At 56.2% G+C, this 43,473-nt stretch carries 32 protein-coding genes; 12 read left to right on the top strand and 20 right to left on the bottom strand.

The window, feature by feature from the left end; all coding sequences use genetic code 11:
* Positions 1–146: 146 nt before the first annotated feature.
* The 5 genes from NHH03_RS14310 to NHH03_RS14290 are packed head-to-tail and all read right to left on the bottom strand — an operon-like array spanning position 147 to position 8,071.
* Entirely contained in the window at positions 147–791 is a 645-nt protein-coding gene (locus NHH03_RS14310) for an ABC transporter ATP-binding protein (RefSeq protein ID WP_253157209.1), read from the bottom strand.
* The gene (locus NHH03_RS14305; RefSeq protein ID WP_253157207.1) at positions 788–1,633 is read right to left on the bottom strand and encodes an ABC transporter permease; all 846 of its coding nucleotides are present in this window, start codon (positions 1,631–1,633) and stop codon (positions 788–790) included. The genes NHH03_RS14310 and NHH03_RS14305 overlap by 4 nt, the downstream gene beginning before the upstream one ends.
* Positions 1,626–3,137: a substrate-binding domain-containing protein gene (locus NHH03_RS14300; RefSeq protein ID WP_253157205.1), complete on the bottom strand. Its 1,512-nt coding sequence runs from the start codon at positions 3,135–3,137 to the stop codon at positions 1,626–1,628. Before NHH03_RS14300 ends, NHH03_RS14305 begins: the two co-directional genes overlap by 8 nt.
* Positions 3,138–3,146: 9 nt before the next feature.
* Entirely contained in the window at positions 3,147–4,127 is a 981-nt protein-coding gene (locus NHH03_RS14295; RefSeq protein WP_253157203.1) for a hypothetical protein, read from the bottom strand.
* Positions 4,128–4,156: 29 nt separating this feature from the next.
* The gene (locus tag NHH03_RS14290; RefSeq protein WP_253157201.1) at positions 4,157–8,071 is read right to left on the bottom strand and encodes an outer membrane protein assembly factor BamB family protein; all 3,915 of its coding nucleotides are present in this window, start codon (positions 8,069–8,071) and stop codon (positions 4,157–4,159) included.
* A 356-nt stretch (positions 8,072–8,427) separates the two neighbouring features.
* Between NHH03_RS14290 and NHH03_RS14285 the strand changes: the two genes are divergently transcribed.
* Entirely contained in the window at positions 8,428–9,207 is a 780-nt protein-coding gene (locus NHH03_RS14285) for a 3-keto-disaccharide hydrolase (RefSeq protein ID WP_253157200.1), read from the top strand.
* 126 nt (positions 9,208–9,333) lie between these two features.
* On the opposite strand, the gene NHH03_RS14280 is transcribed toward NHH03_RS14285, so the two are convergent.
* The 7 genes from NHH03_RS14280 to NHH03_RS14250 all read right to left on the bottom strand — a co-directional run bounded on the left by NHH03_RS14280 (position 9,334) and on the right by NHH03_RS14250 (position 20,561).
* Positions 9,334–10,773: a DUF1501 domain-containing protein gene (locus NHH03_RS14280; RefSeq protein ID WP_253157199.1), complete on the bottom strand. Its 1,440-nt coding sequence runs from the start codon at positions 10,771–10,773 to the stop codon at positions 9,334–9,336.
* Positions 10,774–10,783: 10 nt separating this feature from the next.
* On the bottom strand, positions 10,784–13,153 hold the full coding sequence (locus NHH03_RS14275) for a PSD1 and planctomycete cytochrome C domain-containing protein (protein WP_253157198.1): 2,370 nt from the start codon (positions 13,151–13,153) through the stop codon (positions 10,784–10,786).
* A 233-nt stretch (positions 13,154–13,386) separates the two neighbouring features.
* Positions 13,387–14,391 (bottom strand): AraC family transcriptional regulator, encoded by a 1,005-nt coding sequence (locus NHH03_RS14270; RefSeq protein WP_253157197.1) that lies wholly within the window; start codon positions 14,389–14,391, stop codon positions 13,387–13,389.
* 592 nt (positions 14,392–14,983) lie between these two features.
* Positions 14,984–15,877: a metallophosphoesterase family protein gene (locus tag NHH03_RS14265; protein WP_253157196.1), complete on the bottom strand. Its 894-nt coding sequence runs from the start codon at positions 15,875–15,877 to the stop codon at positions 14,984–14,986.
* Between the two features lie 275 nt (positions 15,878–16,152).
* On the bottom strand, positions 16,153–19,002 hold the full coding sequence (locus NHH03_RS14260) for a cadherin domain-containing protein (protein WP_253157195.1): 2,850 nt from the start codon (positions 19,000–19,002) through the stop codon (positions 16,153–16,155).
* A 174-nt stretch (positions 19,003–19,176) separates the two neighbouring features.
* Positions 19,177–20,085, bottom strand: coding sequence for a peptidase C39 (locus tag NHH03_RS14255; RefSeq protein WP_253157194.1), 909 nt, complete (start codon positions 20,083–20,085; stop codon positions 19,177–19,179).
* Between the two features lie 149 nt (positions 20,086–20,234).
* The gene (locus NHH03_RS14250) at positions 20,235–20,561 is read right to left on the bottom strand and encodes a hypothetical protein (RefSeq protein ID WP_253157193.1); all 327 of its coding nucleotides are present in this window, start codon (positions 20,559–20,561) and stop codon (positions 20,235–20,237) included.
* Positions 20,562–20,997: 436 nt separating this feature from the next.
* Between NHH03_RS14250 and NHH03_RS14245 the strand changes: the two genes are divergently transcribed.
* The 4 genes from NHH03_RS14245 to NHH03_RS14230 all read left to right on the top strand — a co-directional run bounded on the left by NHH03_RS14245 (position 20,998) and on the right by NHH03_RS14230 (position 26,594).
* Positions 20,998–22,554 (top strand): DUF1549 domain-containing protein, encoded by a 1,557-nt coding sequence (locus tag NHH03_RS14245; protein WP_253157213.1) that lies wholly within the window; start codon positions 20,998–21,000, stop codon positions 22,552–22,554.
* Positions 22,555–22,669: 115 nt separating this feature from the next.
* The gene (locus tag NHH03_RS14240; RefSeq protein ID WP_253157191.1) at positions 22,670–23,914 is read left to right on the top strand and encodes a DUF1501 domain-containing protein; all 1,245 of its coding nucleotides are present in this window, start codon (positions 22,670–22,672) and stop codon (positions 23,912–23,914) included.
* A gap of 5 nt (positions 23,915–23,919) precedes the next feature.
* A complete protein-coding gene (locus NHH03_RS14235) occupies positions 23,920–24,585 on the top strand; it encodes an RNA polymerase sigma factor (RefSeq protein WP_253157189.1) in 666 nt (221 codons plus the stop codon).
* Complete coding sequence (locus NHH03_RS14230; protein ID WP_253157187.1) at positions 24,582–26,594, top strand: hypothetical protein; 2,013 nt, start codon at positions 24,582–24,584, stop codon at positions 26,592–26,594. Before NHH03_RS14235 ends, NHH03_RS14230 begins: the two co-directional genes overlap by 4 nt.
* A gap of 14 nt (positions 26,595–26,608) precedes the next feature.
* On the opposite strand, the gene NHH03_RS14225 is transcribed toward NHH03_RS14230, so the two are convergent.
* A complete protein-coding gene (locus NHH03_RS14225) occupies positions 26,609–27,184 on the bottom strand; it encodes a GNAT family N-acetyltransferase (RefSeq protein ID WP_253157185.1) in 576 nt (191 codons plus the stop codon).
* A 151-nt stretch (positions 27,185–27,335) separates the two neighbouring features.
* Between NHH03_RS14225 and miaA the strand changes: the two genes are divergently transcribed.
* The gene (gene miaA, locus NHH03_RS14220; RefSeq protein ID WP_253157210.1) at positions 27,336–28,340 is read left to right on the top strand and encodes a tRNA (adenosine(37)-N6)-dimethylallyltransferase MiaA; all 1,005 of its coding nucleotides are present in this window, start codon (positions 27,336–27,338) and stop codon (positions 28,338–28,340) included.
* Here miaA and NHH03_RS14215 read toward each other — a convergent pair.
* Genes NHH03_RS14215 through NHH03_RS14200 form a run of 4 tightly spaced genes read right to left on the bottom strand, consistent with a single transcriptional unit; the run spans position 28,325 to position 32,288 of the window.
* Positions 28,325–29,401: an NAD(P)-binding domain-containing protein gene (locus NHH03_RS14215; protein ID WP_253157183.1), complete on the bottom strand. Its 1,077-nt coding sequence runs from the start codon at positions 29,399–29,401 to the stop codon at positions 28,325–28,327. The two genes, miaA and NHH03_RS14215, sit on opposite strands and share 16 nt — an antisense overlap.
* 45 nt (positions 29,402–29,446) lie before the next feature.
* Positions 29,447–30,214, bottom strand: coding sequence for a glucosamine-6-phosphate deaminase (gene nagB, locus NHH03_RS14210; protein WP_253157181.1), 768 nt, complete (start codon positions 30,212–30,214; stop codon positions 29,447–29,449).
* Positions 30,211–31,581, bottom strand: coding sequence for an HD domain-containing protein (locus NHH03_RS14205; protein WP_253157179.1), 1,371 nt, complete (start codon positions 31,579–31,581; stop codon positions 30,211–30,213). The genes nagB and NHH03_RS14205 overlap by 4 nt, the downstream gene beginning before the upstream one ends.
* Positions 31,578–32,288 carry a hypothetical protein gene (locus NHH03_RS14200; protein ID WP_253157177.1) on the bottom strand — a complete coding sequence of 237 codons (711 nt, stop codon included), beginning with the start codon at positions 32,286–32,288 and terminating at the stop codon, positions 31,578–31,580. The genes NHH03_RS14205 and NHH03_RS14200 overlap by 4 nt, the downstream gene beginning before the upstream one ends.
* Before the next feature lie 228 nt (positions 32,289–32,516).
* Between NHH03_RS14200 and NHH03_RS14195 the strand changes: the two genes are divergently transcribed.
* Positions 32,517–33,122 (top strand): tRNA (cytidine(34)-2'-O)-methyltransferase, encoded by a 606-nt coding sequence (locus NHH03_RS14195; protein WP_253157176.1) that lies wholly within the window; start codon positions 32,517–32,519, stop codon positions 33,120–33,122.
* 647 nt (positions 33,123–33,769) lie between these two features.
* A complete protein-coding gene (locus tag NHH03_RS14190) occupies positions 33,770–34,705 on the top strand; it encodes an Hpt domain-containing protein (protein WP_253157174.1) in 936 nt (311 codons plus the stop codon).
* On the opposite strand, the gene NHH03_RS14185 is transcribed toward NHH03_RS14190, so the two are convergent.
* The 3 genes from NHH03_RS14185 to NHH03_RS14175 all read right to left on the bottom strand — a co-directional run bounded on the left by NHH03_RS14185 (position 34,687) and on the right by NHH03_RS14175 (position 39,583).
* Positions 34,687–35,727 carry a peptidase M42 gene (locus NHH03_RS14185; RefSeq protein ID WP_390895568.1) on the bottom strand — a complete coding sequence of 347 codons (1,041 nt, stop codon included), beginning with the start codon at positions 35,725–35,727 and terminating at the stop codon, positions 34,687–34,689. The two genes, NHH03_RS14190 and NHH03_RS14185, sit on opposite strands and share 19 nt — an antisense overlap.
* Before the next feature lie 90 nt (positions 35,728–35,817).
* Positions 35,818–37,947, bottom strand: a complete 2,130-nt coding sequence (locus tag NHH03_RS14180; protein ID WP_390895567.1) for an FAD-dependent oxidoreductase — start codon at positions 37,945–37,947, stop codon at positions 35,818–35,820.
* 88 nt (positions 37,948–38,035) lie between these two features.
* The gene (locus NHH03_RS14175) at positions 38,036–39,583 is read right to left on the bottom strand and encodes a sulfatase-like hydrolase/transferase (protein ID WP_253157162.1); all 1,548 of its coding nucleotides are present in this window, start codon (positions 39,581–39,583) and stop codon (positions 38,036–38,038) included.
* 544 nt (positions 39,584–40,127) lie between these two features.
* Here NHH03_RS14175 and NHH03_RS14170 point away from each other — a divergent pair.
* The 4 genes from NHH03_RS14170 to NHH03_RS14155 all read left to right on the top strand — a co-directional run bounded on the left by NHH03_RS14170 (position 40,128) and on the right by NHH03_RS14155 (position 43,454).
* On the top strand, positions 40,128–40,562 hold the full coding sequence (locus NHH03_RS14170; protein WP_253157160.1) for a hypothetical protein: 435 nt from the start codon (positions 40,128–40,130) through the stop codon (positions 40,560–40,562).
* 379 nt (positions 40,563–40,941) lie between these two features.
* A complete protein-coding gene (locus NHH03_RS14165; protein WP_253157158.1) occupies positions 40,942–41,745 on the top strand; it encodes a hypothetical protein in 804 nt (267 codons plus the stop codon).
* Positions 41,746–41,759: 14 nt separating this feature from the next.
* Positions 41,760–42,053 (top strand): hypothetical protein, encoded by a 294-nt coding sequence (locus NHH03_RS14160; RefSeq protein ID WP_253157157.1) that lies wholly within the window; start codon positions 41,760–41,762, stop codon positions 42,051–42,053.
* 168 nt (positions 42,054–42,221) lie between these two features.
* A complete protein-coding gene (locus NHH03_RS14155) occupies positions 42,222–43,454 on the top strand; it encodes a hypothetical protein (protein ID WP_253157154.1) in 1,233 nt (410 codons plus the stop codon).
* The last annotated feature ends 19 nt before the right edge of the window (positions 43,455–43,473 follow it).

Genomic DNA, 43,473 nt, shown 5'->3' with positions numbered 1-43,473 from the left:
GCGCAACTTCAAAACGCGTTAGCGAGGGATTTAGGGTGTTGATGGGATCCCTCGCTGACGCGTCGGGTTACCAAAAACCAGAGCCTGACGCAAAAGCGTGACGCTAAAACTGATGCGAAGCGTTTGAAAAAACGAGTACAAAACGTTTAATCATCAAGACGCCGGATCGATTTCTCGTCCAACACGAAGCGGCAATCTGCCAGTGCCTGTGCTTCTACGCTGTTGTGTGTCACATGCAACGTCGTCACACCGGTGTCTTGTTTGACGCGGCGCAGTAAATCCAGCATCTCCTGGCGCGTTTCTTCGTCGAGCGCGCTCAATGGTTCGTCCAACAACAACACGGCCGGGCGAAACGATAGCGCGCGTCCCAACGCGACCCGCTGGGCTTCTCCGCCGCTTAAACCACGGACCTTGCGATACAAGAGCGGAGTGATCCCCAGCACCTCTGCCAGTTCTTCCACACGAGCTTGGATGGCCAATCGCGTACGCCCGCGTAAACGAAGCGCAAACGCCAAGTGATCTTCGACGGTCATCGTCGGAAACAAAGCTCGATCCTGGGGCACGTATCCGATCTGCCGATCACCTGGCAACCAGCCGGTGACGTCCGATCCGCCGACTAAGATCCGTCCCGATGTGACTTTTCGAAGCCCACAAATGGCTTCCAAAATCGTCGTCTTGCCGCGTCCGGTACGTCCCATCAATACCGCGTAGTGGCCGCGCGGCACTGCAAATGAAATGTCTGTCAAACGAAATCCGCCGGCGCGAATCGCAACCTGCCGCAATTCGATCATCCGCCAAGCCCTGTTCCCAACACCCGCAAGATCAACAGCACCACAACCGCCATCGCCACCATCAACAATGAAACGGCAACCGCAGCATCAAGCTGACCGATACTCAATTCTAAAAACACGGTCGTCGACAATACCTCCGTTCGCATTCGCGTCGCGCCGGCAAACACCAGGATGGGACCAAATTCCCCGAGCGCGCGTGCCCATGCGATCGTGGTTGCGGCGATCATGCCACGCCAGGCCTGGGGGAGTGCGATCTCCATGAATGCTTGCCCACGGGAACAACCGAGGGTTCGCGCGACGTCTTCCGCACGCGGATCGATCTGGTCGAACGTCACACGCATCGTACGAACGGCAAATGCACAGGCCACCGAAAACTGGGCCAACACCACGGCCGGCCAGCGGTAAGTGACAGGAAAACCGACACGTTCACGCAGCCAGGTTTCTAATTGCCAATCGCCGATCGAGAGGTGAAATAGGATCAACAAGCTAAGCCCCAAAACCAACGGCGGCAAAACGATTGGGATATCGACCAGCGTGTCGACCAGCCAGCGCCCCGGAAATCGATAACGTGACAGCAGGTATCCGAGCGGCGTTGCCACCCACAACGACAGGATCGCCGCCGCCGCACAGGTCAGCATCGTCAATCGAAAGGCCGACTGGATCGCCGGCTTCTGTAACGCTGCGGCGAAATCATCCCACGACGTGAACATCACATCGGCAGTCACCAACAATGCGATCAACACAATGAAACAGGCCGATAGACCGCTCATCACCAAAAAGAACGGAAGATCGCTGCGGCGGCGCAGCGGCGGCGGTGGATTCGCAGCGTCTCGTTCAATCATCGGTCACTGCATCACGTTCGATCTGCCAACGAAACCCTTCAGCAGCAAAGTTACGTTGTGACTGGGCCGAGCACAGGTGCTGAAACAATCGTGTTGCCAATTGCGGAGATCGCGATTGCCTGGCGACCGCCCAGGGCTGAGTCGCAATGCTGCACTCGATCCCCTCGATCCGCACCGCATCCAATTTATCCGCTGCACCAGCAGCGTTGCTTAAATAGGCCACCGCCGCATCCAGTGATCCGGTTTGCAGCTGATTGACCAACATGTCCCCGGTCGGAGTTTGCACGGTGACGTTCGGCATGATTTCGCTGTGCACCCCACCCTCACGAAAAGTGTTTTGTGTAATCCAACCCATCGCACATTGTTTCTCATGACCGATCCCCACTCGCAAGCCCGGCGAAGCCAAATCTTTCAACGATGCGATCCTCTTGGGGTTACCTTTTTGAACCAAAATTACCAGTTCATTCTGCGAAACCGGCACCGGTTCGGGGAACAAATCGTGGACTTGGTTCATGAATTCATTGTCACAGGCAAAATAAGCGTCGGGATGTTGGCCAGCTTTCATTTGCGCCACCAAGATCCCGCAACCGTTGTAGACACGGTTGACCGTGATGCCTTCGCGATTTTCGAACGCATTGATTGTGTCTTCAATGGCCGGGCGCAACATCGACCCGGCAAAAACAGACAACTCTGGCCGATCGCTCCAGACATCGCCGCCGGTGACTCGAAACCCGTGTTCCTGGTATCGCTTTAATCCGCGATCACTGGCCGCGAGATAGCGGGCAAAGTGCAATGCCCCCACAGAATTCTTGGTTTGATCGATCACCCCGACGGCGATTTTGGAAGTCGCATCCTTCAACTCAGGCACTTCGACAAACGCCAGTTCCGAATAGGTATGGAGCACCGCATCGTAGACGATTCCGGCATCGGCGGCACCGACCGCGATATCGTTGGCCACTTCATTGACGGTCGCCCGAAACGCCTCGGTCGCCTGCTGAATCGGATCCCATCGCCCCTGGGAAATCAACACCTCGCGAACCACCTTGCCGACCGCTGCGGTCTGGGGGTTGGCCATGACGAAGGTGACATCCTCGCGCAATAGATCCGAAAGTTGCAAGATCGACTTTGGATTGCCCTTAGGGACCACGATCACCGCTTGCATCGCTGCGATCGGCAACGTCTCGGCAATCAATCCTTTTTGCTTGCCCAATGCCAGATAACTGTCATCGGCTGGCAGATACAAGTCTCCTGACCGAGTCACTTCGATGGATGACAACAGCGTCTGTGAGGGACCATATTGAATCTCAATCGATCGATCGAACTCCTTTAAATAGTCCTCTCGAATCGCCTCCATCACCGCTCGGTTGCTTGCGGCACAGTACATCATCACCGGTTGGTCCAGTGACGACGCCACAGATCCCGAAGGATCACTGCCAACCAGTGCGGCAAAGATGCCTGCCAAGGCGATTACCGATCCGACCATCAAAGCGATCACACGATTCATCACCATCACCTAGTTTCTTCCCGGCGGGATCGTCAGCAGCACAGGGCTGCGGTTTTTGCCTACATCGGCGCTGCGATCCGGAGGCCGATTGCTTTCGTCGCCAAACAGCTGTCCGTCCCAGTCCGCATCGATCAAAAGATCAAATCCGGGGTTCTGCTGTTTGACTTGACAGGAACACGCGCCGCTCAGGAACAACGTCAGATCCTCCACCATTCGCGCCGACAGGTCTGTGGCCGGAATCACTTCCAACGCACGTCCACGACCGAACACCGGGACCAACAACGGCTCGCCGTCTTCGAACGCCTGCTTGCGCAGTCCCGTTAACAAACCGGTCAACACAGCCTCTCGCGGATCATCGCCGTCGATTTGCAACACACTGAATTTCACCACCAAGGGAACATCCGCATACAATTCCGATCCCGGCAATCCGATGCCTTGCGGCAGTTTGATCTTGTTGGCAAGCGTCGTGAAAGTTGTTTCCAATTGGTCCTTGGCTTGATCATTACGGTCCGAATCCGACGATCCAATCAACAACCAAACCACGCTGTGACCCGCCAACAGCCGATCGCGAATTTCATCGCGGGCAGGCGATTGATACAGTCCGACATCGACTGCGGCCTGCAACGTTCCGTGCCAATGATTGACAAACCGACCCTGCCCCAACCGGGTGCGCAGCAAGACCGCAGGCAACTGGACACCGGGCAGCGTCTTCATCTCGGACCACCATTCACGACGCTTGGGATCGTCGTCAGCATTTAGGTCAACCTGGACCACCTCCGCATTGGCGTGACCGCCATCCTGTTTCGATCCGGCACGAATTGATTCCAGCAGTTGCTGCTGCGCTGACGTCAACGGGCCCTCGTGAAAAATGATCACCTGACTGGAATCGGGTTGCCAGCGTTCCAGCGCATAGCGAAAGACCGGTATGTTGCAAGCGACCGCGATCGTTGTGGCCAACGCAAGTGCCGCCGCCATACCGCAACGCAACATCGTGGGGGTCCAATAGGAGCCCGCCGGACCTATTTTGCGAAACAAATCACCGTCCCATCGAGCGTTGATAAAAACAACCTTCCGTTTGCAGCGGCCAATCCATCCCACGTCGGCAGCGCCGACAATTTGACTTCGTTCTCCACTTCACCGGTATCAATATTGACCGCCAAGAGAGAGGATCCGTCGGCGCCCAGTAGAGCCGCATCTTGCTGGTCGAGCAATGCTTGCACCTCGGGATCACTTTCGCTTAGCTTTTCAAACGTCTGTTCTTCGTCGATCGTGTCTGGAGGCCCGACGACAAACAATTTGTCACCGGCCAATACCATTCCGCGCACATAAATGGGAACGTCACTGGCCCACTTGGGCGCCACTAGGCTATCGCCCGGTTTGTTCGTGCTGTTCCCACCGGCTTTCTTTTTGCCAGGGTTTTGCCGTTGGGCCAGGAACTGGATCGCCTTGCCAAATTTCCCTTCAATCAATTTGCCGCCTTCCAGAGTGCCGTTGTTGCGATGCAGACTATGGTCCCGGGCGGTTCCGTCATCAAAACTGACAGCCAGCACCGCATCAGGCGACATCTCCACACCGTCTTGAAAACGTCGACGAATCTGTTCCGCCGTGGCCGTGTGGAAATACAATCGCACTTCGTCGATCGCGCCGGCCAACGGCAATGGCGACTGATACTCGCCGACCGCCGTTTGACCGTCCGCTCCAACGTCCAAGCCCTGCACCGGATCGGTTGTCAACAGACCGTTCGACAGACCGCTGTCGGCCAGTTCGCCGTCGACGTACAGCTTCATCTGTTTGTCATTGTCTAGGACACCGACCAGGTGATGCCAACCGCCAACGATTCGATCCGGACCTTCCACCGTAGACAATTTTTTCTGGGTGCGAACATGGAACTGGGGTTTGCCATTGTTCAGCGTCAGCGCGAATCCCTCCGTCGGCCCGCCGCGGGCAACCACGACTCCGTTGGGTCTGGTGGACGTCACCCAGGCTTCGATCGTGATCGGTTTACCCAACGGATTCAGACTGGCCGATTTGGGGAACGACGCTGATGCAACACCGGCGCCACCGCCACCACGCTGTTTGCCAAAACCTCTGGGGATCTCAGGTGGATTCTGTTCGGCGGCAAACAGTTGATGTTCCAGCACCGTTGTCCAACGCAAGTACTGAGGCTTGCGCCCATAGCCATACACGTACCCGTTGCCTTTGACCAAAATTCGTCCCGACGGCGCGAACCGGCCGGCTTGGTAATAACCGCCGTGTCCACCGGCAAAACTTTGGCCTAGTACCCAGTACGATCGGTGGAACCAAGTGTCATCTAGAAATCCCATCGGCGCAAAGATGTGCGCATCGGGACCGCGTTGTTTGGATGCCTGGGTGGCAAAGTCACCGGAGTTGGGACCGATCTCAAGACGGTTGCCATCGAAATCGAACTTCTGCGACTTCATGAACACGTGACGCCCGTCGCTGGACAGAATATCGGGCAGCCCGACCGGCATTTGCAGGATTTGAAGTTTCTCTTGAATGTTGTTGCCGGTTTCCGGATTCGTTTCATCCATGATCGTTTCCGACAATTTCCGACCGCTGGCCAAATCCAATCGCAATAGCCGCAATCCCCCGTCCAGGAAATTCGAACGACCGGCGACACAGTAGATCGTGTCGTCGTGGACCAAGACGCTGCCGTGTACCGGCCACAGGGATTCCAATTGTTCATAGGCCATCGCGCGTCGATCAATCGGTGCGGCCCGGTAACGCCACGCCAACTCACCAGCGGTGTTCAAGCAATACACCCAGCCATCGGCACTGCCAAAGATCACACGCCCACGATAAATCGTTGGTGGCGAATCAATCCGCGCGCCGGCAGTGAATGCCCACTCGGCGGCCCCAGTTTTTTCGTCTAACGCGTGCATCGTGTGTTGGTCGACCTGGGCAACATACACTTTGCCGCCGGCGATCACAGGCGACGTCAATCGACCGCCCAGTTCGGCCGACCATTTCTGGTCCACATCCACTTCGATGTCACCGGCCGTGGTCCCGCTACGCCCCGAATCGTGGCGGTAGGTCGGCCAGTCATCTGACAGACCATCGGTGTCGTCCGACTGCAATGGAGTGTCAAATGCCGGTCCCATTTCCAGTCGCCCCTGTTCGGGCACGTCGGTTGGAATCGGGCGTGTCGGCGCGAGCGGTGCCAAGGCATTGAATCCAAATAGTTTCGCCTCGGGATAGCAGGCACAGTTGTGCGGCGGAGCATAGGTCAATCCGTTGCAAGGCATCACGCCGTACAAACATCCGCCCCGAACCCAGTGATTGATATCCCAGTGTTCTTGATCCGGATCCACAAACTCGATACCGGTTCGCGACGGCATCAAGAAGTTGTCGGTCGCCTTGGCGATGTAACATCGATGGTGGAACCAATAGGTATCCACATCTGGCGAAAACTGTTTGACGATTTGCCCGGTACGTGGATTGCGACCGGTGTACATGCCGCTGTCCTTGCCCGACGTCAACGGTGCCAACCAGACCAAACCGTTGACCACCATCAAATCTTGTGGCGACTGATAACCACTGTTGGGAAAACTTGCCTCCCAAAGCGTTTCACCACTCTTGCTGTCACTGCTGATCATTTTGCCGTCGCCACCGGCGTACAGCACCACGTCGTTGTAAACGACCAATCGCGGGCCAAAATTAAACGTGAACGAATCACGCCGTGTCACGGGCTGGCTTTCCCAAGCGACCTCGCCGGTGGACCCGTCCAGACTGACGATCCGCTCGCCGTCGTGGAAATACAATTGTGAATCCGTCGCGGCGAGGGTCAGCGGCGAGATCTTGGTGGTTTTCGCCCACAACTGCTTGCCGGTGCTGGCCTGGAACGCCATCAACACCCGCGGTTGTTCGTCCCAAAAGAAACCGCGTGATCGGGCTTGGTCGCCCACCGTGGGATGTAGCGGCGCATAATCAGCCAACTCGGCTTTGCCCTTGCGGACCACCAAGTACAGCCTGTCACCGATCGAAATGATCTCTTCGGTCGCATCGCTACCCTCATAGGTTCTCAGCAGTTCGCCACTGGCGGCGTCCAAGGCAACCAACGGTGCATCAAACCCCAACGTCACAAAGACTTCTTTTTCGCTGGATACCAGTCGCCGCGATAACTGTGAGGGCCCACTTTTGAGTGGCCACAAGTGCGGTTGCCAATGTTCGATGTCCTTCTTCCACAACACGCTGCCGTTGAAGGCATCACGAGCGATCAATTTCCACTTCGGCGGCAACTGGATCGAAATTCGACTGCCTTCATCCATGATGTAGAACATTCGTCCGCCGGTCGAAACCAAAGCGCTCATGCTGGCCATGCGATCGTGATGGCGCGACCAACGCGGACTGCCCACCCATTGCAAGTGGCGCGGCGGTGCGACGACGTCGTCATGCGCGACGGAATTCCCGCTGGCGTCGTGCAAGTAGTGGGACCATTCATCGATATTGTCTGGCCGTGGCTTCACCAGCTTGGTCCACTGATCATTTTCGTGGATCATCGCCACACCATTGGGCACCAACACCCGCAACATCTCGTCGCGTGACACGGCCCCCGCTGATTGCACAACCAACAGGTTGACCATGTTGTCGACGTAAGGCAACTGATCGCCAGTAAAACCGTCAAAGGAAACGTCACCATAGTTTCCTGATGAACGAACACGCTGCCGGATCGCGGGCAAGGTGGATGCATCGGCAACCAGTCCGTGGACCTGAGTCGCATCGCTACCACGCAGCGCCGCGGTCAATACTCCGTCGCCGGCGTTCAGGTGCACCACCAATCCGGCCGACACTCCGGACTGTTGAATCAAATCGGCGGCGTCCTGCTGTGCATCAGCCAGCGCATCACCCGGTTCCGCCGCAGAAATCAAACCCAAACACAACAGCACAATGAACCGTAATAGCAGGCGCAGCATGGTTCAGTTCCCGTAAGGATCCAATCGGTGGTAGCAATTCCCCAGATTGTACCCCACCTCGAGCGTACTGAAGTTGCAAGTTTTAGTGCCAGGCCTTGGTTTTTGGAAACCCGACGCGTCACTTCAACGGCGCTGGTGTGGAGGATTTATCCGACTCGGGTGAGGGTTTTCGACGAAGAATCAGGCCGGTCGGATAAATCCTCCACACCAACTAGCGACCGGCTAATTAAATCAACAGCCCGGTCGGGTTACCGTAAAAGCGCAACTTCAAAACGCGTGAGCGCGGGATCAGATGAAGTCCCTGCAAACTGGCCAATTGCTTGCTTGTCAAATCCGCCCCGATTATACATTGGGACATGAAAACACTCACACGATCCATCGCCCTGTCGTTCTTTTGTCTGTCCCTGACCGCGCACGCCCAAGCGCCGCCCGAGTCTGTTGGTGTCGGTGCCAAGCCTATCGAAGGCGCCGAAGTCATCATCGACGGGTCGCGCGAGATGCTCGACAGCAAATGGACATACTGGGAAGGCCCCCGATTCGGATCGTCGCTGCCGATTAAATGGAAGATCGTCGAAGACCCCGTCGATGGTGGCACCTGCCTGATGACCGACGATCGTGCGGCCGATGGTGGCAAGTATGGCGCCGCGGATTTGGTGACGAAAAAAAACTACCGAGATTTCCGCCTGCACATCGAATTTCTGATCATGAAACCCGGTGGCAATAGCGGCGTCTACTTGCAGAACCGCTACGAAATCCAAGTCCTTGATGGCGACAAGACTAAACACGGCATGGCCGCGGTGATCAACGAAACCGAATCACCGTACCACGCCTACAACGGTGTCGGAAAATGGAACGCTTATGACATCGTGTTCCGCGCTGCCCGCTTCGCGGATGGCAAGTTGGTCAAGAAGCCACAAGTCACGATGTACTTCAACGGTGAAAAAGTTCACACCAATCAAACCATCAATAAGGTTTGGGGCGGCCCCGCATCCGGAGTCGACGGGGGCAATGACAACGGCTTCGGCATCACCGACACCCCACAAGGATTGAAGTTGCAATGCGAAGGCCACGACGTGCGTTACCGCAACACCTGGATCAAAGCCATCGATCTCAAGGACGCCGAAACCGATTTCTAACAGAAACGTCAGGATTCAACCGGCGGGGAAGTGGGTGCTGAGCACACCACTTAGTTGCATCCAATACACAGCATTTGAAACGGTGGAACGACACGTCACCGCTTTCGGACTTCCGACTCATCAGATCTAGGAAAGAATTTCCTGTATCACTTCGCCGGCGACATCGGTTAGCCGGTAACTACGACCGTTGTGGAAGTAGGTCAGTCGCTGATGGTCGAGGCCAAGCAGGTGGAGAATGGTGGCGTGAAGATCATTCACGCTGACGGGGTTCTCCACGGCTTCGTAGCCGATCTCGTCTGTCTCACCATAACTGACACCGCCCTTGATTCCCGCACCAGCCATCCACTGCATGAATCCTTTGGGATTGTGATCGCGCCCCTTTCCGTTTTGAGAGATCGGCATGCGTCCGAACTCGCCACCCCAGATCACAAGGGTTGAATCGAGTAGTCCGCGCGCCTCCAAATCGCTCAACAGACCGGCTACGGGAACATCCGTGGCAGCGCAATGATGCGTGTGATTCTCTTCAAGATTGTCGTGGGCATCCCACTCCCCGTCGCTGTAGACCTGCACAAACCGAACACCACTTTCAACAAGTCTTCGTGCCATCAAGCATTTGGACCCGAACGACTTGGATCTTGGATTGTCGATCCCGTACATCGCCTGCGTTGCCTGAGTTTCTCGCGAAAGATCGACAACTTCGGTAGCCTCTTTCTGCATCCGAAACGCCAACTCAAACGACTGCATGCGGTTTGCAAACTCAGCGTCATCTGTGTGGCGCCGCATGTGTTCATCGTTCAACTTGGCCATCAGGTCGAGTTGCGCACGCTGGTCTTGCTTGGTAATCTTGGGTTGCCGTTTGAGATTGAGAACCGGAGCGCCCTGGGATCGAAAAAGCGTTCCTTGAAATGTCGACGGCAGGAAACCCGATCCCCAATTGTGCGGACCGCCTTTGGCTCCTTGGGTGTTACCCATCACCACATAGCCGGGCAAATCTTGATTCTCGCTGCCCAAACCATAGGTCGCCCACGCTCCGGCTGTGGGAAAACCCGGCCGAGGCAGTCCACTATTGATTTGGTAAATTGCTGGTACGTGGTCATTCGATTCGCTGTAACACGATTTGATGAACGCCATTTTATCGACATGCTTGGCGACGTTGGTGTACTTGTCGCAAACCCACTGCCCGCAGTCTCCATATTGCTTGAATGAAAACGGCGACTTCATCAATGGCCCAGGGTTGCCAAAGAAAGCCTGGATGTCTGTGCTGTCACCATCTCGTTTGTCGAGTTCAGGCTTGCGGTCGAACATGTCGACAGCACTGGGGGCACCTTCCATGAATAGCCAAATGATCGACTTTGCTTTGGCGGGGAAGTGACCAGGGCGCGGCAGCAATGAAGTCACCGGATCAGATGCATTTTCCGATTGCGGTGCGCCCAGAAGACTCTGATCTGCCATGAGGCTGGCAAGGCCAATCATACCTGCACCGGCGCCAGCTCGGCGAAGCCACTCTCGTCGCCCCAGCAAGTTTGCGACGCGACCGCAGGGAAACAACGGTGAAATTTTAGTCATGTCAACTCACTCAATCGACGTAGATGAATTCATTTAGCCCGAACAGCGATTGACAATAGTCGGTCAGCGCTTCGATGTGCGGCTCACGTTCCGCCCGCTCGGTGCGTGCATTGGTCTGTGCCTCGATAAATTGGATGGAAGTCTCCAATTCCCTGTTCGTCGGCAACCTCGCAAAGCAGATTTCAAAAGCGGTTTCAATGATCGACTTTCGCTCAAGTTCCGCCCAAACCGCCCTGCTGGATTGCCTTTGAACCAGCAACTTTGCGAAGTCGCGAGCCACTGAGCGAACAAAGCGGTCGTTCAGAATCACCATCGCTTGTGGTGCCACGGTTGTGTTTTGCCTGCGAGCACAACTGGTCATGAGATCCGGGCGATCAAATGCCTGAAACATTGGATAAGGAATGAGGCGTTTGTGGAACATATAGACGCTGCGCCGCCGATTGGCCGCGTCGTCCTTCGCGTCTTTGGGATAGCCCTCGCCTTGGATGTTTCTGGCGAGGTTGGCCTCAGGAGCGATGTAAGGCTTGAATCCGGGGCCACCTGCTTGAAGGTTTAGCGTATCGCTAACTGCCAACATCGCGTCACGCATCGCTTCGGCCTCAAGACGTTGCGGAGTCATTCGCCAAAGCAAATTGTTGGCAGGATCGATCTCCGAGCCCCGCTCGTCCGCAGCGTCTTGCGTGCTGGCCTGCTGCCAAACAGCGCTGGTGAGAATCGTTCGATGCAACGATTTGATGTCCCAACCGCTGCCAACGAACTCGTTTGTCAGGTATTCGAGTAACTGAGGATGAGACGGCGCATCACCGCTGACCCCAAAGTCGCTTGTCGTTTGGACGATGCCCTTGCCAAAGTGATGGTCCCAAACTCGGTTGACGATGACTCGAGCCAGCAGCGCTCCGCCGCCCTGCTGAGTGTCCGTGATCCAATCGGCGAGGGCGCGCCGCTGCAAGGTACTTTTGGCTTCGCCAATCTCGCGGTAGGCTTCTTTGGCCTTCTGCCAGTAGTCATCGGCCGCGGGACCGGATGACAACATCGCAGGAAACCCGATGTCGACTTCAATTTCTCGGTCGTAGAAATCGCTGCGGCGAAACAACCAAGTGGTTCGACGCTGGTTGTCAAAATCTTGAAAGACAAAGGCCTCTTTCCCGCTCGGCAACTTGGCTGTCACGCGGTCACCGCTGTGAAAGACGCCCATCAATTGGTAGTACTCTTTTGCTGAAAACGCGTCGTATTTGTGATCGTGGCAGCGAGCACAGGCGACGGTGATTCCCAAAAACCCAGACCCCAGCGTTGAGATCACGTCATCCATCTCGTTGTAACGATTCGCCAGACGTTCGCTCTCCAGAAACGAATCGGGCAACTTGAAGGCTGGCCCGGAGGTCAGGAAGCCAGTGGCTGAAACCGCAGCATCATTTTCCGGCTCGAATTCGTCACCGGCAATTTGCCAACGAACGAATTGGTCGTATGGCATGTTGCTGTTGAACGCTTGAATCACAAAATCGCGATAGGTGTATGCGTGCGGACGGTCCTTGTCGGCTTCTTGCCCGTCGCTGTCTGCATAGCGAGCCACGTCCAACCAATGCCTACCCCAGCGTTCGCCATAACGCGGCGACTCCAGCAGTTGGTCCACAAGACTCTCAATGGCAGAGTCCGGGGCTTTCGAATGAGCACGGACGAATTGCATCGTCTGCTGGGGAGAAGGCGGCAATCCAATCAGATCAAAATACAATCGTCGCACCAGCTTTCGTGCATCGGCGGGTTGCGATGGTCGGAGTCCAACCTCGTCCAGTCGCCGCAGCACGAATCGGTCGATCGGCCCCTTGGACCAAGTGTCATCAGCATGCCGCGAAGGCGCCACGACCTGTTCAAGCCGTTGAAATGCCCAATGCGATTTGGCACGATCCAACTTGGGATCAACGACGTCCGAGTCATCGGGCCACCGGGCGCCTCCATCGATCCAGGATCGGAGTAGGCCAATCTGCTCTTCGGTCAGCGGCTCATTTCCCTCCGGCGGCATCAAACGATCTTCGTCGACCCCGGAAACCAATTGAATCAACAAGCTCTCATTGCTTTTACCGGCTAGAATCGCCGCGTCACTGTCTCCTCCCTGCATCGCTTTGGCCTTGATACCCAGATTCAATCCGCCCTCTTGCGTGGTCCCGGCGTGGCACTCGTAACAATTGTCTCGCAAGATCGGTTGAATCTCGCTCAGGAAGTCAACCGTCTTAGAATCTGACGCCGCCAGTCGCGCGCCGGGAGCACTTTTTCCAGCAGGTGATTGCGTGTCCTGCGCGAAGGAAAAGCTGTTTAGCAATCCCAGGCAAATTGCCATGAACATGCAGCGACGATCAAGCGAAAAAATCAGGGGAAGAACCTTCATGCGTGTTCGCTGAGAGAGGTAACGCAGGCGGGAGACGAAATAACATCGTGTGAACGGAACGAAAAAGAGATCTTTGCCGTTGAAACCACTCCACACGCGATGGTGTTCTGGGCGGAGCCGACAACGGGCTATCAGCGCAGTTGTGATTGGTGGAACGGTACAATGTAGGTGAACGGCGACGCACAACAATTCGCAGATGCGCAAATCGCTTTCGATTTTTCCTCTCGGTCAACTTAAATCGCGCGGTTTTGTCGCCGGTATTTGCCAGGCGTGGTACCAAAATGTTGGGAAAAGGCTTGAGACAAAGAGGCGCCGGTAGCGAACCCGGTTTCAGCGGCGATCGTCGAAACAGGCTTGTCCGAGTCCAGCAACAATCGCCCGACATGAGCCATGCGAACACGACGGATCTCTTCGGCCGGGCTGCGATCGAGTTCTGCGCGAAAACGCTGCTCCAATCGCCTTCGTGAAATGGGAAACTTTTTCAGCAAGTCGGCAACAGTAATGCCCAATGGAGCCCGATCGCGAATGAACTGTAAGACTTCGGCGATTTCGTCATCCGACATTGCAAGGATATCTGTCGAATGTCGACCTCGCACTCGAAGCGGTGGGATAAGTGTCGCGAGTTTCATCGTGGCACCACCATTCATCATTCGCTCCAACATCTGCGCTGCCGTTTCACCGATCCGATGACTTGCCAGTTCGACCGCTGAAATCTGAGGTGAAGCCACATTGCAAAGCAATTCATCATCGTCGCCAGAAAGTACAGCCACTTCATCGGGAATACGAATCGATTCAACCGAACAGATCTCAACCAGTTGTCTGGCGGGGTAAGGATCAGCTGCAAAGATCCCCAACGGACGCGGGAGAGTCGCCAACCAACGACGCACGTTTGAATAATTTGTCAACCATCCTGCTGCGTCATCGCGGGTGGCTTCGTACATCGCACATGGGTATCCGCCCGCAACCACAGCATCTGCGAAGGCCATGGATCGCACGTCCGAGTAACGACCGATCGGAGGCGCATAGCATGCAAAGTGAGTGAGGCCTCGATCGCGCAAATGCTCAAACGCCATTTTGCCGCGAGCCGCGTCATCGGTCGCGACTCGTGCCAACCAATCATATTTGGGAACCATGATGCCGACATCAACGACAGGCAGGTGTAGGTTCTTTACATGCCGGACCGAGGATGTGGTTCGCAGCGACGCGATGATGCCGTCGCCGTTCCAAACCTTTGGCAACCGCAACCGACCTTGAGAATCACGAGGCGTGATCAGAACAGTCCAACCGCGTGAGCGACCAAACTTACAAATAGCCTCGACTACTTTTCGGCCCCACGAATCGTCGGTCTCAACAAGAATGCCAACCTGTGGTGGTCGTTTGGTGGATGTCACTGATTACGATCCAAGGGGAGGGTCCTAGGAAAACTCATCAATGCGCATCACAGTAACAGATATGCGCAGCTGCGCACGCACGGAACGACGACCTGGCGTCTCATTCAGTGAAAATCGTCTGCCCAGCAACACCGACGGGGAGGTGCCGCGGCCAAGACCGAAATCCATGAGCGTTCAACACGTGGGTGGCTACCCCGCTACGAGACAGCACCGTCCTGGGTGCCAATTGGGAAGGGGGCTATGGGCACGACCTCGCTCTGCCTGCGGGCAGACCCAACGCGGGGCGAAGTGATTACGCCCGAAGCAGCAGCGCGGTTTCGCGATCGGGGGATGCTTGGTGCTGCTGAAGCATTTTGGTGGCGATTTCAGCAGATCATCGGATTTGGCCAACACCCTGGGAAACGCCTGAAGCATTGATCGACAAGCGGTGACTGCTCGGCTAGCGATGGTTCATCCAGCGGTAGTTTTGCTGTTTGCGGAAACCGGTCAATTGAATGTCACCGCTGTCGCTAACATTGACCAATGAGTAACCGTTGCTTGATTCACCAGAGCCTTCGACCATGGCGACCAACGTGCAGTAGTGGATGCCGCCAATGTCGTTTAAATCGTTGTGGTGGCTGTGGCCTTGAAAGACCGCCAAAACTTTGCCGGAATCCTCCAGCAGCTTGCGTACCTGGGCGTTGTTCTTCACACCGTGATTGTTGCTGACGTCCAATCGCTGGTGGGCAAACACGATCACTTGCTTGTCGGTCGCTGCCAGGTCGGCCGCCAGCCATTTCAATTCTTCCGCCGGTACATTGGCGTCGGTCCAGACAGAATTCTTTCGGCCGTAGGGTTTGCCGTCGCTACGGAAACACGCATCCAACACCACAAAGTGAACACCTGCACGGTCGAATGAATAATAAGACTCGGCTTGTTTCACGCCGCCTAGGAATTCCGGCTTGGTCAACATGTCCACACAATGGTTGCCCAGCACGTAGTGGCGATCTGGACAGATGGCCGAGAACGCCTGATTGATCGTTTGCAGATAACTCAGCTCTGTCTCCACCGCATCGGCCGCATCGATCAAGTCGCCCAGTTCGACCAGAAAATCGGGTTTGTCTTGCTCGAATCGCTGGCCGGCTTCCTGCAGCTTGCCTAGTGTTTCTCGGTAAAAACGACTGCCCGCCGCTGGCTTGTCGGCGTAGTGAAGATCTGTGACCAAAGCGAACTGCAGGCCCGAACGCTGCTCGGATGCGAACGAAGGAACTGCCGCAGCACTGGAGGCGGCCAGGACGACAGAGCTACCCTGCAAGAACGTACGGCGACCAAGTCGAACGGGATCACGATTCATGATTGGCTGGATCTTTGGAGTCGGTGACAGACAATTGGTTTGAAGTTGCACTTTTTATCACAACCCGACGCGTGACGGGTTGTTGATTTAATTAGACGGTTGCAAGTTGGTGTGGAGGATTTATCCGACCGGCTTTATTCTTCGCAGAAGACCCTCACCCGAGTCGAATAAATCCTCCACACCAGCGCCGTTGAAGTTGCGCGTCACGCGTCGGGTTATCAAAAACCAATGCCAGCCATCAACCGTGTTGGCATCGTCGGCCGGAAACCGATGACTTAGAACAATTGCCAATCCCCATACAACTGGGCAATGGCGTCGTCCCGATCCTCGTCGGTTGCGGTGGGTTGAAGGAATGACGATGCGGTTTGCTCGCCCTCGGTCGTTCCACTGACCTGATCCTGGCCGATCTTGTTGATCACGAATAAGGCATCGAGTGGCGAGATGATCTTGTCCGAATTCACATCGAGAAGTGCATCGACGCGAGCGGTATTGTCGACGACGAACTCGGGGTATCGTGCCAAGTGGTTGATGACTCGCAGCGCATCGATTGGCGTCACTTCATAGTCAACGTTGACGTCGTGTGGGATCGCGACGTGGTGCAATGGATTGTCACCCGACATCACGACGAGTTCGAACATTGTCGACGCAGCAACCCCGGGATCGTTCACCGATTCGACCGTCAATGTCACCGCCATGTGGCCGATCCAATAGGATGTCGGAGTCCCCGACAACGTCAATTGAGTCGGATCGAATTGCAGCCAATTGGGGGTCGGTTGGCCACCATACAACATCGATGCCGTCCACGCATCGCCTTCGGGATCGAAGATATAACCGTCGGGCAGTTGCAGTTCGAACCGATGACCGCTGGTTAATACCTGCGTCTGGACTTCACCGTTGAATGTCGGTGGTTCATCCAAGTCGTTCAGGGAAATGACAATCGTTTTTTCCGTGGTTTGGACCGGATTGCCACTGTCGCTTGCACTGACGACCAGCGTGTACTCGGGCGCCGTCTCATAATCGAACTCTGCACCGGGCAAAATGCTGATCAGCCCTTGCGGGCTGACTTCCACCAAACCGGCCGCCGTCCCGCCGACCAATTGAAACTGATGCGTTTGCCCAATATCGGGATCACTGACTTGCAGCATGCCGATCTGCCCAAAACTGCCCTCGTCAATCCGAATGGGTTCATAGCTGATTTCGGGCGCCTCGTTTACGTTCAACAGGTTCACGGTGACGGAGGCCGAACTCGTCTTGCCCTGTTCATCGTCGACGATCACGGTCAGGGTACGCTTTGCCGCCGTTTCGAAGTCAAGGTCTGCGTTGTCGAGAACCACGATTTCGCCTGTGGTTTCATCGATCGAAAATTCTTCCACGACACCATCGAACCGGAAACTCAGGCTTTCTCCGTCGGGATCATTAGCGATCATCTGGCCCACCAAAACGCCTGCCAACGAATTCTCGTCGATCTCAAACACAGCGTCATCGATGACCGGACTCCGATTGGGATCAATTTCGAAATCTAACGTGGCGTGCTCGTAACGAATCACATCCAACTGCGGAATTTCCCCGACGACTTCGTAGCCCACCGGTTTGATTTCGTACGATTCGGGGAACAGGTTTTCAATCTCGTAATATCCTGATTCGTCGGTCGTCGCAGCGAGTTCGTACTGCGAGAATTTCATGCGGTCAAACCGACCAAACGGGCCTCCGCCTTCAACGCTCTCGTCGGAATAGGCAAACACGTAAGCGATGTCGTCCTGCCCGGTCGAGACCCCGATGACCTCGCGCTGACTATCGATCAATTCAGAGCTCAAATCGCTCGCCAGCAGTTCGCCGGCCTCGTTGTAAGCTTCAATGCGGGCGTACACCGGCGACAGGGAATTGTCGCTACCGATCGCGACCAGCGAAACCGCATTGACCGGTTCGTAGAAATCGAAGCGTAGAACGCCACCGCTGCTGAACCAAGAAATGCCGCCGGTTGCGAAAATGTGGTTGGCAAGCGTGTTGGGAAAGTCGCGTTCGGGTTCCGCTGTCACGTTCGAAGCTGGGAACGAATCCAGTGCAAAATTGGTGACCGTGGTGCCGGGAAATGCATTGACCAATGGATACGTCTCTTGAACCCCCTGGGCGAGGACAATGCCGTCTGGATCAAACACATACTCTAGATTGTCGCGGAGGTTGTTTTCATTTGTATCAGCGAAAACCTGGACGCCTACTGCGGGCAATCCCGATTCAGACGACACGATGTGCCCGCGGGCGCCACCGACAAAGTTCGCTTCGCCGACATGGTCCAGATCACGCCCGACGAACGCATATTGATTGGGGACACCAAACAAATTGTCAGCCAATGCCCATTGCCTTGCCTCAATGCCCGCTGGACTTTCATCAACGACGGTCGATGCGATCCAATCTGATTCGGTGCTACCGATCGTCTCACCGACACGTCCCGCATAGCCAAAGCCTTCTGTCGGGATCACCTGCACCCCCTCGCGGGTTGCGATCACCGGATCCGTTGCACCGATCTCGGCAAACACGATCTCGCCCAGCGCCTTATCGCCGCGTCCGACAAAGGAGTGCAATGAAATCGAATCCAGGATGTTCCAATCGCCAGAAACAACCGGGTCGATCAACAGGTCCGCATTGGCGTCGATGTTTTGTCCTAACGTCGGAACCACGTTGGTTTGAATCAGAAAGTATCCATTGGGACCGATAATAAAATCGATGCGGTCACTTAACGGATGCGAGTCCGTGTAGATCCCGCCTGGCAATCCGCCAAACCCGGTCGCTGTCGATTGCAACACGTTGGCCTGGGCAACCGGGACATGAGTGCTGTCCTGCTGCAACAGCACTAGGTAGCCGTTGTCGCCGAACGACTGCCCACTCAAATCAAAGATGCCATGAATCTCGCCATAATTGGGCGCGCGTTCGCTGGCGACGACCAAATAGGTTCCATCGTCCAGCGTCGCGCCGGGTTCCCCGCGCAGTTCAACCATCTGGTCGGTGTCGTTATTGCCAAACAGTGGACTGACTAATAATTCACTCAGGTGGGCGGCTAGCAACTCACGCCGCTCCAAAGATTGATAACCCAGTCGCCGTTTCTGAACAGGCCCGCGTGACCGTGACATCGTCTGTACCTCAAGTAGCTCAGCCCAACTGTCGCCTGCCCTTGGATCATTTCAACCAATCCGGGAAGGGCGCATGAAGGATCGACAGAATGCTCTAGGGGAAATCCGACACCCCAACAGCATATACCAAACGAGTGAACTTGTCTTCACTGTTTGCGTCGCTACCAGGTCACATCACTCGGAATGGTTGCCAAGATAAATCGCCTCACCAGTGAACACACGGCGCAGCTCTTCGTCGCTCCACATTCGCCAGCCGACTGCCGGGTCGGCGATTCGCCAGCGGCCATCGCTGGTGCGACTGTGCACGACAATCGCATGACCTTCGGCATCGGTCCCCAGAAGCTGTGTGACCGGTCCCGCTGCACGGTGATTGCGGAACCGAACCACCGCCAAGTTGGGCAATTGACCGTTAATCGACCAGCGACCAGGGTCAGAATCGGCCACCTGGACTTGGCGATCACTGCCGTTGACCGCCATCCGCAACCCACGAATCAATCCCAGTGACGAAGTCCCGTGGCGGCTGGTTAAACACGCGCCGGCGAGCCAGGTTTCACTGGAATCGAGCGGGGTCGGATCCCAATGCCCGGCTTGGTGGCGCAGCGGCAGCGGCGCTAACAAGCCCGACTGGCGCAGCAGCGTGGCAGCGGCAGCGGGTCCGCAACTCGCTTCATTGCTTTGCAGACAGACGCCGTCCTGCCAATCGGCGGTGTTCGCGATCTCAATCGGAAACAGGCTCGGTCGCAGCACCGGCAGGATCAAAAAACCTGCCGACAGCAACAGCATCGACGTGACTGCGATCGATCGCGAAAGCTGTCGCAGTGCCGATGCGTTTGACGCCAGACCGGCAGCAAACGCCAACAGAATGGGCAACCAATTGGACCAGCAAACCACCGCTGCGGTCGGCAGCGCGCTGGCCCACAACAGTCGGCCAGAGAGCCCAAACGCAAACACCAGCGACAGTAACAAACATTCGACGAACAGCGCGGGTCGGTCGCGATAGACCGACAGCGACAATCGCCGGCCCGCAATGAAGCTAAGCCCGGAGAACGAGGCGATAAATCCGATCGCGATCCACAGATCCATTCCCATCCGATCTCTCCAGTCTCGAAAGACAGCCGCTGCCCGTCATCGGCGGTAGACGCCACCCCCGTTAAGAAACAATGAAGCAATGGTGTTCATCAAGTGCAGATCCGATGCCAATTCGAATTTCTGGCAAGACTTCATCAAACTCGCTAACCGCCTGGCACCTTGGTCAAGAACACAATTTCAACTTGATCGTGATCGGGCCGAGTCAAATCGTTGGCATAGCTGGTCGCCGCCGAGCGGACGGGAAACCAAGTGGCCTGGTCTGGCGGGCACCATTGGCCGGTGGCGATCTGCAAACAGCGGATGCCGTCGCGTTGAGACGTGCTCGGTGGGGGCGAACCACCCAGGATCGAGTCGTCAGGTTCAAAGGGGCGGGCGATCAACCAGCCGCGGTCCAACCCGCGGTAGCGGGGAACGGGGACCACTGGCGAACAAACGCCACTGCAAATCAAGGCCGAGCGGTGGGTGGACATTGCTGAATCCCTGAGGTGGCGGGTGGATCAAGACCAGCCAATCAGCATCCCCCAGCTAGTGACACCTTTGGTCAATATTCGTTCAGTCCGATAAAAACGCGATTTCGTTCTTCCGACGAAGTGTTTTCCGGGACTAAAGTGGGTTTGCGCGACGTCAATCCGCCAAGCGGGAACCTGAATCGACAATCCGAAAAATCTTGCAGGTACCATCGGTCGGCTGATTCGTTTTTAGATTGAAGCGGTACGGGCCGAATCGGACCGAATCGCGAGCCAAATTCACACCGCTCTTGTTCCTGCATCTGGATGCAATGCCATGACACCGTTCAAACACTCTCAAACGCGACTCCTGATGGTGTTGTCCGGTTTGTTGACGGTTGCCACAGTGGTGTCGCCGCAGCGAGCACAGGGCGAAACGGTCCAACCGCCTCAGATCGCGATGATCAATGAAGCGATTGAGCAGGGTTGGGTGGATTATGAGATTTCTCCGGCCAAAGAGGCTGATGACGCCAGTTGGTGCCGCCGAGTTTATTTGGACGTGATCGGACGGATCCCTAACCTGGAGGAACTGCAGGAGTTCACTTCGGATCGGAGCAACGATCGTCGCGAAAAATTGGTCGACCGTTTGCTGCACGATGACCGCTACACCGAAGCCTACGCCAATCACTGGGCGACCGTTTGGACGAACCTGTTGATCGGTCGCGGCGGCGGGATGGATCGTCGTGACCTGACCAATCGCGATGGCATGATGAAGTACCTGCGTGATTCGTTTGCCACCAACAAGCCCTACGACCGCATGGTCTATGAACTGGTCACCGCCGAAGGGGCGACCAAGCCCGGTGCGCCCGGATTCAACGGCGCAGTCAATTTCCTGGTCGGTAAGGTCAATGAAGAGAAAGCCGTGTTGGCCGCCAGTAGCGTGTCACGAATCTTTCTCGGCCAGCAGGTCCAATGCACGCAGTGCCACAACCACCCCTTCAACGACTGGAAGCAACAAAAGTTCTGGGAGTTCAACTCGTTCTTTCGCCAGACCCGTGCACTGCGGCGGTACGTCGACGGGACACGCGACATCGGCTATGCCGAATTGGTCAGCGAAGATTATGCCGGCGAAGCCAATGACCCCAGCGACGCGTTGGTGTTTTACGAGATGCGAAATGGATTGACTCGAGTGGCCTACCCGGTGTTCACCGATGGCACAGAGATTTCTCGCAGCGGCTATGTCGACGATGTGAATCGACGCCGCGAATTAGGACGTTTGATGCTGGACAGCAAAGAACTCGATCAGATGGCGGCGAACCGTTACTGGTCGATGTTTTTGGGATATGGATTCACCAAACCGATCGACGACATGGGGCCGCACAATAACGCCACGCACCCCGAATTGTTGGACAAACTAGCGACTGAGTTTCGCGGTGCCAGTTACAACATTAAAGACCTGATCACCTGGATCACGCTCAGCCGACCCTATTCACTGGCATCGGTACTTGGCAGCAACAACCAAGTCGATGATCCGTCGATCGGCGAAACACCAAAATTCTCGCGGTTTTACCTGCGTCAGATGGCAGCCGAACAACTGTACCAGTCCTTGGTCGCAGCATCCGGCGGAACATCCAAAGGCACCTACGAGGAACAGGAACAAAAGCGGCGTGAATGGCTGCGACAGTTCGTGGTCACATTTGGCACCGACGAAGGCGACGAAGCGACGACATTCGACGGTTCGATTCCACAGGCGTTGATGTTGTTCAACGGCGAACTCACTCAGCGCGCCACCAGCATCGGCGCGGGAAGTTTCCTGGAACGACTTTCGAAATCCGGCAACTCAACGACCGAGCGGCTGACACAACTGTATCTAGCCGGCTTGGCACGCCGACCGACCAAACGCGAAGTCAAACTGGCCGCTGATCTGTACCGCGCCCGTGGCGGCAATGAACTCGAGATGCTGCAAGACATGTGGTGGGCGATCCTCAATAGCAACGAATTCATCATGCAACATTGACGTGGGTTCAATCGCCCCCTTGACGCGTTCTATATCTAGCCAGGCTTCACAGCACAAAACACTTCTCATCGGATAGGCAACTGCAATGACATCGACTTGGAAAACCCCATCCGGCATGAGCCGCCGCCATTTCATGAACCACCTGGCCGGGTCCACCGCAGCGGTCTCCGCGGCGATGACCATGGGCGGCGCGATTCAGGCCAATGCCGAAGAGATGCGTAAAAACCGCAAATCCGCCATCATGCTGTGGATGGGCGGTGGCCCCCCGACGGTGGACATGTGGGATCTGAAGCCCGGGGCGCCAACCGGTGGCCCGTTTCGACCGATTTCGACCAGCGGAAATGCACAGATCTGTGAGCATCTGCCGATGGTTGCCAAACAGATGCACAATCTGTCCGTCGTCCGCAGCATGTCGACGCGGGAGGCCGATCACAACCGCGGCCGCTATTACATGCACACCGGATTTGTCCCCAACCCGAATATCGAACACCCCAGTTACGGATCGGTGATCTCGCATGAGTTGATCGACCAACGACCCGAATTGGAGATCCCCCCGTTTGTGACCATCGGCGGCGCCAGCGCGGGCCCCGGTTTCCTGGGGATGGCCTGGTCACCGTTCGCCGTCACCAGCAGCGGCCGAATCCGTAACTTGGACATGAAATTGGACGACGCCCGACTGCGTCAACGAATGGCCGCGTTGCAAGAAATCGAAAGCGGTTTTGCCGCACGTACCAAAGGCTTGCCGGCCGGCGAGCACGGCAAAGTGCTGAAAAAGACCTTCGATTTGATGACCAGCAGCCAAATGGAGGCATTTCGAGTCGAAAAAGAAGACGAAAAGACCAAAGAACGCTACGGCACGAACGGTTTTGGCCAAGGCTGTTTGCTGGCGCGACGGCTGGTGGAAGCCGGTGTTCCCTTCGTGGAGGTCGACTTGGGCGGCTGGGACCTGCATAATAACGTGCACCAAACGCTCTCAACGACTAAATTGCCGCAACTGGACAAGGCGATGAGTGCATTGGTCGAGGACCTGGAACAACGTGGCTTGCTGCAAGACACGGCGATCATCTGGATGGGCGAATTCGGACGAACCCCCCGAATTAACCAAAACGCTGGTCGTGACCACTGGGCTCGGTCCTGGTCTTGTGTCGTCGGCGGCGCAGGGATCAAGGGCGGACTGGCGGTCGGTGAAACCAGCAGCGATGGAACGGCTGTCGAATCCGAGCCGTTCAGTAGCGAAGACCTGATGGCAACCGTTTGCGAAGGCCTGGGGATTGGATTGGACACAATCTTTATGAGTAAGAACCGTCGCCCGATGAAAATTGCAAATGGCGGAAAAGTTATCCGCGAACTGGTGGCCTGATATTGGTGGATGATGTCAGCGTCGGCGGTCAATCGCCAAGCTCGACTGGCTCGAAGACTGTTTCGGTACCCCAGTCAAACGATCGATCCGATGTTTCGTCGCCAGTTGGCAATGAACCCGGGGAAGATCGGCTTGATGACTGCGATGAAGGCGCTGCTGAGTTGGATGCGACCGAGTTGGTTGTGCGGCACCAGAGCGGTGTTTGGCGCTACCTGCGAATGCTGGGCTGCGACGATGCGACGGCCGACGACCTGACACAAGAAACCTTTCTCCGCGTGCTGCGACGTAACGATTTCGTCCAGCACAACGATAGTGCGACCGCCGGCTACCTACGCCGAACTGCATACAACCTGTTGGTCTCGCGACACCGCAAACTCGGTCGCGTGCAAACGATTGCCGAACCTGAATTACTCGATGAAACCTGGGACCGCTGGGCCGGTAAGGACTTAACCGGAAACGCAGCCGTCGAGGCACTCCAACACTGTTTTGAGAAACTAACTGAACGGGCACAACTGGCGCTGCGAATGCGATTTGATTCCAGTGCCAGCCGCGTCGAAATCGGCGAAGCACTGGGGATCACTGATCACGGCGCCCGCAATTTGATGCAGCGAGCCAAACAACAACTACGCAGCTGTGTCGAAGAAAAACTGCAGCTTGTAAACGAATCATGACCCATCCCAACCAACCACACGAACTGGATGACGATGCCGATCCGATGATCGATGCATTGCTCGCTGAATTCGTGCCCAGCGACCCCGCACAACGCAAGTGTCCGCCTGATCTGTCGGCCCAAATTTTGGCCCAGCTCTCGCAGACCAAAGTCCACCGTCGCACTCCGACCACTCAAACCACAGCCCCAACGCGTTGGTCCGCTCCGACGCGAGCCTTTGCGGTGGCCGTCGCGATCGCCGCCAGCTTGGCTGCGATTGTTTGGCTGGGCCCTGCCGGTAACACGCCTGAAGATGAATCCGCACCAGGCTTAAACGCACCGGGCCTGAACTCTGTCGCCGAGAATCCGACCAAAAACATTCCGGCACCACAACCTGCAACCGGTGCACCAACTGAATCAACCGATTCCAGTGTGGCGGTAACCGATTCACCCTCAACGCCGGAAACACCGTCGCCGCGTCGTCCGCTGCGTGGCATCCCCTTGGATTCGCCCCGAATCGCTAGCAACGATGTCCCAGCCACCGAGACCGAACACGGGATCGGCAATGCCCCTGGTCGTGGTCAAAACCCCGTCGCTACACCACGGTCCACCACCGCTGACCCACTCACGCTGGTCGCCGCTGAAACCGCCGCGACGGCACGCGAATACTGGAACCAGTTGGGGATCACGCCGACACCGGACGCTCCCAATCACGAGATCACCGCACGATTGAAAGATCAACTCGGTATCGTGTTGGCAGGTGATGTGTTGTCCGACCCCGAACGTCTGCATCGCGCCTTAGCTCAACCGACCCAGGCGAAAGAACTTGCCAAACACTGGTTGGCCTCGGCAACCGAGCGGAACCTGTGGGCAATGTCCCAACCCGACAAAGCTGACTTGGTCGACGAAGTTGCGCGTGGATTTAGCGGCCAACAGCCTTTCGACACCACCTTGGTTTCGCTGATCAATGGATCCAGCAATCAATCAAAACAGTGGTACCAATCGATCGGTCATGGCGGCGTTGAAGGCGTTTCCAAACGGTTGGCCGACATCACCATGAACGCCGACCTGCGCTGCGTTGAATGCCACAATTCAAAAATCGGTCGCTCGGGCACGCAAGAGGATTTTTGGTCGTTTGTCGCCTTGGTTCGCAACGCGGTCACATGGCAAGATGACGGCTGGGCGGTCGCTGATCAAACCGATCCGGCGCCGACGTTCTTTGAACTGCCCGATGGTCGGCAGCGATTGGCGGAGCCGCATGTCAGTCCACGTCTGCTGGGTGCCCCCAACGATTTCGATGGACTGAACGGCTGGAGTGATTCGCTGGTCGGCAGCCGTGTCCTGGCCGGCAGCCTGGTCGATTCGCTGTGGCAACTCGTTCATGGTCGCAAACTCAAACCATCGCCTGTCGATGTGTTTGCACCGCCTAGTGGCCAACAACTTGATCAGCTGCACACACAGTTGGCCGCGGACCTACAGGCCAGCGGTTTCGATGTCGCTCGGACATTGGCATTGATCATCGCATCCCCGATGGCTCGGCGGAGCACCCCGGATGCACTGCGTGGCGAAGCCCTGTTGACGACCAGCGACTCCGACCGGATCGAAGCGTTGGAACTGGTCGGTGCCTTTGCCGCCGCTGTCGATAAACCCTCGTCGTCGCGCAAGGATCGAATGGACATTGCAATGCGCCGTGTCGGCGGACTGCTGCAACCAGACGAACAATCCGCCCTGCTGGCTCAGCCGATTTTTCAAGCGCCTCGCAAGAATGTTTCGACATCACAGTCCGGTGACGGCCAACCGGCCATCAGTCTGGCACAACAGTTGAGTGTCGATTTCCCTAGCGACAATTCATCATTGCCCGTTTCCTGGCTACGATCGATCGACGATTACGACCAACAGATCCAACACTTGGTGTATCTGTCCGGTGACGACAAGGTTCCTGATGATTTGGCTGACATTGCCAAACGCTTGAAAGACAACGGCAGCGTGCCATCAGCACTCAGCCGTATCTGGTGGATCCTGCGGAACTGATCCAGTCCCGCTGGCTACGCTTTCACGCTAGCGACGTCGGCCGCTTTGTAAACCACGTGGGCCCGTTTGAACCCTAGCCGCTCGTACAAACGTACGGCGCCGGTGTTCTCGGTGGTGACCTCTAAGTGCATCCGTTCCAGCCCCGTCGAACGAAATCCGGTGGCAGCCATCGACATCAGAATCGAGCCCAACCCTTTGCCACGATGGGCGGGATCAATCCCAATGTTCTGAATCGCCCCCCAGCCCTCGGTCGATAACCCTTGGATTGTCCCGACAGCCAACGTTTGAACCGCTCCCGACCGCGGGTCTGAGTGGCGATATCGGATCAACCAGGTGGCTTCGGGAACAAAGTCCGCGCGGCTAGAAATCTCCCGCATCAGGTGCAAACAGCCGTCACGGCGCGACAGACAGGGGAAGACGTTGGCATCAAGTTCTTGGCGAAAGCTGTTGAATTTGGCCAATGCATGGTCTCGAATCAAACCCGGGTTGTAGGACAACAACTCATATCCGCTGGGGACCGACGGAGTGTCGGCATGCCAGTCGCGGAGGTCAAACTCCATTCGATATCGTTTGAAATATGTCATACCCATGGAGTTTGATTCTACCACGCGTTTACCAACCGAGCCGAATCGGCATAAACTTAAACCCCCAACGCGACTCCGCAGCGAGATCAAATACCCAGCTTGCCGGTTTTGTAGACTTTTCTGATTGTTTGACTCATTCGACGATTTCCCCAACTTGATGCCTGCACCTACGCCGCCCGCAACATTCCCGCCGCTTGTCGGTCAGGCGATCGTTCTGACCGGATCGACGGCGTCGGGAAAAAGTTCGTTGGCGATCAAGTTGGCCGAGCGAATCGAAGGTGAAATCCTGTCACTCGATTCGATCGCCGTGTATCGATACATGGACATCGGAACAGCCAAGCCCAGCCGAATTGACCAGCAACAGGTTTCGCATCATCTGATCGACTTGGCCGATCCAGACCAGGACTTTAGCGTCGCCTACTACTTGGCGGAGGCACATCGCTGCGTCGCAGAAGTGCTCTCGCGTGGAAAGCGTCCGATTTTTGTCGGCGGTACACCGATGTATCTCAAAGCCATCTTGCGCGGCTTTGATCCCGGACCACCACCGGATTGGCAGTTCCGTGAATCCGTCGAACGCGATGTTTTGAAATTTGGCGTCGACGCCCTGAGGGATCGATTGATTCAAGTCGATCCGCTGTCTGCGGCACGAATCGCGCCGGGCGATACACGACGGATGATCCGTGCTTTGGAGGTTTCAAAACTGACCGGCGTCCCGCTCAGTCATCGTCAAATTCAATTCGATCGGATGCTCAGTTCACACTCTTGCAGCGTGTTTGCGATCAAGCATGATCGCAAACAACTGCACCAACGAATCAATCAACGTGTCAAACAAATGTTCGACAGTGGATTGTTAGACGAAGTCCGATCGTTACTGGAACGCTTTGGTCCGCTTTCGCGAACAGCGGCTCAGGCGGTTGGCTATCGGGAAACGATTGACTGGATCGCAGGACAAGACAGTGACGTCGACACGGCGCCGCTGGAATCTCTGCAGGATGCGGTTGCCACGCATACCCGGCAGTTGGCCAAGCGGCAGGAAACTTGGTTTCGATCGTTCCAAGAAATCACTCCGATCTCGGTCACACAGCCAATGGAAACGGACTCCATTATCAACGCTCTAGTCGAGCACATTCAGCGTGTTGATACGAGTCAGCTTTCGGGTTGAGCCGTGATTTGATCCTCGTAGGCTCTTGATACGCCAGCAGCCGAATCTCCCGTCAGGTGCGTGACAATCTTGTCCACGTGAGAGTGGCAGTTTTCCAGAAAGGTCTTGTACTTGCTGGTTTGTGTTCCTGCCGTTGCCGTGCCGGCGACATAGATCCCCGGCACATTGGTTTGCATGGTTTGTTCATCATAGACCGGACGGTCGGTCGGCCCCGTCAACTGCACCCCGGCCGACCGCAGCAACGTCTTGTCTTGTTCGTACCCGATCAACGTCAATACATCATCAGCGGCGACCTGGGTGATCGAACCATCGTGAACCGATCGTAACCGCACGGCCCCCGGCAGAATCTGCTGCACAGTGGTACCCACCCAATTCGCAATCCGCCCGGCTTTTAATAGCCCCTTAATCTCCGGCAGCAACCAGTACTTGATTCCGTCCTCGGGCAATTCACTGCCGCGATAACTTAGTGACACCTGGGCGCCGGCATGATGCAATCGCAGTGCGGCTTCGATCGCACTGTTGCGACCACCGATGATCAACACTCGGCGTCCGAAATAACGATGGGGCTCGCGTAAATAGCCGTCAACATGCGGCAGATCCTCGCCCTCGATCTTCAACTTGCGAGGAAAATCAGTGCCACCGATCGCAAGCACCACGGACTCGGCGGAATACACCTCCGGCCCACCAACAGGATTCGCGGTGACCGCAAATCGGTCGCCGGCCGATTGGATCTTGGTGACCGGCGAATACGAATGGATCTGTAGGTCAAACTGCTGAGCGACGCTGCACAAATAGTTCAAATACTGCTCACGCGTCGCTTTCGCCTGATCCAGCGTCGTCAACGGGACCCCGCAAATCGCAATCCGTTCGTTGCTACTAAACCATCGCGTTTGCGGTGCCCACCAAGAAATGGTTTGGCCGACTGAACCGGCATCAAAAATCTGAAATGTCAGATTGGCTCGCTTGAGCGCGACGGCCAATTCGATTCCGATCGGCCCCGCCCCAACGATCGCGACTTGGCTATGCAGTGCCGTCGCACTGGGATGCGTTGGAACGTTCATTTTGTTTTCCCCGTAGCAGCGCCAAGGATGAATTCCTAGCGAGATCTATTGTTGCAACTCGGTAACCGCGGCAGCAGCGGGCGGATCAAGCACCACGGTGACGTGACTGTGATTGCGCAGTAACGATGCGGGGTGTGCCGCAACGACCGGGCCCGCCAGCATGTTGCGAACCGCGTCGGCTTTCCCCGCGCCGGTGGCCAACAACACGATCTGACGTGCGTCCAGAATGGTGGCAATGCCCATGGTGATTGCGTGCCGCGGCACTTGGTCGGGCGAGTCAAAAAAGCGAGCGTTCTTGTCGATCGTTTCGGCGGTCAATTCGACCTGCCGCGTTCGGCTATCAAATTCCGATCCCGGCTCGTTGAACGCAATGTGCCCGTTGTGCCCGATTCCCAGCAGTTGCATATCGATTCCACCGGCATCGCGAATCATCGCTTCGTACCGCGCACAAGAGGCATCGATGTCGCTCGCACAACCATCTGGAACAAACGTCTGCTCGATGGGGATGTTGATCTGCCCAAACAGTTGTTCGTCCATGAACGCGCGGAAGCTTTGCGGATGGTCGCCGGCTAGCCCAATGTATTCATCCAGATTGAACGAAGTGACCTGGCGAAAGTCGACTTCGCCGCGGCGTGCCATTTCAATTAGCACCTGGTAGGTCGCCACAGGGGTCCCGCCGGTGGCCAACCCCAGAACACTTTTCGGATTTTGTCGCACCTGATCGGCAATCAGGCCCGCCACGGTTTTTGCCGCACCCTGTGCATCCTGACAGACGATGGTTCGCATTGCATTGAGAGTGAATTCTTGGTTCATGCCCATTCCTTTTCCGCCTGGTCCGCGGATTCGATCAACAGCTGAGACCAGTGATCTGAAGTTGAATAATGTTGACGGAGTTCCTGTCGCAAATCCGGTCGAACAAAAATGCGAACACGTTTGACGTAGTTGTCAAATTGTTCTTTGGCCAACACAGCCACCACGGGTGAAACGTCACCCAAACTGGCGGCGCGCCCGTCAGTCAACAGCACTGTGGTATTGATGTCGACTTCCAATTTAACCGGCGGTGCATCGATCAACAGGTCAGCCGGCGCGACGGCCACGCCGCTGCAATGACTGATTCGATCCGCCAGGATTTCACACAGTCCGACTAGCCACCAATAGGGTCGTCTCGCAAGCCGTTGATGGATTTCGATACCGCCCAGGACACTGAATTCGGCGACTCGTTTGAACAGCTGCCGGCGCGGACCGAACAACCCTTCGATCATCGGTTCAGCCAGGCTGCCTTGTCCGGCGCGGCGTAGCCTGGCGATCCAATCGGCATCGGTCATCGACAACGTCGCCTGCAGATCCACTCGATTGTGCAGCAGAAAGACGCTGCGTTGCAGCATCGCAGTGGCCGAGCGAACGGCATGATGCCAATAGACTTCGCTGAACATGATGTACCGGGCGAACACCATCATCTCGGCTGCCGTGCGCCCTTTTTCGCCCACAGCCAGGTGCCCGGTCACCGGATCAACGACCAGCGATGAAATCAATCGGCCGGCATCAAAGTTGCGTCCGTAATCAACTCCGCAATGCAGACTGTCACGTTGCAGGTAATCCAATTTGTCGATATCGATCGGACCGCTTAAACAGCTCGCCAAAAACGTTGTTGCTTGGCAGTTTGTTTGTGCAGCCGCGTGTGCCGGATCCAGTAACCCGATGATGTCTTCCGCGTCACAGCGCCAATCCTGGGTTAAACAGTCCGCCAGTTCGCCGTCGCGCAACAGTTGGCCGACACGTGATTCATGACGCGGCAGTTGATCCAGCTGCATGTCTTCGATCGGATGACAAAACGGCCAGTGTCCCAGATCATGAACCAATGCTGCGACCAGAAAGGCGTCACAGCTCTTTTCGTCTAACCATTGCGATGCCAGGGGGTCACCGAGAAATCGTGCCAACAAACGCAGCGCATTCTGATACACACCCAACGTGTGCTCAAACCGCGTGTGCATCGCTCCGGGATAGACCAACGCCACCATTCCCAACTGGCTGATTCCCGCCAGTCGTCGAACCGCCGCAGTGTCCAAGATCCGCCGCACACGATCGGTCAATGGGATCGAATCAGCCGGCGGAATGCGAATCAACGACCCTGTATCGGCACCCGCACGATACAGCAAATCCAACTCGGGAAGCTCAATCACGGCATCAGCTCGGTGGGAAGTCCGGCCAACGTCACACCGCTGGTAAACGCCAGCAAGACAATCACGATGAAATACAGCCCCGCGTGAATCACTCCACTAAAGTATTCCAGTTCGAATGTGCCGGCCGACGCCAGTGCCCCCAAGGCGATCATCACACAAAGTGTGATGCCGAACACCGCGTACGACATCTCGGCGGGCTGATTGAGCTCGAACACGTAGGTCGGCACAAATGCGTAGACACACCACAGCACCACAAAGATCGCCGAACAGATCAACACCCGGTTGCGCAGTTCAGGGCCAACATAGGGCTCGCGTTCTTGGTCGTACAGAAACGTGTACCCGGCCCAGACCAGTGGGGGTGCCAAAACAACCAGCCCCAACAATTGGGCGATGAACATCGCGATGTCGGTCTGTTCGATAAACCGCAGTGCAAACGCAAATGCAAACACCGCGGCAATGGTGCCAAGCGTGATGAACAAACCGACTTTGGTGACATCGGTTTCTTTGCGAACGACCGGCTTCAGGACACTGGTTCCGGTGCTGTCCTTGGGCGAGTCATCCTGGGGGGCATGGATGACAACCTGCTCGTCAATCGCAGGGATTTCGATCGGTTTCTTACAATTCGGACAGGGGCCCGTCTTGCCGGCGAATTTGTCGCTTACTTGGAAACGCTTCAGACAATGGCGACACGTAACTTGAATCGGCATGAATCGAGATCTCTACCAGCCAGGGGCCGGCCCAGTCGAGTCGAAGAGCGAGGCAGTAAAAAAGAGTGGGACGACCGGCTGAATTCGACCGGCAATCAGTCATGATGTAGCGATAGTTTCTCACGTCACCAAGACCTTTTGCAACCCTTCGGCGCCCCCGGACGCAATGCTTTGCCAAGCTAGTGATCCAAGGGCAACGTTTTCTCACCGCACCGCGATTCCCAAGCCATGTCAGCCCAGTCGCCCCCACCGCCAGATCAGCCTGAACAGTCGGATCAGCCCGCTCCCGAGCACCAGCCCACCCCAGTCAACCTGGCCGGCCGCTCCGCCGATTCCACCCCGATCGCACACGTCGTGCTGTATCAGCCGGAGATCCCACAAAATACCGGCAACATCGGCCGATCTTGCGTCGCGGTCGGAGCCAAGCTGTGGATTGTCCGACCGGCGAGCTTCGATTTCAGCGACAAACGAGTCCGCCGCGCGGGGCTGGACTATTGGAAACACCTGGATTTGGAAGCCGTCGACCAGTGGGACGACATCGCGCAGCGGATGCCGCCCGAGCGAACGTTTTTCTTCTCACGCTTCGCCACACGCACTCTCTGGGACGTCGAATTCCAGGCCGGTGACTGTTTTGTGTTTGGTCGGGAAACCGCCGGACTACCACGCGAAATCGTCGGCCCAGGCGACCCCCATGCCCTGCGGTTGCCGACCAGCGAGCAAGTGCGCAGTCTGAACCTGGCAACCACCGTCGGAATCGTGCTCTTCGAACAACAACGCCAGCTGCAACAGTGCGACCGAGCCGATCGAAGACCATCGCGACACGCGAGCGAGTGAACGCCCCCGCCTCGCACGGATTGAACCTGCGTTTTTCACCACAACCAAGACGCGTCCGTTTTGAAGCCAGCGCTTTCGTGATTCACTCGCCCGCCGCGCGGCAGAGTCCGACGTCCAAGCGGCCGGAGAGGGTTCTCGGCGCGCCCCTCTCCGGCCCTGAGAGGCCGACTCTCCCAAGGAAGAGTGAAACGATCGAAGCGGCAATTTGCCGGTCTATTTGAGTTGAAAAGGCTGATTAGCGCTGGCCTCAAAACGCGTCAACGAGGGATTCAGCGTGTTATCGGGATCCCTCGCTGACGCTTCGGATTTCCAAAAACCAATGCCTCACACGAAAGCGCTGGCTTCAAAACCAACCCGCCGGGTTGGGAATCGCGGTTGCAGGCCCCCGATCCCACAGGAACCTTGCCAGTGGAGCGACCGTCACAATTGACAACGATCGACTGATCCTTGCACAACGCCCTTGGCCGCTGGCAACACCGAAACCATCGCCCGACTGACCGATCGAAATTGATCGGACGAAATCCAAACATCCGATGCTAAATCAGAGCGAGGGATCAGTACGGGGCCAAGCAACAGTGGCTTCCAGCCAGACATCTCGTCCCACGTCCACGCCGCGTGCCCGTTTGAATGTTTGTCGCCAAGCACCGATGCTGAATTTTTCCACTCGCATCCCGATCCGTTTCCATTTGGCGATCCTGCTGGTCGGCATTCTGGCTGGCGTTGTTTTGCTGGCCTTTGAACTCGGGTTGGTCCCCTCGGGGAAACAGCAACTGATCCAAGGTCGTGTTTCGCTGTGCGAATCGCTGGCTGTCAGCGGTACTGCGATGGTCGTCGATGGAGACGCTGCTGATTTCCAGTCGACGGTGGAGGCATTGGTTCAACGCAATCGCAGCCTCGAATCGGCAGGGTTGCTCAATCCGGAGGGTGATTTCCGGTTTGCAACTCCCGGTCATCACTTGCTTTGGTCGGATGACCCCCGACACAGCGAATCCAACCTGACAGCCCCGGTCTATCGCTTCGGGCAACCCTGGGGAAACCTGCAACTCGCATTTGCCGATCGCGAACTGGCGGACGCCGACCAGGCGGTCTGGCGACTGCTGGCGTTTCTATGCCCGGTGTGTTTTATCCCCTTTTGTTTTGTGCTGAAGCGATCCCAGCCTCCGGCCAGCGATCTGTCTGAAATCGACGATCCCCAACAGACTGACGACCTGGAAACGAACACCATCGATCTGGGTGCGCCGATCCATTGCACCCTGCCGATGGACGATCCGGAGTACCGCGAAATTGCAATCGATTTTGTCAAACGACTCGACGTGCGACTACTGGGCATGCTCTCGATGGTCCAATCCATGCGATTTTCGGACTTGGAAAACGAGGCGCATTGGTTGAAGGGAGCCGGCGGAACCGTTGGCTTTCCCGCATTGACGCAGCCGGCAATGGAGCTGATGAACCAGGCGCGTCAGAACGAATCCCAGCGCTGCCAGGAATTGTTAGGCGATCTGTTAGATCTCAGACAACGAATGGTCGTGCCCGAATCAGATGCATCGCCGTACACACGCAGTGATCAAGGCTTGGGCAGCTGACAAAGATTCGCCAACAAGCGTAGCATCGCTGCGACACTGGTCAATTTGGCTGTCTCGGTTGCCGTGTGATACGACGTGGTTGGCAGCTGTAAAGTGGTGCCAGTGATTTCATGATGCGTCGCGTTAATCAGCCGCCCCAATTCCGTCCGTCCGAGCGATGACTTCTTTTCACGTGTTTCATTTTGTTCCTGAACATAACGGTCCTTGTACCGGTAACTGATCTTCAACGCGTCACAGGTTTGTCGAACGTGTTCGGTCAGGTCTGGATCGAATTCCGCATTAGCATCTTGGTGACGCAGCACCACATCTTGAGCATCGAGATCCTCCAGCGTCGGAAACGGACTGGTGTCCAACACGATCAAGCGATCGGTTTGAATATCGTGTCGACGAAACCACTCGGCCGCAAACCGCCAACTGCGCGCCGATTCCTCGCCGGCAGTGAACATGGCCGTGCCTTTGAAACCCAGCCGAATCAGTTCCACCATCATCGCGACTGAAATCACATTGTCCAATTGCGCCGCGATTCGACCGTTGGCTTCTTGCAGTCGATCGAAAAATGAAACCGGCGTTCCCGGCTGTAAAAACTCCAACCCCTCGATTTCAAAAATCAGGTTCTTGCGACGCGGACAGACATAGGATTCGGTGATCTGCCCGGCGCCCAAATATGATCCCACAAAAGGACTGTGTGCCTGGACTCGCTGACCGCGAAATCGTCCGGCCACCAATTCCATGAACTGCTCGGAAATCGAATCGCCGTTCAACTCGCCACGATTCCCCGCGATAAACGCCGCGTACTGGAACTCATTCGGGCCGGTGCATAGTAGCCCGTGGCGATCCACATGCGCCGACAGATAGATGCTGTGCGGGGCACTGCCCTGGGCGACTAGCAACCCGTGATAGCGAGTCACTTTGACGGGGTATTCTTCCAGTTCGCGTCTTAACACACGAAAGAAAGCATCTTCGACGCCGACAACGGATGGCTCACGCACCAAGGCGCGCAAGAGGTTCAAAAAAGTATCGATCGTGTTGTTTCCGATGCGAATGAATTGGCAATCCACGTCGACGGGTGGTCACCACGTCGACGGCGGAATTCGTCAAGCACTCAATTCACTTTACTGGGCCGGAACAGCATTGGGTATGGCCACAAACTGCACGGCGTCGGCGATCACGTGACCATCAGAATCCGCATTGCTGATTTCGACGGTTGCTTTGGTACCAAACTGAAACTCACCAATCAAGACGCGTCCTTTTGACTTGCTATCACGCTGGTCGACCCGAATGACATGACGCTCCCCCCCCTGCGAAACCACAGTGACTTGGGTGTTGCTGGAGCGATTGGAAAACGGCGGCCAAAGCAGGTTCACGCGGTAGTTCCCGGCGGCTGGCAGCGTTGCGGTGTAGCTTGCAATGCACTCGCCCTTGCCGGAGTCGTTGTCGTGCAAATAGTCTTCGCCCACCCGAGGCTGGGAGGACGAACTACTGACCCAACCGCCTTGGGTCACCGCCTGGCCGTTGTCGACGACGATCCCCGATAACTCCGTGACCTTGATCCCCGGCGTTTTCTTGGGGCCTTGGTACGCCAGCACCTGGCCGTCAGCCGACAAACGCTCAGCCAGTTGTTCATAGTCAACGTCCTGAACACTCGACTCGGTCTCGATCGCGATCGCCGCCGCGGTGGTAGCCGATTGGCCCAGCACCATGAACACCGGCTCCATTCGGATCGAACCAAATGCGATGTGAGATGCCGACAAACAAACCGGCACCAATAGATTGGACACTTCGCTGCGTTTCGGAACGATCGATCGATAGCTGATTCCGTAGGGCGAGAAACCGCCCACCTGCACGTCGCCTTCGTTGCGGGCATGACCGTCGGCGTCAACATAGCGCTGTTGGTTGTGCGAATCCATCGTGTAAGCCGCTAAACCGATCGGATCATCGATCTCCAATCCCTGGCAATTTTTCTGCGTCATCACATAGTCACTGACCATCCGCCGCGCTTCTCGAATGTAGAGCTGACCTTGCCAGCCATCGCCTTCGGTGAATTCGTCCTTGGTCATTCCCCACCGTGAAACCTCGCGACGAACATTGGCGGGGACACGAGGATGATTGGCCAAGGTCCACATCAAACCCTGTTGATAGAGCAAATGCTGGGCAACGATCTGTTCACGTTGTTCGTAGCTGGCTTCGGGATAGTCGTAATTTTGGCCGATGAAGTCGGTGGAGAAACCGGTGCGGTTGTTGGTGTCGGTCTTGCGATTGGGCATGGCCGAATTGATCCAAGGTGCACTGCTCTCACCGGCTTCGAAATTGCGAAGCATCAGTTCATACCACTCCGCGCGATACCCCTCGGGCTTGTGAAACGGAATCTGATTCTCCGGATGATCCGTCAGACACATACGAAAGCAGTAAGCTTGAACACGTTTATCGGCGCCGCCTTCTTCCCCAGGTCCGGTCGGATCCAGGTGAGGCAATAGACCGCTACTGGGATCGCCGGCAACGACGTATGGATCCACACCGCGACTGAGTTGGTGATGACGTGCCATTTTCGTTTGCACCCCGTTCAGGGTTTCACCGTACTGCGAATTGGCTTCGCGACCGACGGTGTAACTGACGCCCGCGGCGGCCAGCAAATCGCCTTCGTAGGTTGCATCGATGAACATCTTGCCCCGGTAGGTCTCGCCCGACTGCATCCGAATCGCCATGATCCGCGCCGGCCTGCTGCGTGTCATCATCACGGCTGAGCGATCCAATCGTTGACCATAGATCACGTCGATCCCGGCATCTTGAATCCATTGCTGGTAGACAGCCAGCGCGACGCTCGGTTCAAACGTCCACATCGTCTGTTCCCCGGCAGCGGTCTTGGACTGCCCGGTGCCACGATACTGCTCGCGTTTCTGCCACTTCCAGGCCTCGGGGTTTTCGTAGTGCTTTGCGATGTCCCGATAAAACTCTCGCGATATACCACCGATCGCAGATTTGTTACCAATGTCTGTCTGCCCCAAACCACCGGTCGTCAGCCCCCCGAGACGCTGCGTGGGTTCGATCAAAACAACCGACAGCCCCATTCGCTTGGCTTGCACGGCGGCGGCGACGCCCGAGGAGGTGCCGCCATAGATGACTAAATCCACCGGTTCAGCGGCGGCGATGGGAGAGCTCGCCGCGGCGATCGTCAGACCTAGCAACAACGGGGCCAGCGACCGTGGGCGGCCTAAGAACAGAGAGAGCAGTGCTGTGTAGCGCATCCAAAAATGACTCGTCAAAGGTGGGATTCGTGACGGAAGGCTGGGTATTCTATGCAACACGCCGGCACCACGGGGGCTCGGCTTGGCGTTAGGGTGTTTCCGGTTCCGGTCGTGGCTGCCACGTGTCGTAGATCTTGGCCGAATCACCCCACCAAAACGGCGACGACCCCCACAATGGCACCGTCGCCAAAGCTGATTCCCAACGGCCTAGCAGGGCAAACAACTCTTGAAGTCGTTCGGTTTCTTGGGCGGCCAAATCATCCGATTCCGCAACATCGCCGGCTGGCCGAAACAGTTGTGCGGGGCGATGCGAGGGGCGAATCAGTTTCTCGCTACCATTTAGAACCGCGGCCTGTCCTTGCAAACGCCAGAACAATGTTCGTGGCGGATTGATCGCGGCGTCACATAACTGGGGCATCACATTCATGCCGTCATGCGCGCCGGCTAGCTCAATCATTCGCCGGCGGTTGGCGGCATGCTCGTGTGGCCGTGGATCAGAGAGCGGTAACAATTCTGCGTCGGCCGCAGCCATGAAGGTTGGCAATAAATCCAGCGAACTGATCACCGCGTCGCAAGTCGTCCCGGCAGGGATCTTTGCAGGCCAACTCCAGATCATCGGCACTCGCACGCCGCCTTCGCGCAAACAGCCTTTGGCCCCGCTCAGCGGACCGTTCCAACTGGCGTTGCTAGTCGCACCTCCATTGTCCGAAAAGAATACCAACAGCGTGTCCTCCCACTGGCCGGTCGACTCCAGGTGCTGGCGAATTCGACCGACGCCGCGATCGAGCGCCAACATCATCGCGGCATAGGTTCGCCGCTTGGGACTTTCAATCTCCGTGAACTGCGCCAGGTCATCTTCGGTCGCTTGCATCGGCGTGTGGGGCGCGTTGTAGGAAAAAAACACAAACCAAGGCTGATCCGGTTCGACTTGTCGGCTTTGATCGATGAACCGCAAACCTTCATCAGTAAAAAAGTCCGTCAGATAGTCACTGGAGAACGCGTCGACCCGATTGCCGTTCCGCTCGATCGAGTGATTGATTTCGGCTGGGAAATAGTTGTGACTGCCACCGAGCATGCCACAAAAATGATCAAAACCGCGTTCGTTAGGATGAAAGCCACTGGTACTTCCGAGATGCCATTTGCCAATCAGCGCCGTGCTGTAACCGGCGCTGCGAAGCTGATCGCCCAATGTTTTTTCGCTGGTCGAAAGTCCCAATAGCTCCGGCCGTGTCGCATAGTTTGCCGCCGCAGCATTCAGATTGCCTTCGTAGCCGAAACGGCGCGGATCACGACCGGTCAATAACCCGGCGCGCGACGGCGAACAGACCGAACTGGTCACATAGGCCTGGCGACACAACACCCCCGACTTCGCCAATGCATCCAAGTGAGGTGTTCTCAGTGTTTGGCTGCCCATGCATCCGAGGTCGCCATAGCCCATGTCATCGGCCAAAATCAAAACGATGTTTGGCGGGGTGGCTGTCTCCGCAAGCACTGCAGAAACGCACCACAATTGCATCAACAACCCGGCGAGTGCCCAAACCGATCGACTGCAACCTACGGTTCGCAGTTGTCGGCGGAACGAACGACGCGTGATCATTCCAGCACCAATGGGCGTTTGGGCAACAAATGAATTCATGCTCAGTCTCAACGTTGGAATTCGGGCTGACAGGTGATCGTGTCAATGTTTCCGACGACAGTCGGCGCATCGCGCAAGGCAGTCTTATCGTTCGCACTTCACACGTCAAATCCCACCGGTAACCAAAATCCCGATCAAGCCCCGCATGCGCCAGTTCAACGGAGAATCCTCCCCCCCTCCAACCCCAGTGCGTCAAAGCGAATTCGCCAGAACATCCGTTAGGCCGCATTGCCAATGACGTGTAGAGTCCGATTTGCTACTCTCAGATTCCCACATTCAAAGCGGAGCCTCCCCTATGCGAATCTGTTTCGTTCTCATCGGTCTCGCTGCGTTGCATCACCTCGCTATGGGTGAAGCGCCGACTGTTCCCGACCTAGAAATGACATTGCCGCAGACTGTGCGATTCACCGTCCCAGGTGCTTTCCCAGTCCACGCGGCGCGGTTGGCATTTCACGATCACATAGGGGCTCGATCGGATAATCTAAGGGCCAAAGATGAATCAGCTCTTGGCACGGCGGCACCAGGTGAAGAATGCGAATCTTGGATGTATCCGGTTTCCATTTCAAATTCTCCCACAAAAGTCGATCCAAAGTCGCTGGCGATGAGCGTCACCTACGTGCAGTCCCAGGGAAGGAAAGTCTCGACAGGCACAAGTAGAGTCATCCAAGCCGACGTCGCTAGTTTTGCAGACATCGTGCAATGGTATTCAGATCGGCTTGGCGGTTCAGAAATCCCCGAAGCGCTCGTAACGTTCAATCAACTTGCGAAAGCAGAACAGCACAGTCGCGAAGGCATTTCGCGAGACCTAGCCGCCATTCTGTCGACGCATCTAACTTACAAATTCACCTCTGTTCAGAAACAGATCACGATACTTCACGCTGAATCAAGCGGCGATTTGGTTGCCATTGTTCTGCTTGGAACAGAACATGAAACCAGCATCCAGATTCTGCGACGGTGCATGAATCCGACGGGTGACTGACCATGGTTCCATTGGGGCTGCGTTGTTGCGAATTGTTTTGGTGAAGTCGTGCTTCGTGCGTTGTATGATGGCAGCTGCCAGAGGAGGCACAGATCTCGATTTTACCGACACTGGAGAGACCGAAATGACCAACGCCTCGTTTCTAAGCCCCGGTGGTTGCTTCCTCGTAAGATGGATCGTCTGTTTTGCGATCACGACATGCCTGGTTCCTCTTCACGTTTTTTCTCAAGAACAAGAAAGTGGACGAACAGAAATTTCGCCCCAGGCGGGCGCAGTCACTGCGTTGATGCCTCGCCTTGACGGGTCATGGGTGAAACTGGTTGGGCGACCGTCGCTTGAGAGGTGGGCGTCAGACAGTGCCGAGCCCGTTGATTTCACCGTGTTTCGGGCTGACGACGGACGGTGGCAATTGATTGCGTGCATTCGGCACACCACTCATCCAGGCGGCACACGGTTGCTGTATCGTTGGTCCAGCGCTGAACTGCTGCAAGAAGACTGGAAGCCGGAAGGAATTTTTTTGTCATCGAGACCTGACTGGGATCATGCCGAAGGCACGGTGCAGGCACCCTTCCACGTCTCCGATGCCGGTCGGCACTTCCTGTTTTACAACAGTCGCGGTGGGCATCTGTTGACCAGCGAGGACGGGACCAAGTTTGATCCCGTGGGCAAGGAAGCGATTTTCCCGATGGGCCGCGACGTTTGCATCCTGGATGATCGCAAGCGTTCCGGAAAGTGGATCGCTTACTACACCTCACCGGAAAAAGGAATCAATCCCGCCACCCGCGATCACACGATACGCGCGCGCACCGCAGAAAATCTGCAGGGACCATGGAGCGATGTGGCAGTCGAGATTCCACCCATCACTCCGCCCGCCGAGGGTTATACGTTTGTGTACGCGGAAAGTCCGCTCGTGATCAAACGCGGTGGCTTCTACTATCGCTTCGAGCAACTCAACGTCTTTCGCTCCAGCGATCCATTGAAATGGTCGGGTCCCCCAATCGCGCAACTCGCACCGAAAGATCCTCTCAAACGATTGGCACCTGAAATTGTCACACACCAAGGCAATGATTACTTGGTCGCCTATCAATGGCGAGGCCGCGACCCGCGTGGCATCTATCTGACACGACTCGTATGGGATCCACAAAAAGGGGAAAGGGGTTTTATTGAACTAAGAAGAGAATAGGAAGTTACCGCAGCATGGTTTTTTCGCTTCGAACTGTCCTCACACTTGTCCTCGGATTCGCCGTCGCCTTCGGTGCGATCACCGCGACGGTTTCGCTTCCTTCGAATTTCTCCAATCTTCCTGAAGGCTTGCTTTTCGTTTTTGCAATTGGGCTGGTCGCGATCGCAATCGCAACCTCTTTGCTGGCGATGGGTGACGCAGGTGTGCAGAGATTTATTCTCATCTCACACCAGTTCAATCACGAACGAGACAAGAGTTCATCTGGCGAAAGGCAGACGGCCTGTTTCTCGTTGATCAATGGGGACTGAACGACCGATTTCCTGGCCTTGTGCTATCTGACGCAGTCGAGAAGCCAGGCAAAACAAGTTTCCAAAAAACCTCTGACCTTTCCCCGGGCGAGTGTACAGGTGGCTATCATGTACATCGATTCTTTGCGACTGGTCTTTTCATTCTGGCGTCAATAGCGGTGGAGCAAGATGATGAAAATGTTGTTGTTTGACGGTGGGGCTGAGTCGCGATTCCGAATATGGCAGGGCTGTGTCGCGCCCCTTATCTGCGGTTTCCTGTTGAGCCTGTCGCAGGGCAGTGCCTTGGCTCAAACCGCTGTCGAGCTCGACACGTCAGACTTCAAAGGGATCGAATTGGACTTGGATCAATCGCCCTTGATGCCCATTTTCACTGAAGACGCCGACGTGTTTTATCGAGCGACGTTCGCCGGGGATAGTGAGAACCGAGTGGGTGCGGCACTCTCGGAGCATTCGCTACAGGGACTCAATGCAGATGGGATTTTTGCAGCCGAGTATCGGGTTCGCGTGGATCGCAAAGCTCAAGACCCTGCGGGCAGTCGCAATGTCGCAGTGAATTTTTATGAAGCCGATGGTGTCATTGGTGCTGCCGACATTTCCAATCCGGCGGTCCGAGATCCACAACGGACCTATCCTGAATTCAGCTACAATTCCGCCTCAGGAACAGGAGTCGACGTCAGCCTCTCGGTTGGTGCCGAGCTTCGTGAGACAATCAATCGTGGTGCGAGCCACATTGGCGCTACCGTGCAGTCAACCTTTCCTCAAGGAACCTCACAAATCCTCAGCTCAGCGCCACCCATCATTGAGGTCACGGAATACTACGAAGATCCCTTTGATGCTCTCCCGCTCTTTTCAGGATCGACCGGCTTGGTCTATCGGGGACACGCAAATGAGACGGTGACTCAAGGAGAATCGGTTGTCGTAGGAGACGACATCGCTCGCTTTCGCGTCTTTCTTCGCGGCGACAATTCCATTGATGTACTGATCGATGAGACCGGGATGCCAGGCAACTTCTACGCCGTCACTGTCGAATCAGACGACGGTTCACTGCTTCAGATCGGCGATTCATTTCAAGCCCGCCGTTCACCTTTCCAACCCCCTGGATTCGCCGGTTTTGATTTTTCGGCGAAGGGACGTGGTCTGAATGAATTGATGGCGGAATTTACGGTGAACGACATCGCCTATGATGGTTTGGGTGGGGTGGAACGCTTGGACATTTCGTTTTCGCAGAACGCCTACATTTCAGCGAACGACACGACACCTTTTGGCACCCCAAAAGCATTCGGACGCCTACGAATTAATGCAACAGCAGTCCCCGAGCCGGCAACGTTTGCCGGACTGGCGGTCATCCTAGTGACGGCTTCGATACCACGTCGACGTCGCAAGCGGACGAGCCCGATCTAAAAAGCACTGTCATGGTCGA

The organism is Stieleria tagensis, assembly GCF_024129865.1.
Classification (GTDB): domain Bacteria; phylum Planctomycetota; class Planctomycetia; order Pirellulales; family Pirellulaceae; genus Stieleria; species Stieleria tagensis.
Note: the sequence above shows the minus strand (reverse complement) of the source record. Positions and strands in the feature narration are given on the sequence as shown.

Bases quoted from the DNA above. Each gene is read 5' to 3' on its own strand.
- NHH03_RS14310 (WP_253157209.1), bottom strand. From the start codon at position 791: ATGATCGAATTGCGGCAGGTTGCGATTCGCGCCGGCGGATTTCGTTTG.
- NHH03_RS14305 (WP_253157207.1), bottom strand. From the start codon at position 1,633: ATGATTGAACGAGACGCTGCGAATCCACCGCCGCCGCTGCGCCGCCGC.
- NHH03_RS14300 (WP_253157205.1), bottom strand. From the start codon at position 3,137: ATGAATCGTGTGATCGCTTTGATGGTCGGATCGGTAATCGCCTTGGCA.
- NHH03_RS14295 (WP_253157203.1), bottom strand. From the start codon at position 4,127: ATGTTGCGTTGCGGTATGGCGGCGGCACTTGCGTTGGCCACAACGATC.
- NHH03_RS14290 (WP_253157201.1), bottom strand. From the start codon at position 8,071: ATGCTGCGCCTGCTATTACGGTTCATTGTGCTGTTGTGTTTGGGTTTG.
- NHH03_RS14285 (WP_253157200.1), top strand. From the start codon at position 8,428: ATGAAAACACTCACACGATCCATCGCCCTGTCGTTCTTTTGTCTGTCC.
- NHH03_RS14280 (WP_253157199.1), bottom strand. From the start codon at position 10,773: ATGACTAAAATTTCACCGTTGTTTCCCTGCGGTCGCGTCGCAAACTTG.
- NHH03_RS14275 (WP_253157198.1), bottom strand. From the start codon at position 13,153: ATGAAGGTTCTTCCCCTGATTTTTTCGCTTGATCGTCGCTGCATGTTC.
- NHH03_RS14265 (WP_253157196.1), bottom strand. From the start codon at position 15,877: ATGAATCGTGATCCCGTTCGACTTGGTCGCCGTACGTTCTTGCAGGGT.
- NHH03_RS14260 (WP_253157195.1), bottom strand. From the start codon at position 19,002: ATGTCACGGTCACGCGGGCCTGTTCAGAAACGGCGACTGGGTTATCAA.
- NHH03_RS14255 (WP_253157194.1), bottom strand. From the start codon at position 20,085: ATGGATCTGTGGATCGCGATCGGATTTATCGCCTCGTTCTCCGGGCTT.
- NHH03_RS14250 (WP_253157193.1), bottom strand. From the start codon at position 20,561: ATGTCCACCCACCGCTCGGCCTTGATTTGCAGTGGCGTTTGTTCGCCA.
- NHH03_RS14245 (WP_253157213.1), top strand. From the start codon at position 20,998: ATGATCAATGAAGCGATTGAGCAGGGTTGGGTGGATTATGAGATTTCT.
- NHH03_RS14240 (WP_253157191.1), top strand. From the start codon at position 22,670: ATGAGCCGCCGCCATTTCATGAACCACCTGGCCGGGTCCACCGCAGCG.
- NHH03_RS14230 (WP_253157187.1), top strand. From the start codon at position 24,582: ATGACCCATCCCAACCAACCACACGAACTGGATGACGATGCCGATCCG.
- NHH03_RS14225 (WP_253157185.1), bottom strand. From the start codon at position 27,184: ATGGGTATGACATATTTCAAACGATATCGAATGGAGTTTGACCTCCGC.
- miaA (WP_253157210.1), top strand. From the start codon at position 27,336: ATGCCTGCACCTACGCCGCCCGCAACATTCCCGCCGCTTGTCGGTCAG.
- NHH03_RS14215 (WP_253157183.1), bottom strand. From the start codon at position 29,401: ATGAACGTTCCAACGCATCCCAGTGCGACGGCACTGCATAGCCAAGTC.
- nagB (WP_253157181.1), bottom strand. From the start codon at position 30,214: ATGAACCAAGAATTCACTCTCAATGCAATGCGAACCATCGTCTGTCAG.
- NHH03_RS14200 (WP_253157177.1), bottom strand. From the start codon at position 32,288: ATGCCGATTCAAGTTACGTGTCGCCATTGTCTGAAGCGTTTCCAAGTA.
- NHH03_RS14195 (WP_253157176.1), top strand. From the start codon at position 32,517: ATGTCAGCCCAGTCGCCCCCACCGCCAGATCAGCCTGAACAGTCGGAT.
- NHH03_RS14190 (WP_253157174.1), top strand. From the start codon at position 33,770: ATGCTGAATTTTTCCACTCGCATCCCGATCCGTTTCCATTTGGCGATC.
- NHH03_RS14180 (WP_390895567.1), bottom strand. From the start codon at position 37,947: ATGCGCTACACAGCACTGCTCTCTCTGTTCTTAGGCCGCCCACGGTCG.
- NHH03_RS14175 (WP_253157162.1), bottom strand. From the start codon at position 39,583: ATGAATTCATTTGTTGCCCAAACGCCCATTGGTGCTGGAATGATCACG.
- NHH03_RS14170 (WP_253157160.1), top strand. From the start codon at position 40,128: ATGTATCCGGTTTCCATTTCAAATTCTCCCACAAAAGTCGATCCAAAG.
- NHH03_RS14160 (WP_253157157.1), top strand. From the start codon at position 41,760: ATGGTTTTTTCGCTTCGAACTGTCCTCACACTTGTCCTCGGATTCGCC.
- NHH03_RS14155 (WP_253157154.1), top strand. From the start codon at position 42,222: ATGATGAAAATGTTGTTGTTTGACGGTGGGGCTGAGTCGCGATTCCGA.